Below are 57,671 nucleotides of genomic sequence, written 5' to 3' on the forward strand. Positions count from 1 at the left end.
CCACGCTCGATTGGCGCATCCAGCGCCTCGCCGAAGCCGCCATCCGCCGCGCACCGCTGGGCGGCGCGCAGGTCGCGCTTGTGGCGATGAAGCCCGACGGCAGCGTCGTCGCCATGGTCGGCGGAAAAAATTATACCAAGAGCAGCTTCAACCGCGCGGTGCAGGCCAAGCGCCAGCCGGGGTCAACCTTCAAGCTGTTCGTCTATCTCGCCGCTTTCCGCGCGGGCATGACGCCGGAGGATATGATCGACGACACGCCGATCACCACCGGCAGCTATCGCCCCGCCAATCATGGCGGCAAATATCGCGGCCGCATCAGCCTGCGTCAGGCCTTCGCCGCCTCCAGCAATGTCGCCGCCGTCCGCCTGACCCAGAAGGTCGGCGTCGACAATGTTATCAAGGTCGCCCGCGATCTGGGCGTCACCGCGCCGCTCACCGAAGATTTGAGCCTCGCGCTCGGAACATCGGAAATTCCGCTGATCGAACTGGCCGAAGCCTATGCGGCGGTCGCGGCAGGTGCCTATCCCGTCCTCGCCCACGGCCTGCCGCCCGAAGAGCAGGGCTGGTTCGAGAAGTTGATGGCGCGCCAGCGCTCCTTTGGCGACGATGAACTGGCGATGATCCGCGATCTCCTGTCCTCCGCCGCCAATCGCGGCACCGGCAGTGCGGCGGCGCTGCGCACCAGCACCTTCGGCAAGACCGGCACCACCCAGGACAGCCGCGACGCCATCTTCGTGGGCTATGCCGGTGGCCTCGTCACCGCGGTCTGGATCGGCAATGACGACAACAGCCCGCTCCCCGGCGGCGCGGCGGGCGGCGGCATCCCCGCGCGCATCTGGCGCAATTTCATGAGCGGCGCGATCAACGAAACGGTCGAGGACGCACCGGAAGAAACCCAGGACGCGGACCTCGTCAACGCCATCGCCAATATCAGCGTCGAAACCGGCATCGGCAATGTCCAGCTCGGTGTCGACGAAGGCGGCATGACGGTGAATATCGGCCCGGCCCAAATCCGCTTGCCCACCGACCAGCCCGCCCCGCCGACCGACACCCCCCCACCCCGCATCGCCCCCACGCAACCGCCAGAGGGTGAGGATAGTGGGCCGTGATTTCATTCCCCTCCCGCAAGCGGGAGGGGCAGCGAGACTTAATGAGCGGAGCGAATTTAGTCGCAGCGGGGTGGGCAAATGCGACGTAGCGCTGGCCCACCCCCTAACCCCCTCCCGCAAGCGGGCGGGGGGACAAGGCAAGCCCTAAACCGCCTGCCCAGCGGCCCAGCCGCTGGCCCACGCCCATTGAAAATTATAGCCGCCCAGCCATCCGGTCACGTCCACCGCCTCGCCGATCGCGTACAGGCCCGGCACCTTGTTCGCCTCCATCGTCCGCGATGAAAGCCCCGCCGTCGCGATCCCACCAACGGTTACCTCCGCCTTGGCATAACCTTCAGTCCCCGTCGGCTCGAACGACCAGTCATGCAGCCGCGCGCCCAATTGTCGCAGCGCCTTGTCGGACAGATTGCCCATCTCGCCCTGCACCCCGGCCCGCTCCAGCAGCGCATCGGCCAGTCGCTCGGTCAGCGCCTGCCCGACAACCTTGCGCAAACTGGCGCGCGGCCGGTCGCGCTTAGCCTCGATCAGCCAGTCCGCCCCATGATCCGGCAGAAAATCGACATGGATTGGGGTGCGATGCTGCCAGTAGGAGGATATCTGCAACATCGCCGGTCCCGACAGGCCGCGATGAGTGAACAAAGCCGCCTCGCGAAACCGAACCTTGTTCCAGCGCACGGACACGTCCGCCGACACGCCCGACAGCGCCTGAAACAGCGCCTCTTCCGTCCCCAGCGTAAACGGCACCAGCGCAGGCCGGGGCTGGACAATCGACAGCCCGAATTGCCGCGCCACCTCATAGGCAAAGCCGGTCGCGCCCATCTTGGGGATAGACGGCCCGCCGGTCGCCAGCACCAGCGCGGGCGCGCGATGCTCCACGCCGCCGGTCGCCACCCGATACAGCCCATCACCATGCGCCACATCCGCCACCGGCTGCCCCAGCGCCGGCGTCACGCCGCCCTTGGCGCATTCCTCCTCCAGCATCGCGACGATCTGTTTCGCTGACCCGTCGCAGAACAGCTGCCCCAGCGTCTTTTCATGCCAGGCGATGCCATAGCTATCGACCAAAGCGATGAAATCCTGCGCGCTGTAGCGCCCCAGCGCCGATTTGGCGAAATGCGGATTGGCCGACAGATAGCGATCCGCCGCCGTATCGACATTGGTGAAATTGCACCGCCCGCCGCCCGAAATCAGGATCTTCTTGCCCACCTGATCGGCATGATCGACCAGCAGCACCCGCCTGCCCCGCTGACCCGCGACAGCCGCGCACATCATCCCCGCCGCGCCCGCGCCCAGGATGATCGCGTCCCAATCGGCCATCAGCGACCCCGCTTGCAGCGCACCAGCGCCTCGTCCAGCGCCGACAGGAAACGCGACCGGTCAGTCTTGCCGAATGGCGGCGGCCCGCCAATCTGCTCCCCCCCGGCGCGCAAATCCGCCATGATCGCCCGCGTGGCAATCGCCGCGCCGATGGAACTCAATGTAAAGGGCTTGCCATTGGGCGCGATCACCACCGCGCCCGCTTTCAGGCACCGGTCGGCCAGCAATATGTCGGCGGTAATGCACACCGCCCCTGCATCCGCCCGCTCCGCGATCCAGTCATCCGCCGCATCGAACCCGTCGCTCACCACCACCCGGTCGAGCAATTCATGCGCAGGGATTCGGATCGGGCTATTGCTGACGATCGTCACCGGCACGCCATGGCGAAAGGCGACCTTGTAAATCTCATCCTTCACAGGACAGGCATCGGCATCGACCAGAATCTTCATGGATGGCGCGATAAGCGCGGGGGCCGCACTTCACAATGGCCCGATTGCAGCGCCGCGTGTTCCCATTATTTCCCCCTATGATCATTCGCCGCCTTCACCCCACGGCGATCCTGCCCTACATGGGACGCAATGAGCGCCCCCCTGTACAACAAAGATATTTTGCGGCTCGCCGCCAGCATCCCGCACCACCACCGCCTGCCCGCCCCGCAGGCGAGCGTCGAGCGGCGCTCGCCTACTTGCGGGTCGCGGGTGACGGTGGATGTGGCGATGGCCGACGGTCGCCTCGCCGACATCGGGCTGGACGTAAAGGCGTGCGCGCTGGGGCAGGCATCCGCGTCGCTGATGGCGGCGCAGGCGATCGGCATGAGCGCCGATGAACTGGCCGACGCCCGCGACAGGCTCACCGCCTATCTCTCCGGCGCCAGCGACGATCTCGACTTCTGGCCTGGCCTTGCCGTGCTGGCCCCGGCGCGCGGCTATCCCGCCCGCCACGCCTCGATCCGCCTGGGCTTTGAAGCCATTGCCGAAGCCGCCCGGATGGCCGACGCCTGATGGCGACGCCAACCGCTCCCGCCAGCGGCCCCACCATCAGCGCAACCGAAATGCTGCTGTCCGAAGGCGTCATCCTGCTGGGTGCTGCGCTGCTGTTCGTCATCCTGTTCCGCCGCTTCGGGCTTGGTGCCGTGCTGGGCTATCTCGTCGCGGGGGCGCTGGTCGGGCCGCAGGGGCTGGGGCTGGTCGGCGGGGGCGAATCGAAACTTGCCATTGCCGAAATCGGCATCGTCCTGCTGCTCTTCCTCGTCGGGCTGGAACTGCATCCCGCCCGTCTCTGGCGCTTGAAGAAGGACATCTTCGCGCTCGGCATGGCGCAGGTCGTGTTGTGCGGCTGCGCCCTCACCGCGATCATCTTCTATTTCACCGGCTTCACCTGGGGCGCGGCGATTGCGCTCGGCCTGCCACTCGCCCTCTCCTCCACCGCGCAGGTGTTGCCGGGCCTCAAATCCAGCGGCCGGATCAATTCGCCCTTTGGGGAAAAAATATTCTCGATCCTGCTGTTTCAGGATCTCTCGATCGTCCCGCTGATCACCATCGTCGCGGCGCTCTCTCGCAATCCGGCAGACGCAGGCGGACCACCGGGATGGATGACGGCGGCCTACACCGTCGCGGCGATTGCAGGGCTTGTGCTTGCAGGCCGCTTCATCCTGCGCCCGCTCCTCTCATTGGTCGGACGCTTTGGCGAGCGCGAACTGTTCGTCACCGTCGGCCTGTTCACCGTGCTGGCCGCCGCCGCGCTGATGCACAGCCTGCACCTGTCGACCGCGCTGGGTGCCTTCGTCGCGGGCGTGATGCTCGCCGATTCGCCCTACCGGCATGAGATTGAGGCCGACGTCGAGCCCTTCCGCTCGATCCTGCTCGGCCTCTTCTTCCTCGCCGTCGGCATGGTGCTGGACCTCGCCACCGTCGCGGCCAATCCAATATTCGTCATCGGCATGGCGCTGATCCTGGTCGCGACCAAGGCGGCGATCATCGCGGGTCTTGCCCGCCTGTTCAGCATGGAATGGCGACCCGCACTGGGCGCTGGCCTGTTGCTGAGCCAGGGCGGCGAATTCGGCTTCGTCCTGTTCGCCCAGGCGCAGGGCGCGCTGCTGATCGCGCCCGAAGCCGCCAGCCTGTTCAGCGCCATCGTCACCTTCTCCATGGCGACCACGCCTTTCCTGATGCTGTTCGCTCGCCGTTTCGAGTTCGCCGCGCCAAAGGATGGCGCGGACCTGCCCGGCCCGGACCAGGCGCCACGCGGCACCGCCATCGTCGTGGGCTATGGCCGGTTCGGCCAGACCGTCGCGCAGATGCTGATCGGCCATGGCTTTGCCGTCGTGTCGATCGACAAGAAGCCCGCCCAGATCGAAGTATCGCAGCGGTTCGATACGAAGGTTTATTATGGCGACGGCACCCGCATCGACCTGCTCCACCGCGCAGGTGCCGACGAAGCCCGGCTGATCGCCTTCTGCATCGACGATCCTTCGCTCGACAGCCGCGCACTCCAGCCGATCGCCGAAGCCTTCCCGCAGGCGGCCCTCATGGTCCGCGCCTTCGACCGGAAACAGCTGCTCGCCTTGCAGGATATCGATCTCGCCGCCGTCGTCCGCGAAGTCTATGAATCGGCCATCTGTATGGGCGTGCAGGCGATGCAGGCGCTGGGCGTTCCGCCTGAGGAGGTCGAGGAAGTCGAACGCCAATATCGTGCCAATGACGAACAGCGCCTCGCACTCCAGATCGAACATGGCACGCTGCTGGCGGCAAAAGACCTGATGTACCGCCCCGGCCGGGGGATGCGCCTGCTGACCCGTGGCGATGGAGACAAGACATGATCGCGATTTTCGCCGCCTTGTCCGCAGCCCTGGCCATCGGCGCGGGCGCGTTCGGCGCGCATGGCGTTACCAATGCCAAGGCGGTCGAATGGCTGCGCACCGGCGGCGTTTACCAACTGATCCACGCCGTCGCTGCGCTGGCGATCATGGGCGTGGCGCGCGGCGCGGCAGCCCTGCTGCTGGGCGGCGCGGCGATCTTTGCCCTCACCCTCTACGCCATGGCGCTGGGCGCGCCCAAATGGCTGGGCGCGATCACCCCGATCGGCGGGCTGCTGATGATCGCCGGATGGCTGTGGGCGGCATGGACCTTCGGGCAACGCTGACGCGCGCCCTTGCCCCGGCCACTGACCCGGCCTAGATTGACGTCATGGCCGACCATCACCATCATCATCACGAGCCCACCGGCACCCGGCTGGCCGACGCCGCACGCGTCACGCTGGAAGCGCAAAGCGAACAATGGACGCCGATGCGCGCGGCCATTTTCGATGCGTTGGCGGCGGAGGAAAAGCCCGCTTCTGCCTATGACATCGCCGACACCGTGTCCAAGGCGCGCGGCAAGCGGGTCGCGCCCAACAGCGTCTATCGCATCCTCGACCTGTTCGTGACCAACAACATCGCAATGCGGGTCGAAAGCGCCAACGCCTATATCGCCAACGCCCATCCCGGCTGCCATCACGACTGCATCTTCCTGGTATGCCGCACCTGCAAGCAGGCCACGCACCTCGATGATGACAAGGTGACCAATCAAGTCCGCGCCGTCGCCGAGCAGGAAGGGTTCAGGCCCGAACGCCCGGTGATCGAGATTTTGGGGACATGCGCCAAATGCGCCGCATAAGTGGATCGTTGCGCTTCGCGACGGAACGGCCTAGCGCCCTGACGAGTCTATGCCTTTTATGAACGATCGTCCCGAAACCCCGTTGCTCGACCAGGTGATCTGGCCGTCCGACCTGCGCGCCCTCAAGCCGGAGCAGCTGCGGCAACTCGCCGACGAACTGCGGCAGGAGGTGATCGCCGCCGTCGGCGTCACCGGCGGCCATCTGGGGTCCGGGCTTGGCGTCGTGGAACTCACCACAGCGATCCATTATGTGTTCGACACGCCCCGCGACAAGCTGATCTGGGACGTGGGGCATCAATGCTACCCGCATAAAATCCTGACCGGGCGGCGCGATCGCATCCGCACCCTGCGTCAGGGTGGCGGCCTGTCGGGTTTCACCAAGCGCGCCGAATCCGAATATGACCCGTTCGGCGCGGCGCACAGCTCCACCTCGATCAGCGCGGCTCTGGGCTTTGCCATCGCCAACAAGATGCAGGATCGGCCGGGCAAGGGCATCGCCGTCATCGGCGACGGCGCCATGTCGGCAGGCATGGCCTATGAGGCGATGAACAATGCGCAGGCGGCGGGCAATCGCCTGATCGTCATCCTCAATGACAATGACATGTCGATCGCCCCGCCGGTCGGTGGCCTGTCGGGCTATCTCGCGCGCCTGGTCTCCAGCCGCGAATTTCTGGGCCTGCGGGATCTCGCCAAGAAACTGGCGCGCAAACTGCCCCGCCCGCTCCACAATGCCGCGCGCAAGACCGACGAATTCGCCCGTGGCATGGCGATGGGCGGCACCCTGTTCGAGGAACTGGGCTTTTACTATGTCGGCCCGATCGACGGCCATAATCTCGACCAGCTGATCCCGGTGCTGGAAAATGTCCGCGATGCCGCCGAAGGGCCGTGCCTGATCCATGTCGTCACGCAAAAGGGCAAGGGTTATGGCCCGGCCGAAGCGGCGGACGACAAATATCATGGCGTCCAGAAATTCGACGTCATCACCGGCACCCAGGCCAAGGCGCCACCCGGCCCGCCCAGCTACACCAATGTCTTTGCCCAGGCGCTGATCGCCGAGGCACAGCGCGATCCCGCAGTCTGCGCCATCACCGCGGCCATGCCGTCCGGCACCGGTCTCGACAAATTCGCGACCGCCTTCCCCGATCGCTGCTTTGACGTCGGCATCGCCGAACAACATGCCGTCACCTTCGCCGCAGGCCTCGCCGCGCAGGGGATGCGGCCTTTCTGCGCCATCTATTCGACCTTCCTGCAACGCGCTTACGATCAGGTCGTCCATGACGTCGCGATCCAGAACCTGCCGGTCCGATTCGCCATCGACCGCGCAGGTCTGGTCGGTGCGGACGGATCGACCCATGCGGGCAGTTTCGACGTCACCTATCTCGCCACCCTGCCCAATATGGTGGTGATGGCGGCAGCGGATGAGGCGGAACTGGTCCACATGACCCACACCGCCGCCTGCCACGACAGCGGTCCGATCGCGCTGCGCTATCCGCGCGGCAACGGCACCGGCGTGGATATGCCGGTGGTCCCCGAACGCCTCGAAATCGGCAAGGGCCGCATCGTGCGCGACGGGCGGCAGGTCGCCATCCTCTCGCTCGGCACCAGGCTGGAGGAAGCGCTGAAAGCCGCCGAAGCATTGGAAGCGCGCGGCCTGTCCACCACCGTTGCCGACCTGCGCTTCGCCAAGCCGCTCGACGAAGCGATGATCCGCCGCCTGCTCACCACCCACGAAGTCGCTGTGACGATAGAGGAAGGCGCGATCGGCGGCCTCGGTGCCCATGTGCTGACGCTGGCCAGCGACCTGGGCCTCATCGACAACGGCCTGAAACTACGCACCCTGCGCCTGCCTGACGTGTTTCAGGATCAGGACAAGCCCGAAAAACAATATGCCGACGCCCGCCTGGACGCCGACGCCATCATCGACACCGTGCTGACGGCATTGCGGCATAACAGCGTGGGAACGGAAGCGCGGGCGTAAAGTCCTCCCAGTTGGGGGGGGGCTATCGCTTATAGAACGATGTCCTCATTCATCGTCATCCTGAATTTATTTCAGGATCCATCGTGCCCCAAAAGCGGTCGCTGGAGACGCGAAATGGATGCTGAGCCGAAGGCCAGCGCAGCTAAACAAGTTCAGCATGACGTTGGATGCGGAGGATGTCGCGGTATTTACCACGCAACAAAAAGGGGCCATTCGGCCCCTTTTCCATTCTCTATCACTGCGGCGTGGCCGCCCGTGCGTCCTGCCCGTCGCCTTCCGGCGCTGCGATAATGTCGCGGGTGGTCGCCCCCTTGTCGACCACTTCGGTCCCCGGATCGCCAGCGGTCGAGCGGATTCCCGCTGCCGCATTGGCGCGACCGGCGGCGTTCAGCGTCGATGTTTCGGTCGCGCTGCGCTGGGCCGGGCCACCGAACATCGCTTCCATCGCCGCCTTGCTCGAATCCACCGCATTGGACGAAGGCGTGCCGGGCGCGGGCGGGACCAGCGCGAAGTCGGGCGGGATCACCAGCGGCGCCTGACGCGAAACCGCAAATTCATCGGGCCGTTCGCGGTTGAACAGGCCACCGCCGCCGCCACAGGCCGACAGGGTGGAGAGCAGACCGGCTGCAAGGATCAGTTTAAGCTTCACTTCAAAGTCTCCGTATTTGCGCCCTTGTCGCGCAGCAGCAACGCCCGCGCAAGCAGGATCAGCACGCCGATGGTGATCGCTGCGTCAGCCAGGTTGAAAATCAGGAAGGGCCGCCATGCGCCGAAGTGCAGGTCCGCATAATCAACGACATAGCCCAGCCTGATCCGGTCGACGATATTGCCGATCGCCCCGCCCAGCACCAGCCCCAGCGCCGCGACATCCTGCCGCGCCTTTTCGCGCCACATCCACACGCCGACAAAGCCCGCGATCAATATGGTCATCCCCACCAGCGCCCAGCGCATCAGGTCGGTATCGGCATGGAAAAAGCCCATCGACACGCCGCGATTTTCCAGCCAGCGCAGGCGAAAGATCGGCAAAATCTCGATCCCCGTCTCCGCCCGGCTTTTCAGCGCCAGCGGATAGGTAACGGCATATTTAATGAGCTGGTCGAGCGCCAACGTCACGATCGCAACGGTCAGGCCCAGCGGGCGGTGGTTGACACTCATGCCTTCACCACATCATCGCAGCGGTCACACAATGCGCCATCCTCGGCAACTTCCGGCAGCAACCGCCAGCAGCGCCCGCATTTGTGCCACTCGCTGGGCTGGACGCTGATGCCGTCGCCCTCGCCCATCGTAACCCGCGCGACGATCGCGACTTCGGCGAAATCCACGTCGCCCACGGCCAGCACCTGCCCCATGGTGACATCGGCCTCCAGGCTGGAACGCACGATCTTTTCGCGCCGCAACGGCTCGATCGCCTCGTTCACCTGTTCGCGCTGGCTGCGCAGCTCGGTCCATTTCTCGTCCAGATGCGCGCTGATCCAGTGGCGGTCGATCTCCGGCCATTCCAGAAAATGCACGCTTTCCTCGTCACTTGGGAAGCGGCTTTGCCATACTTCCTCGGCGGTGAAGGGGATGATCGGCGCGGCATAGCGGACCAGCGCGTGGAACAGCGTATCGAGCAAAGTGCGATAGGCGCGGCGCTTGGGGTCAGAGGGCGCATCGCAATAGAGGCAATCCTTGCGGATATCGAAGAAGAAGGCCGACAGGTCGCTATTGGCAAAATCGAACAGCGCGCGGGTGTAGCGGCTGAACTCCAGCCAATTGTCGCTGCCCGCCGCCTTGTCGACAACGCTGCGCAATTCCTTGTCCAGCGTCGCCAGCCGGTGGAGCATATAGCGCTCCAGTTCCGGCATTTCGGCGTAGGACACCGCTTCGGTCTCTTCATCATAATCGGAAAGAGCGCCAAGCATGTAGCGGAATGTATTGCGCAATTTGCGATAGGCGTCGGACGACCCGGCCAGCACTTCCTTGCCGATGCGCACGTCATCGAAATAGTCGGTGCTGGCGACCCAGACGCGCAAAATGTCCGCGCCGCTTTCGCCCATGATCTTGAGCGGATCGACCACATTGCCTAGCGACTTGGACATTTTGCGCCCGGTGCCGTCGAGCGCGAAGCCATGGGTCAGCACCGCGTCATAGGGCGCCCGCCCCCGCGTGCCGCTGGATTCGAGCAGCGATGACTGGAACCAGCCGCGATGCTGGTCCGACCCTTCCAGATACAGGTCGGCGCGCACGCCTTCGCCATAGCGCGCTTCCACCACGAAACTATGCGTAGAACCGGAATCGAACCACACGTCCAGAATGTCGGTCACGACCTCATAGTCGTTGAGGTCGTAGTCCGGCCCCAGCAACGCCTGATGATCCGCCCCGAACCAGGCATCCGCCCCCGCGCCCTTGAACGCGTCGATGATGCGGGCATTGACTGCCGGATCAACCAGATATTGCCCACTCTTGCGATGCACATAGAGCGCGATCGGCACGCCCCAGGCCCGCTGGCGGCTGATCACCCAGTCGGGACGATCGCTGACCATCGCATTGATCCGGTTCCGCGACCGCTCCGGCACCCAGCGTGTATTGGCGATCGCATCGAGCGCGACGCCGCGCAGGGTCGGGCCGTTGGTCGGCAGCACCGTTGCCAGCGCCCCGGTGACCGGCTCCAGCGGCGGCAGCGGATAGTCCGCCACCTGCCCACTGGGCTTGTCCATGGGGATGAACCATTGCGGGGTGCAGCGATAGATGATCCGCGCCTTGGACCGCCAGCTATGGGGATAGCTATGCCTGAACTCGCTGGCCGACAGCAGCGCGCCAGCGGCGCGCAGGTCGTTACAGATCGGGCCGTCCGCGCCGTTGAACTTGGTATTGATGACGCTGCCCTGCCCCGGCAACCATTCCCAATCGTCGCGATAGAAACCCGCATCATTGACCGCGAACACCGGGTCGATCCCCAGCGCCTTGCACGCAATGAAATCCTCCTCGCCATGGTCGGGCGCCATATGGACGAGGCCCGTGCCCGCATCGGTCGTGACAAAATGATCGCCAGCGAGAACGCGCCGTCCCTTGTTGAAGAATTCACCAGACACACGACCATGCATCGGATGAGCGGCAACATTGCCAACCAGCGCATCGCCTTTGCCAGCCCAAAGAATTAAATTCTCGGAGATATCCCAACGCTCGATCTGTAAACTTTTAGCGATGCGATCACCCAGTGCGCCTATTAGATCGTTTGCAACTACGAACCGACGGTTTCTAAAGGGTGGGTACGAAACAATTGAATAGTCCACCGACCGATTAACCGCGATGGCTTGGTTGACTGGGATGGTCCACGGTGTTGTCGTCCAGATCACCGCTTCAGCCCCTACCAATTCAGGAAAAGAAGCGGCATGAAACTTGAACGCCACGTCGATCTGCGTCGACACGACATCCTCATATTCCACCTCAGCCTCGGCCAGCGCGGTCTTTTCGACCGGGGACCACATCACCGGCTTGGCCCCGCGATAGAGCTGACCGCTTTCCGCGAACTTGAGCAACTCGCCAACGATCGTCGCCTCGGCATCGAACTTCATCGTCAGATAGGGATCGGCCCAATCGCCCATCACGCCCAGACGCTTGAACTGCTCCTTCTGCACGCCCACCCATTTGTCGGCATAGGCGCGGCACTGGGCGCGGAATTCGGCGGCGGGCACCTCGTCCTTGTTCAGCTTCTTCTTGCGATATTCCTCTTCGATCTTCCATTCGATCGGCAGGCCATGGCAGTCCCAGCCCGGCACATAGGGCGCATCTTTGCCCAGCAGCGATTGCGAACGGACGATGATGTCCTTCAGCACCTTGTTCATCGCATGGCCCATATGGATGTCGCCATTGGCGTAGGGCGGGCCGTCATGCAGGATGAAGCGCTCGCGCCCCTTGCGCCGCTCGCGCAGCCGGTCATACAGACCCATCGCCTCCCACTTCGCCGCGATCGCGGGTTCCTTCTGCGCCAGGCCGGCCTTCATCGGAAAGTCGGTGACGGGCAGGAAAACGGTGGACTTATAGTCAGGTGCGTCGGTCATGGCTGCGCTTATGCTGGATCCGTTCGGTTCGAGCTTGTCGAGAACTGTTCTCGACGGACGCTTCTCGACTTCGCTCGAAGCTGCTCGAACCGAACGGAGGTTGGGTAGATTAGCGCCGTGCCTTAAGCGACGTAAGGCGTTCCCGCAAGGATTTGCCGTGCTTGCGTGCAGTCGCGCGCGATCTGTGCGATCAGCGCGTCCAGCCCGTCATATTTCGCCTCCGCCCGCAGGAAGGCGATCAGTTGCACGGCAATGCACTGGTCATACAGGCTCTCGGCAAAGTCGAAAAAATGCGGCTCCAGCAATTCCTTGGGCGGGTCGAAGGTCGGGCGGATGCCCAGATTCGCCGCGCCGTCCAGCACCCGCCCGTCGGGCAAGATCCCGCGCACCGCATAAATGCCATAGGCCGGGCGCAAATAGCTGCCCATGTCGACGTTGGCGGTCGGGAAACCGATAGTGCGACCCAGCTTGTCGCCATGCTGCACCACGCCCTCGATGGTGAAGGGCCGCGTCAGCAGCCGGGTTGCAGTGGCGCAATCGCCCGCCTGCAACGCCGCGCGAATGCGGCTGGACGAAATCACCGCCCCATCGGCATCCGTCACGGGCGCAACCGCCTGCGCCCACATATCCCATGGCGCGCCCAGTTCGGACAAAAGCGCCACCGATCCGGCCCGCCCCTTGCCAAAGGTAAAGTCCTGCCCCGTCACCACCCCGGCCACGCCCATATCGACGGCCAGCAGGCGCACGAACGCAGCCGGATCGAGCGCCGCCAGTTCCGGGGTAAAGGCGAACACCATCATCGCGTCCGCCCCGGCGGCGGCGAACAAGGCCTGCCGCTGGTCCAGCGTGGTCAGGCGAAAATGGGGCGTATCGGGCCGGAATAGCCGCATCGGATGGGGATCGAATGTCGCGACGATGACGGGACGCCGCTCGGCACGGGCGCGGTCTATCGCATGGCCGACCACGGCCTGATGCCCGGCGTGAAACCCGTCAAAATTGCCCAGCGCCATGATGGCCCCGCGCAAATGCGCCGGGACCGGGGCGCCGCTTGTCAGCCGCTCCATGGCGCGGCCTATAGGGGGCATCCCGGCCAAGAGCAATGACCGAGACCCCTGTCGCGAACGCCCGCAATCCTCAGTTGTCAGCCCCCACGCAGGAAGGCGATCAGATCGGCATTCAGCCGGTCAGGCACCGTCGCGAAAAGACCATGGGGTTCGCCCTCATATTCCAGCCATTGCGCGCCAGCGATCCCTGCGGCCGCCGCGCGACCGCTGAGGTCGATCGGCACCGTCTTGTCGGCGCTGCCGTGGATCACCAGCGTGGGGATAGTGAAGCTCGCCAGATCGGGACGGAAATCGGTGCGACCAAAGGCGTCGACACAGGCGATGGTAGCCAGTGGGCTGGCCATGATGCCCAGCGCGAAACTCCAGTCCAACACACCCTTGCTGACCGGGCTCGTGACCCAGCCAACACCATAGAAATCCTTGGCGAAACTCTGGAGAAAGTCGAAGCGATCCTTACGGATATCCTCCTGCATCCCGGCAAACACATGCTCCTCCACGCCGTCGGGATTGTCGGCGGTCTTGAGCAGAAAGGGTACGACCGACGACACCAGCACCGCCCGGTCCACCCGCGCCCCGCCATGGCGGGTCAGATAACGCGCAATCTCGCCCCCACCCATGGAAAAGCCGACCAGGCTGACGCGCGGCAGGCCCAGATGTGCGATCAGGTCGGCCAGATCGTCGGCGAATACGTCATAGGTGTAACCGGTTGCGGGATGGCTGCTATGGCCAAAGCCGCGCCGATCATAGGCGATGACCTGATGCCCTGCCTCGACCAGCGCGACGGTTTGATATTCCCACATATCGCCGGTCAGCGGCCAGCCGTGGATCAGGATGACGGGCGGACCTTCTCCGGCCACCTTGTAATGGATATGCGCGCCGTCGCGTGTGTCTAAAATGGGCATGGATGCAGTCCTTTATCGGGGACTGGCTTAACCTGCGGGAATAGCGCCCTGTTCCGAACCGATACGACGAAGGGAGACGAAACTATAGGCAGGCCGATCATCGACAGCCTCATGCGCTTCCCGCGCGACTTCCGCCCAGTCAGCCGGATCGGGATAGGCAATGCTGGCGTCCCCCACCGCGTCCAGATGCACTTCCGTCAGCTCGATCCGATGCGCCTGGGCCAGGAACAGCCGATAGATTTCCGCCCCGCCAATCACCATCACGCTCGGCGCATCGGCCAGCGCCAGCGCGCCCGCCACGTCATGCGCTACCTCGGCCCCCGCCCCGCTCCACTTGCCGTCACGGGTCAGCACGATATGGCGACGCCCCGGCAGCAAGCCCGGCAGGCTGTCGAACGTCTTGCGCCCCATGATCATCGGATGCCCCAGCGTCAGCGCCTTGAACCGCTTGAGGTCCGCCGGCAGCCGCCAGGGCAGATCGCCATCCCGCCCGATCACGCCATTATCGGCGCGGGCCAGGATCAGCACGATCTCGCTCACAGTTTTGGTTTCGTTCGCTGCGCTCACAACACCAACCGCGTCACATGCCCCATCTTGCGCCCCGGCCGCGCTTCATGCTTGCCGTACAGGTGCAGATGGTTGGCCGGATCGGACAGGATCGCCAGCCAGTCATGCGCGTCGTCGCCGATCAGGTTGCGCATTTCCACCCGGCGCGCCGCCAGCGCGGTGTCGCCCAGCGGCAGGCCGCAAATCGCGCGGACATGATTTTCGAACTGGCTCGTCAACGCGCCCTCGATCGTGCCGTGGCCGCTATTATGGACACGCGGCGCCATTTCGTTGAACACCGGCCCATCAGCGCTGGCGAAAAATTCGCAGGTCAGCACGCCGACATAGTCCAGCGCATCGGCAATCTTGCGCGCCAGCGCACGCGCAGCAGGCACCTGCCCCTCGATCAGCGGCCCGGCGGGCGCGATCGACGTGTCGAGGATGCCGTCGACATGGACATTGGCAGAACTGTCCCAGAAGCGCACCTCGCCATCCGCGCCGCGCACCAATATAACCGAAAATTCCTCGGCAAAGGTCACGAAGCCTTCCAGGATCGCGCTCTGCCGCCCGATCGCATTCCATGCGCCCACCGCATCGCCCGGCTCGTTGAGCCGCGCCTGCCCCTTGCCGTCATAGCCCATGCGGTTGGTTTTCAGGATCGCCCGGCTGCCGACCTGCGCGATGGCGGCCTCCAGATCGTCCAGATCTTCGACCGGTGCGAACGGCGCGGTCAGCCCGCCCAGATCGCAGACGAAGCGCTTTTCCGCCAACCGGTCCTGCGCCACGCGCAGCGCCTGCGCGCCGGGGCGGACCAGCCCGTGCGTCGCCAGCACCTCGACCGCCGCCGGATCGATATTCTCAAATTCATAGGTGACGACATCGACGCCATCGGCAAAGGCCGCCAGCGCCACCGCGTCGTCATAGCTGCCCCGAGTCCAGCGCGGCGACACGTCCGCAGCAGGCCCGCTTTCCTCCGGCGCATAGATGGCGGTGCAATAGCCCAGCTGCGCGGCGGCAATGGCGATCATCCGGCCCAGCTGGCCCCCGCCAAGGATGCCGATAGTCGAACCGGGCGCGATGGTCGTCATGGGGCCGCTCAGTCCTCGACCGTTTCGGCGACCGCGTCGGTCTGCTTGGCGCGCCAGGCGTCCAGCCGCGCGGCGAGCGCGGGATCATGGGTCGCCAGGATCGCGGCAGCCAGCAGCCCGGCATTGATCGCGCCGGGCTTGCCGATCGCCAGTGTCGCCACCGGAATACCGCCGGGCATCTGGACGATCGACAGCAGCGAATCCATGCCCTTCAGCGCCTTCGATTCGACCGGCACGCCCAGCACCGGCAACCGCGTCATCGACGCGCACATGCCCGGCAGATGGGCCGCGCCGCCCGCGCCCGCGATGACGACTTTCAGGCCGCGCTCTACCGCGCTGGTGGCATAATCATACAGCCGCTGCGGGGTGCGGTGCGCCGACACCACCTTGCATTCATGGGCCACGCCCAGCGCGTCCAGCGTTTCGGCGGCATGGCGCATCGTGTCCCAGTCGGACCGCGACCCCATGATGATGCCGACCTCGATTGCCCCGCTCATGCCCGTGCTTCCCCTCATGGCGCGGCCGCTACGGTGCCGCCCGGAAAGCAAAGCCCCTTAGCGGCCAGCCCGTCGGGGGGCAATGTCGTATTTCCTCCCCGCTTGCGGGGAGGTGGCGCGCGCAGCGCGACGGCGAATGGAAGAGCGTGGGGCCTGCCCCCTCCACCACGCGCTTCGCGCGCGGTCCCCCTCCCCGTGCCGGGGAGGATTACCGCTCCGACAGATAATAACGCTCGATCGCGCTCAGATCATCGGCCAGTTCATAGACGATCGGCTGGCCGGTCGGGATTTCCAGTTCGGTGATCTCGTCGTCGGGAATGTTCGACAGATGCTTGACCAGCGCGCGCAGCGAATTGCCATGGGCGGAGATCAACACCCGCTTGCCTGCCTTCAGGTCCGGCGCGATGCGGCTTTCCCAATAGGGCAGCACGCGCGCGATCGTGTCCTTCAGGCTCTCGGTCGAAGGGATAGCGATCCCCGCATAGCGGCGGTCCTTGCTCAGGTCGAACTCGCTGCCCGCTTCCAGCACCGGGGGCGGAATGTCGAAGCTGCGGCGCCATATCTTGACCTGCGCGTCGCCATGCTTGGCCGCCGTCTCCGCCTTGTCCAGGCCCGTCAGCCCGCCATAATGGCGCTCATTCAAGCGCCAGTCCTTTTCCACCGGCAGCCACAGCCGCCCCATTTCCTCCAGCGCCAGATTGAGCGTCTTGATCGCGCGGGTCTGGAGCGAGGTATAGCATTGGTCGAAATCCAGCCCCTTGGCCTTCATCAACTGACCCGCCGCCCGCGCTTCGCCCGCACCCTTCTCGGTCACGTCCACATCCCACCAGCCGGTGAAGCGGTTTTCCAGATTCCATGACGACTGGCCATGGCGGATTAGGACGAGGGTGGGCATCGGGCATGTCTCCTGCACGTCTGGGAAAAGTCTGCCGCCCCCCATAACGCGCGAAACGCCGGGCGCAAGGTTGCAGCAGCGCACACGCGCACCACATTGCAGTCGAACCGCCGATACGTTAGCCCGCTAAGGGTAGCAGATAAGGAACACCCACTTGGCATTTGTGAAGGGCGCGTGGCGCATATTGGTCGCGATCAAGGACGGGCTGGTCCTGCTGTTCCTGCTACTCTTCTTCGGCGCGCTTTACGCCGCCCTCTCCTTCTCGCCCAAGCCAGCCGCCAGCATCAGCGCGGGCGCGCTGCTGCTCGACCTGGACGGCACCATCGTCGAACAGCCAGCCGAGGCCGATCCCTTCGCCCTCCTGTCCGGCTCCGGCCCGGCCATGAAGGAATATCGCCTGTCCGACATCGTCACCGCGCTGGACGCGGCCAAGACGGACGACAAGGTCAAGGCGGTCGTGCTGAACCTGGATGGCTTCATGGGCGGCGGGCAGGTCGCCATCGCCCGCGTCGGCCAAGCACTCGATGGCCTGCGCGCCGCGAAAAAGCCCGTGCTGGCCTACGCCACCCTCTACACCGACGACAGCTACCAGTTGGCCGCCCATGCCAGCGAAGCGTGGAGCGATCCGCTGGGCGGCGTCGCGATCATGGGCCGGGGCGGGTCGGGCCTCTATTATAAAGGGCTGATCGACAAGCTTGGCGTCAACACCCATGTCTATCGCGTCGGCACATACAAGAGTTTCGTCGAACCCTATATCCGCGCTGACCAGTCGCCCGAAGCCAAACAGGCCAATCAGGCTTTGGCCGATGTCCTGTGGCAAAACTGGCAGGATGACGTCGCCAAGGCGCGACCCAAAGCGAAGATCGCAGCCTATGCCGCCGACCCGGTCGCCGCCGCCACCGCCGCCAATGGCAATATGGCGAAGGCTGCTCTGTCCGCTGGCCTGATCGACAAGCTTGGAGACGCCACCGCCTTCGGTTCGCGCGTCGCGGAAATTGCGGGCGAAGCTTCCGATGCCAAGGCAGGCGGCTTCGCCAAGATCGACCTCGCCGCCTATGTGAAGGCGCGCAAACCTGCTAATGACGGCCAGATCGGCGTGCTGACGATCGCGGGCAATATCGTCGATGGCGAAGCTGGTCCCGGCACGGCAGCGGGCGACACGATTTCGGACCTGCTGCTGACCGCGCTCAACGAAAAGGATTTGAAAGCCCTGGTCGTCCGCGTCGATTCGCCGGGCGGCTCGGTCATGGCGTCGGAAAAGATCCGCAACGCGATTCTGAAGGCCAAGGCGGACGGCCTGCCCGTGGTCGTCTCCATGGGCAATGTCGCGGCCAGCGGCGGCTATTGGGTCTCCACCCCCGCCGACATGATCTTTGCAGAGCCGGACACCATCACCGGCTCGATCGGCGTGTTCGGCATCCTCCCCAGCTTTGAAGGCACGCTTGCCAAGATGGGCGTCACCACCGACGGCGTCGCCACCACGCCCCTGTCCGGGCAGCCGGACCTTGCCGGTGGCACCTCCCCGCAATTCGATGCGATCATGCAAATGGGGGTCGAGGATATCTATCGCCGCTTCGTCGGCGTCGTCGCCCAATCGCGCCGCAAGACCCCGGCGCAGATCGACGCCATCGCGCAGGGCCGCGTCTGGGACGGCGGCACCGCGCGGCAGAACGGCCTTGTCGACCGCTTCGGCGGGCTGGAGGACGCCATCGCCGAAGCCGCCCGCCGCGCGAAAATCGACCCCAAAACCGCCCGCGCCTACAATATCGAAAAGACGCCCGACAAATGGGCCGCCTGGATCGAGGCCATGGCCGAGCGCGAGACGGACGACGCAGGCGCGCCCCGCGACATGCTGGCGCGGCAAGCCATGCTCCAGCGCGGCTGGGCGATGCAGGCAGTCGCCGACGTCAAGGCGCTCGTCACCGGCGCAGGCATCCGCGCAGACTGCCTGGAATGCCGCAGCTACGGCGCGCCCAAGATGCAAAGCGCAGCGGAAGAACGCGGCATGATGGCGCTAATCACAGGCCTCTGGCGCTAACATTCTTCCCCGCCCGCTCGCGGGAGGGGCAGCGAGACTTTCGCGCGCAGCGCGTTAGTCGCAGCGGGGTGGGCAATGTCGCTTGAAGCGATTCAACCAACAAGCGAGAGCATCCATGCGGTTTCATCCTGCCCCTTTTCTGGCTCTTTGGATGGCCGCTTGCGGCGCGGCTGACCCGATTGCGTTCGATCAGCTAGAAATTCGGGCGGCCGGACTGGAAATCATCATTAATGAGGACGGCACAGGGCAGTTCAACCAATCATTCCAGAACAAGCGTGGGCGTTTCAAGCTTTCGCATCAACAATTTGCGAATTTGGTGAAACGAATGGAGCCATTTCGCCTTTCGGGCGAAACCATGACGGGCAGCGAAGCCTCCGATTTTCTCGAGGCGGGCAATCGCTGCGACGGGGATTATGTCACGGACAATGGCGGTATTTCATTTCACTGGGTAGGTCCGTCCGTAGATCAGTTCTACACCGTGGATTACGGATGCGATCGCGAAAAACATGCGTCAAGAAACAAGGAACTTCGCGCAATCCTGGCGTCTCTGCCTGTGCCTGGTCCAGACGGCTTACCGTAGATACTTGCGACGCCAAATTGCCGTGCAGGATCGTTCGGTATCCTACCCCTCCTCATCCCGATACACCGGCAAGCCCAGCCCGCGCCAAATCGCCACCGCGCGCAGTACGAACCCCACCAGCGCCGCAATCACCCCCGCCACCGGCACGTCCAGCCCCGCCAGCCGCAACCCCACGAACAGCCCCGCCGCCACCGCCGCCGCCGTCACATAGAGTTCGGGCCGCAACAGGATCGAAGGCTCACCCGCCAGCAGATCGCGCATGATGCCGCCGACGCAGCCGGTCACCACGCCCATCATCCCTGCGACAAAGGGCGGCACGCCGAAACTCATCGCCTTGGCCGCGCCGAACACCGCGAACGCCGCCAGCCCGATCGCGTCCAGCCAGTCGAGCGCCCGCTCGCTCCAGAAGCGGCGCGGCGTACACCACACGATGACCGCCGCGCACATGCAGGTGATGGCAGGCGCGGCATCCACCACCCAGAAAACCGGCGCGCCGATCAGCAGGTCGCGCAAAGTGCCACCGCCCACCCCCGTCACCAGCGCGAAAAAGGCAAAGGTCACCAATGTCTGCCGCAGCCGCGCCGCCGCCAGCGCCCCCGATGCGGCGAAGACGAAGGTGCCGACGATGCTCAGCGTCTCCAGCACCGGGCCGATGGAGGTTGCGAGAAGGGGTGTGGGTGGGAGCATCGCGATACACTTACATCCGTTCGTTTCGAGCGAAGTCGAGAAACGTTGCGCACCCCAAACCCGTTCGGGCTGAGCGAAGTCGAAGCCTTGAAACGAGTCACGTGCCTCGTTTCAACCTGAGCGGAGGCGAAGGCAGCTCGCTTCGCTCGGTAGAACCCTTCGACTTCGCTCAGGGCGAACGGCGGTAGAGTACCCCTACTTCCGCCCCTTCTCTCCCGCCAACCGGCTCATCAATATCGCCGCGCGCTTGGCCTGGCGCTTCATGCTCGACAGGTCGGCCTGTTCCGCCGGGCTGTGATCGCCGCTTGAGGTCACGCCCAGCCCCACCAGCCCATCGGTATCCTGCGCGACGAAGCTGATATCGCCCGCGCCACGCTTCAATGGGTCAAGTTCCGGCATTACCGCCAGCCCCAGATCGGCATTGACCCCGTTCAGCTTTGCCAGCAGCGCGCGATTGCCCGCCGTGGGCGCCATCGACGGATAGCCCATGTCGAACGCGATCGTCGCCGACGTGCCGGGCAGATGCCCCGCCCCAACGATCGCCTGCATCTTCGCGCGCACCCGCGCCGTCTGCTCCTCGCTCAGCGTGCGGAAATCACCCTTGGCCACGGCAATGGGCGGGATGATGTTGGTCTTGCCCGTCACCGCGATGCGCACGCCGTCCTTGTCCACGTCCGCGCTCTGCCCGCCGCCGATCAACCCGACATTGAAGGTCAGGTTCGGTTCGGGCAGCTCCTTGCGAAACGCCACGATGATCCGCGCCAGCTCATAGACCGCGCCATCGCCCGCACTGGCGGAGAAAATCCCCGAACTATGCCCCGACTTGCCCGTCGCGGTCAGCGTCCAGCTGTTGGAGGATCGCCGCGCGATCGACCCCATATCCTTGCCATCCTGCTGGGACAGCCCTTCAAAATCCAGCGCCACATCGGCGCGCTTGCCCGCTTGGATCAGGTCGGCCCGCGCGATGCTGATCGGATCGCCCGAATCCTCCTCGTCCCCGGTCAGCACCACCTCGATATTCGCGGCCTTCAGCGTGCCTGCCGCCTGCATCGCCTTCAATGCCAGCAGCATCGTCACCACGCCGCCCTTGTCGTCCGCCACGCCCGGCCCGGCGGCCAGATCGCCCTTGCGCTCGAACGTCTGGAACGGCGAATCCGGCTCGAACACCGTATCCAGATGCCCGATCAACAGCATCTTGGTGGTCCCGGCCTTCCCCTTATGGACAGCGATCAGATGCCCGGCCCGCTTGGCCGCATCCATCGGCTGCCATGTCACGACAAAGCCCAGCCTCTCAAATTCAGGCCGCAGCATGTCGGCCACCGCCTTCACCCCCGCCAGGTTCATCGAGCCGCTATTCTGGTTCACCAGCCTTTCGAGCAGGCCGATCGCGGGTTCATAACCCGCCTCGACGCTGGTGGTGATCGTGCGCTCGGCGGGCGACAGCGCCGCCCCGGCGGGCATCCCCGCCAGCAGCATCACGCCCGCAATCAGGCATGCCCGCGCCCTCACTTGGCCAGTTCCGCCTCGATGGCCGCGACCAGCGCTGCGTCGTCAGGCGCGGTCGTCGGCGCAAAGCGCGCCGCCACGCTGCCATCCTTGGCGATGAGGAATTTCTCGAAATTCCACAGTATTTCGGGCACCGGATTGGGGGTCATGCCATAGCCTTTCAGCTTCTCGCGAAACACGTCACCCTCGCCCTGCGCTTCCGGCACGGCGCTGGTCAGCGCGGCATAGAGCGGATGCTTGTCCGGCCCGGTCACCACGATCTTCTCGAACATCGGGAAATCGACGCCGAAATTGGTGGTGCAGAAATTCGCGATCTCGTCGTTCGTCCCCGGCTCCTGCGCGCCGAAATCATTGGCGGGGAAGCCCGCGACCACCAGCCCCTTGTCCTTATAATCGGCGTAGAGCTTTTCCAGCCCTTCATATTGCGGGGTCAGGCCGCATTTGGACGCGACATTGACCGCCAGCACCACCTTGCCCGCATAATCGGCGAGGGACGTGTCCGCGCCCTTGATCGTCTTGAGCGGAATCTGCTGAATGTCGGTCATATGATCGTCTCCTGTGAAAATTTGCGTGTAGCCTGCCACTATATCGCCGCGCCGAACAGATGCCCCGCACCCGCGGTCACCGCCATCGCCAAAGCGCCCCAGAACAGGGTCCGGCTGATCGATCGCACCACCCGCGCCCCGCCCAGCCGCGCGCCGACATAGCCGAGCAGCGCCAGGCATAGCAGGCACAGGCCGACAATCGCGACGATCGCGCTGCCCGCCGGCACGATCGCCGCGACCAGCACCGGCGGTGCCGCGCCCACAGCGAAACTCGCCGCCGACGCCAGCGCCGCCTGCACTGGCCGGGCCGTGGCAATATCCGAAATCCCCAGTTCGTCGCGGGCGTGCGCGCCCAGCGCATCGGCGGCCATCAACTGCTGCGCCACCTGCCCCGCCAGATCGGGCGTCAGGCCACGCTCGACATAGATGTCGCGCAACTCCGCCCATTCCTCGTCCGGCTGCGCGGCCAGCGCATGACGCTCCTTGGCCAGGTCGGCGCGCTCCGTATCCGACTGCGCACTGACAGAGACATATTCCCCCGCCGCCATCGACATCGCGCCTGCCACCAGCGCCGCGATGCCGGTCAGCAAGATCGTCTGCCCGTCCGCCCCGGACGCGGCGATGCCGGTCATCAGACTGGCGGTCGACACAATCCCGTCATTGGCCCCCAGCACCGTCGCGCGCAGCCAGCCGACCCGGTTCACATAATGAACGGCATGGTGCGGCTGGTCAGTCGTCACGTCCATCTTCCGTCCCCCTTGCGATCCAATCCCATAACTGCCGTTCGCTTCGAGCGAAGTCGAGAAGCCTTTGCGCCAAGGGTTCTCGACTTCGCTCGAACCGAACGGATGTGGGTGTGCTACCCCGCCAACCCTTCCGCCTTCTCCGCCAGTTCCAGCCAGCGCATTTCCGCCGCCTCTTTCTCCGCCCGCGCCTTCTCGATCGCGCCGGTCAGCGCATCGAACCGCTTGCGATCGCGCGTGTAAAGCGCCGGGTCGGCCAGCAAATCCTCGTCCCGCGCAATCGCCGCCTCCAGTTCCTCGACCCGCTTGGGCAGCAGTTCCAGGTCGCGCTGGTCCTTATAGGTCAGTTTCGCCGACACGGGCTTGGGCGGCGCGGGCGCGGCGACCGCCTTCTTTTCCACCTTGGCCGCCTTGCGCGGATCGCGCTTGGCGATCCAGTCGGCATAGCCGCCCACGATCACATCGACCACGCCGGTCCCGTCCAGCCCCAGCGTGACCGTCACCGTCCGGTCCAGAAAGTCGCGGTCATGGCTGACGATCAGCACCGTGCCGTCATAATCGGCAATGACTTCCTGCAACAGGTCGAGCGTTTCGAGGTCCAGATCATTGGTCGGCTCGTCCAGCACCAAAAGGTTCGATTCGCGCGCAAATTCCCGCGCGAACAGCAAGCGCGACCGCTCCCCACCCGACAGCGTCGCCACCTTCGCCTCCGCCAGCGACGGATCGAACAGAAAATCCTTCAGGTAACCATGGACATGCTTGCGCACCCCCCGCACGTCGATCCAGTCGCCGCCCTCGGCCAGCACTTCGCGCACCGTCTTGTCGCCCTGCATCAGGCTGCGCTGCTGGTCGATGAAGATCATGTCCAGCGTCTTGGCCTGGCTCACCGTCCCGCTGTCAGGCTGCAACTCGCCGGTCAGCAGTTTGAGCAGCGTCGTCTTGCCCGCACCATTGCCCCCGACGATGCCGATCCGGTCGCCGCGCTGGACCCGCAGCGACAGATTGTCGATGATCGTCCGGTCCCCGAACATCTTGGTGGCATGTTCGATCTTGATGACGCTCTTGGTCTTGCTGTCGTCGCTCGCCACCGCGATCTTGGCCACGCCCTGCGGCCCGTTCATCGCCGCGCGCGTCTCGCGCATTTCCCACAGCTTGGCGAGCCGCCCCTGGTTGCGCTTGCGCCGCGCGGTAACGCCCCGCTCCAGCCAGTGCGCCTCGATCTTCAGCTTCGCGTCCAGCTTCTCCGCCGCCCGCGCCTCTTCGGCATAGACCGCTTCCATCCACTGCTCGAACCCGCCAAAGCCGATCTCGTTACGCCGCATCTGCCCCCGGTCCAGCCACAGCGTCTGGCGGGTCAGCCGGGTCAGGAAGGCGCGGTCATGGCTGATGACGATGAAGCCGCCATTATAGCGCGCCAGCCAGTTTTCCAGCCAGTCGATCGCGGCAATATCCAGATGGTTGGTCGGCTCGTCCAGCAGCAGCAGGTCCGGCTCGCTCGCCAATGCCCGCGCAATCGCCGCCCGCCGCCGCTCGCCGCCACTCGCCGTCCTGGCCTCGCGCGACAGGTCGATGCCCAGTTGGTCGGCAATAGCCTCCACCTCATGCGCAGGTGGCGCAAATTCGCCTGCCAGCGCAAAATCATGCAGCGTCGCAAACGCACTGACGTCCGGGTCCTGCTCCAGCGTGATGATCCGCGCGCCCGGCTGCACCGACCGCACGCCCTCATCCGCCTCGATCTGCCCGCCCAGCAGCTTGAGCAAGGTCGTCTTGCCAACGCCATTGCGCCCGATCAGCGCCAGCCGATCACGCGCGCCGACATGAATATCCATCCCGCGAAACAGCCAGTGACTGCCCTGCGAAAGGCCGAGATTTTCAAACGAAAGAAGAGGTGCTGCCATGCGCGTGCAGCTAGTCGCAAGATCACGATGGAGCAAGCATATCCTCCCCGGCACGGGGAGGGGGACCGCCGCGAAGCGGTGGTGGAGGGGGCGTGCGCCCGAACACCCCCTCCGTCAGGCTTCGCCTGCCACCTCCCCGTGCCGGGGAGGAATGGAACCTCAACCTGTCTGACGGCTTTCAACGCATGTCAGCGTCCATTCATCGCAGCCGTCACAAACAGGCTGCATCCCAACAGGAGAGTTCCCCCCATGAAATCCGCCCTCGCCATCATGGCGCTTGCCGCTTCGTCGCTGCCGATGGCCGCCATCGCCCAGACCAATGTGACCATCGCCGAAACCGCGCCGGTCGTGACGCTCAACGTCACCGAAAGCGTCGAGGGGTCGCCCGACATCGCCACCGTCGGCACCGGCGTCCAGACCCGCGCACCCACCGCGCAGGCCGCGATGCAGGACAATGCGGCCAAGACCGAGAAGCTGATCGCCGCCCTTGCCAAAGCCGGGATCGCCAAGAAGGACATCCAGACCAGCGGCATCAACCTGTCGGCGCAATATGACTATAACCAGCGCGAGGGCGAACCCACCGGCCCGCGCTTCATCGGCTATGAAGCGTCTAACCAGCTGACCGTCAAACTGCGCGACATCAAAAAGGTCGGCCCACTGCTCGACGCCATGGTGGCGGCAGGCGCCACCAACATCAACGGCCCGACCTTCGCGATCGACAATCCTGCGCCGATGCTGGTGCAGGCCCGCGGCGCAGCACTCAAGAGCGCCAAGGCCCAGGCCGATTTCTACGCCCAGGCCGCAGGCTACCGCTCCGCACGCCTTCTTTCCATCGCCGAAAGCAACAGCGGCGGCCAGCCCCCCATGCCGATGCTGCAAAGCGCCCGCTTCAAGGCCGACGCCGCCCCCGCCACCCCGGTAGAACCCGGCCAGGTCAGCGCATCGGTCACGCTTACGGTGCAATACGCTCTTGAGAAGTAAGGCACGTCGCTAAGAAACAATAATCGTCATCCCCGCGCAGGCGGGGACCCATCTCCCGGCCAGGCACCTTGGTCATAGATCGGGAGATGGATTCCCGCCTGCGCGGGAATGACGAAGGAGAGAAGGGCGGCGATGCTTGTGCCTCACCACCCTTTCCCTCACCCTCCCCCATTCACCACCTGTTCAATGCCTTCCGCCTATGCCATGCCCATGACAATGATGCGCAAAAGCCTGATCGCCGGAATCATCGCCATGGGGGCCGCACTCGCGCTGGTCCCCGTTGCCGACGCAGGCGGACGACGCGATGAGCAGGACGCCGCGCGCCGCGCCATGCTCGAAGGCCAGGTCATGCCCTTCGCCATGATCAAGCGCCGCGTCGATTCGCAGATGAACGGCGCCAGCTATGTCGGCAGCGAATTCAACCCATCCTCCAACCGCTACCGGCTGAAATATGTGAAGGACGGCAAGGTCATGTGGGTTGATGCGGACGGCCGGACAGGCGATATCATCGGCTGGGCGCGCTGACCGCGCCTGACACAGAATAGAAACGGAACAGCTCATGCGTCTGCTGATCGTCGAGGATGAACCAAGTCTGGGCCAGCAGCTCAGGAACACGCTGGAGGGCGCAGGCTATGCCGTCGACCTCGCCACCGATGGCGAGGACGGGCATTTCCTTGGCTCGACCGAAAATTACGACGCGGTCGTGCTGGACCTTGGCCTCCCTACCATCGACGGCCTCACTGTACTGGACCGCTGGCGCAAGGAAGGCCGCGCCTTCCCCGTGCTGGTGCTGACCGCGCGTGACAGCTGGTCGGACAAGGTGGCGGGGCTGGACGCGGGCGCCGACGACTATCTCGCCAAACCCTTCCAGTCCGAAGAACTCATCGCCCGCCTGCGCGCGCTCATCCGCCGCGCGTCCGGCAATGCATCGAGCGAACTGACCGCAGGCGACGTCCGCCTGGACACGCGGTCCGGCAAGGTGACGCTCAGCGGCGATCCGGTAAAACTCACCGCGCAGGAATATAAGCTGCTATCCTACCTGCTCCACCACAAGGGCAAAGTGGTCAGCCGCACCGAGCTGATCGAGCACATCTACGATCAGGATTTCGACCGCGATTCCAACACCATCGAAGTATTCGTCACCCGCATCCGCAAGAAACTGGGCGCCGACGTCATCACCACCATCCGCGGCCTGGGCTACAGCCTGGACGAGCCGGGGCGCTGATACCAAACCCAGCATCCGTTCGGGCTGAGCGAAGTCGAAGCCTTCACCTGAACGCAGTGAAGGCACTTCGCTCCGCTCAGTGGACCCCTTCGACTTCGCTCAGGGCGAACGGTAAAGGGGGATGCGAATGACTGACACCATATCCCCTCCCCCCGTTCGCTCCACCGGCTCCATCAGCCGCCGGATGATCGGCATCGCCGCGCTGTGGATCAGCGTTCTGCTGGTCGGCGGCGGCGTGGCGCTGGACCGGGTGCTGGCCGACGCCATCACCCGCAATTTCGACGACGGCATGAATTATGTGCTGACCGCGATGATCGCCGCGTCGGAAATCGGCCCCGACGGCGAAGTCCTCTTCAACCGCGAACTCGCCGACCAGCGCTTCCTCGAACCCAATAGCGGCCTCTATTATCAGGTCAGCGCGAAGGGGCATGAGGACTGGCGCTCGCGTTCCCTGTGGGACCGGGCGATCAAGGTCCCCGCCGACCATCATGACCGCCACCTCCACGTCTATGACAGCAAGCAATTTCCCGGCGAGGATTTGCGCATCATGGAGCGCACCGTCGTCCTGCCCGGATCGAACACCCGCTGGATGTTCATCGTTGGCCAGGCGCGCGAAGGGCTGAACGCCCAGATCCGCACCCTGCGCTCCACGCTGTTCCAGAGCTTCGCCCTGCTCGCGCTCGGCCTGTTCGTGCTGGCCACGCTCCAGACCCTCTATGGCCTGCGCCCCCTGCGCAAGGTGCGGCTGGAAATCATCCGTATGCGCGACGGCCTCAAAAGCCGCGTCACCGAACCCATGCCCGCCGAAGTGCTGCCCATGGTCGAGGAGTTGAACGCCCTGCTCGCCCACAACGAACGGCAGGCGGAGGAAGCACGCACCCATGCGGGCAATCTCGCCCATGCGCTCAAGACCCCGCTGACCGTCATCATGAACGCCGCCACCGCGAAGGCACCCGACCTTGGCGAAACAGTGATCCGCGAAGCCACGACGATGCGGCGGCAGGTCGATCATCACCTCGCCCGCGCCCGCGCCGTCGGCCGGCGCGGCGCTGCGCAAAGCCGCGCCGACGTCTGGGCCAGCCTCACCGCCGTCGAGCGTGCCGTCGCCCGCCTCTATGCCCACGCCCGCGTCGACATGGATGGCGACAAGGACGCCGCCGTCCGTGTCGAGCGGCAGGACCTCGACGAAATGCTCGGCAACCTCGTCGAAAACGCCGCCAAATATGGCGGCGGCAGCGTATTCGCCACGGTCCAGCGCGCGGGCGACATGGTGGAAATATTGGTCGAGGATGACGGCAACGGCATCCCCCCCGCCGACCGCACCCGCATCTTCGACCGCGGCGTCCGCCTCGATTCCGGCAAACCCGGCACCGGCCTTGGCCTCGCCATCGTCCGCGACGTCGCCGAAATCTACGGCGGCACCGTCACCCTGGAAGAAAGCGAGGATTTGGGCGGCCTCCTCGTCCGCCTAAAACTCCCAGCCGCCTGACCCACCTTCTCCCCACGGGGGAGAAGGATACGAAGCCTTGGCCGCGAAGCGGCTTAGGCGAAGTTGGATGAGGGGGACCGACGCCAACGTCGCTCTCCACCCTTGCCATCCACCCCCGCACCTGCGAAGCAATAGCATCGCACCCCACGCACCGCCCCACCCGGCCAGAACAGGAACCCCATGCGGCGGCACCTCTACCTCATCGCCGGTTTCGCCTCGCTGGGTCTCGGCGCGATCGGCGCCTTCCTGCCACTGCTGCCCACCGTCCCCTTCATGATCCTCGCCGCCTTCTGCTTCGCCCGCTCAAGTCCCGCGCTGGAGGCCCGACTGCTCGACCACAAACATTTCGGGCCCCACATCCGCCGCTGGCGGGAACGCGGCGCGATCAGCCGCCGCGGCAAGAAAGCCGCGCTCGCCGCCTTCACCTTCAGCGCCACCCTCGCCCTCTTCCTCTCCCCCTGGCCCTGGTATCTCCTCCCCCTCACCGCCGCCCTGATCGGCGGCACCTGGATCTGGACCCGCCCGGAAGCGTGAGGGGCATTGGCAAAAGAAAGCCCAATATCCACCACCCCGTCATCCCGGACTTGATCCGGGATCCATTCACGCAAGACTAGCGGTTCTAAACAAGGGTAGAGCCAATGGATCCTGACTTCCGTCAGGATGACGACGCTATTTAACCATAAGCCCCCCTCCCTTCTCCCCACTGGGGAGAAGGATACGCAGCCTTACCGATCGCTATGAGGTTAGGCGAAGTTGGAAGAGGGGGACCGACGCAGGCGGCGCAGACATATCGAGAGGAACACGCTATCAAACAGCGGGATTAAAAAACCTAGGCAAATTTGTAGGTGCTGATATCGTTTCGGGCATGCTCACGCCCGAACAGATCGAAGCCATTCTGAACAACACTTTTTTTTCTTGGGGCAAGGAGCGGGAAGCTGAGATCGCTGGCGGCATTAAGTTTGCTCACTACACAAGCGCTCAGGTTGCCATGGATATTATCAAGGCCCGCGATGAGGATCGCTGCCTGTGGCTCCGCAATGCCATGTTGATGAACGATTTCAGTGAGATCGAATATGGCCAGCAATTGCTCCGACTTTCCCTAACGAATGAGCATCTTTGCAATAGACTTATTGAAGCTTGCAATGGAATTCATGAAAGTATTCTGAGTGCATTCACTATGATGGATCAGGAGGTCTACGCCATTAAGCGTAGCACCTACCTATTGAGCCTTGCGCTTCATAAGGGAGCTGAACTTCATCAAGGCAAGCTCAGCATGTGGCGTGCCTATGGGGGGGATGCGAACGTCTGCATCCTTCTCAATCCCGAAGCGTTCATGACACCCCAAACGGCGTACGATGTAGTGATAGCTCCGGTTGATTATGGCGGTCCTAACAAGTTCGTAGCGGGCATCGCGCATATTGCTGAAGCGATGATAGCGAACCGAGATGCGCTGCGGCAGCTCGATCCTGAAACGGTCAAGATAAACCTGAAATACGCAGTCGACGTGATGATCCTCTCGACGAAGCATCCGGGTTTCGAGGAGGAGAATGAGTGGAGAATTATTCACCGAACACAACTAGATACTATTGAAAATAGCCCTCCTAGCAAGATTGTTAGTGTCAATGGAATTGTACAGAAAGTATTTTACTTACCGATGCGAAACATACCCGAACATCAGGTAAAAAATGCGGATATCAATAGTTTACTGTTCAAGATCCTTATCGGCCCCACTCCCAATCCGAATTTGGTGTGGGAAGGGTTTGTGACATTGCTGGATGAAAACGGTATAAATGATGCAGCAGACAAGGTGATTGCCTGCAACATACCATTGCGACGATGAGCCAACTATCGTGGGTAAAGGTATGGAGATAATCGATCGGATCTGATCGTACCTGTTGTAGCCAAGCCATGACTGCCGATTTAGCGTCTTTTTCGAAAGATCCGGAACCGGCGCAACGGCGGTTGCTACTATTCGCCTTCTTATAAGCCGACAGGCCGCTAACCACCCCAGCCCGACATACGGCCCCAGCCGGCACTAGACCCCCACCTGTCCTACACCCGCCCCACCTGCTACACTCGCGCCCGGCTCTTTCCCATCGTCCACCCCAGCACAGCCGCGCAAATCCCCCACGCGCGCCACGGGCGAAGTTTGCAAAGTTCCGCACCACCCGCAACCACCGGCCCGCGCAACATCCTGTCCGCACCACGCACGAAAATATCACGATCACCGGGAAATATGCGAAGTTAAGCCCCGCAAATCCTATTACTCGGTCGCGCCCCAGACATCCTGCGCCTTCACATAACCGCGCTGGCCCTTCACGTCGAAGCTGCACCAGCCGCCCGAACAGTCGGACAGGCGCCCCACCACGCCCTTTTGCGCGCGAAACAGCGTCCGCGCGCCATCGCTGGCCGATTCGCGCAACGGCGCCTCCGCAGCCCGCACCACCCCGGTCGGCGTATCGCTCAGCAGTCGGACATGCATCCACCCCTGCGCGCCGTCCGGGTCCTCGACCTTGCGCCACAGGCCCAGCACCTGCACCACCTTCACCGGCAGGTCGCGGCGGCGGTAGATCCAGTTGGACGGGTAATCCAGACTCGGCCCGACCCGCATCCGCGCCTCATTCTGCGCGATCGACGCCCAGTACGGCACCGGCTTGCCCGCCGCGATCACCGCGCCACCCGCTGCGCCCAGCGCGATAAAGACACCCGCGCCCAGCCAGATGCGCTTCATGCCAGACCTGTTTTTCCTGTCACCCATGGCCTTCCCATAGCCGCTGCGTCGCCCCCGCGACAACCGCAGACTTGCCCGATCCGCCATAAGCGCTTGACCGAAGGCGCGGCCAGGCATAGCGGCGGGACATGGCCAAAAAACCGCGCCCCGCCAAGCCGCGCGTCATCGTCACGCGACGCCTGCCCCCCAATGTGGAGGCGCGCATGGCCGAACTGTTCGACGCCAGCTTCAATGTCGGTGATCAGCCGATGAGCCGCACCGAACTCGCCCGCGCCATGGCGCAATGCGACGTGCTGGTTCCCACCATCAACGACCATATCGACGCACCGCTGATCGCCGCCACGCCCGACCGGCTGCAACTCCTCGCCAGCTTCGGCAGCGGCGTCGATCATATCGACCTGACCGCCGCCCGCGCGAAGGGCATCATCGTCACCAATACGCCCGGCGTCCTGACCGAGGATACCGCCGACATGACGATGGCGCTGATCCTGTCGGTCCCCCGCCGCCTGGCCGAGGGGGAGAAATTGGTGCGCAGTGGCCAATGGCGCGGCTGGAGCCCGTCGGGGATGCTCGGCCACCGCATCGGCGGCAAGAAACTCGGCATCATCGGCATGGGCCGCATCGGCCGCGCCGTTGCCCGCCGCGCCCGCGCCTTTGGCCTGACCATCGCCTATCACAACCGCCACCGCCTGCCGTTCGAGGTGGAGCAGGAACTGGAGGCCGAATGGATCGGCGACGTCGACGGCCTGCTCGCCGCCTGCGACATTGTGTCGATCCACTGCCCGCTCAACGCCGACACGCGGGGGCTGATCGACGCCCGGCGGATAGCGTTGATGCGCCCCGACGCCTATCTCATCAACACATCCCGCGCCGAAATCACCGACGAAGCCGCGCTGATCGTCGCGCTGGACGAAGGCCGCATCGCGGGCGCAGGGCTGGACGTCTATACCCACGAACCGGCGGTCGATCCGCGCCTCTTCGCCCTCTCCAACGTCGTGCTGCTGCCCCATATGGGGTCCGCCACCTTCGAGGGCCGCGACGCCACCGGCGCGCGCGTCATCGCCAACATCCGCAGCTGGGTCGACGGCCACCGCCCGCCCAATCAGGTGCTGGAAGGCTGGGTCTGATCCCGTGACCGATATTGGCGCAGCGGTGGACGAAACCGGGCGACTGGTCCGCGACACCGCCGGTTTTCTGCTCCGTCGCGATAATGGCGGAACCTACCGTCTCGTCCTCCTGCGCGTCCCCGTCGATCTGGTCGAAAAGCGGGTCCGGGTCCGCGGTTTTCACGCTGGCGACGGCATCGTCGAAGCGGACGGCGTCGCACCGGCCTGATCTCCCCGGCCTGATCCTCTTGCCAAACGGGCCGGGACGCGCGATCCCTTGGCCCATGCGCAATATCATCGCCCTCCTCCTCACCCCCCTCGTCGCCACCGCCACGCCCGCTCTGGCGCAGGCCCAAACGCCCCATGACGCCCTGACCAAAGTCCTGGACGATCATTGGGCCTGGTGGCTTTCGGTCCACCCCGTCGATGCCACCGCGCGCGGCGTCCGCAGCTATGACGACCGCATCTACGACATTTCGCTGGCGGGCCGCGCCGCGCAGATCAAGGCGGAGCAAGCCTTCGTCGCCCGGCTCGACGCGATCGCCGACAGCGGCCTCGACGCCACCGACCGCGTCAACCGCGCCGTCCTTCTGTGGATGCTGCGTGACGATATTGCAGGCGAAGCGCATCCCGCCGAACGGCTGATGCTGTTCACCACTTATTATGGCTGGCATCAGGGCTTTGCCAGCATGGGCGACGGCCTGCCCTTCTACAACCGCGCCGACTATGACAGCTATTTGCAGCGCCTCTCGCTCTACCCGCGACAAAATGGCGATGCCCTCGCCATCACGCGGCAGGCGATCAGCGGCGGCTATGTCCAGCCCTGCTCGGTCCTTGGCAAATATGCCGCCACGATCAGCGGCATCGTCGCGGGCAAGCCGCAGGACACCCGCTTCTACGAACCCTTCAACCGCGCCAAACCCCGCGACATCAGCGATACGGACTGGGCCGCGATGCAGGCCCGCGCCGCCACCCTGATCCGCGATGTGATCGCACCCGAATATGGCAAATGGCACGACCTGTTCGTGAAGGATTATCTGCCCGCCTGCCGCAAGAGCGACAGCGCCTCCACCCTGCCGGGCGGCGCAGCCTGGTATGCCAGCCGGGTCCGCGCCCACACCACCACCGACCTGACGCCCGACCAGATCCACACCATCGGCCTGTCCGAAGTCGCCCGTATCCGCGCCCGCATGGATGAGGTCGCGGCCAAGGCAGGCTATCCCAGCCGCACCGACTTCATCACCCATCTGCGCACCGATCCGCGCTATTATGCCAAAACGCCGGAGGAACTGCTGCAAGTCGCCGCGCGTCAGGCCAAGGCGATTGACGGACTGCTGCCCCGCTATTTCGGCACCCTGCCGCGCCTGCCCTATGGCCTCAAACCCATTCCCGCCGCTGAAGCGGAAGGGACGACCACCGCTTATTATATGCCCGGCTCCCCAGAAAGCAGCATTGCAGGGACGTACTATGTCAACACCTCGAAACTCGACCAGCGCCCCTTTTGGGAACTGCCCGCGCTAACCGCCCATGAAGCGGTGCCCGGCCATCACAATCAGATCGCGCTGCAACAGGAATTGCCGCTGCCCCCGTTCCGCAAATATCTCGCAGGCTTCACCGCCTATGTCGAAGGCTGGGCGCTCTACACCGAATATCTGGGGGAGGAGATGGGCCTGTACGACACGCCCGAAAAGATGATGGGCCGCCTCTCCTATGAAATGTGGCGCGCCTGTCGTCTGGTCGTCGACACCGGCATCCATGCCAAGGGCTGGGACAAGGCCCGCGCCGTCGCTTTCATGAAGGAGAACAGCGCGCTGTCCGACGCCAATATCGATGCGGAGGTCAATCGCTATATCAGCTGGCCGGGACAGGCGCTGGGCTACAAGCTGGGCGAGATCAAAATCCGCGAATTGCGGGCAAAGGCGGAGGCCGCACTCGGCCCGAAATTCGACCTGCGCGCCTTCCACGACGCCGTGCTGGCGCAGGGCGCGGTGCCGCTAACGGTACTGGACAGCCAGATCGACGCCTGGATCGCGGCGCAGAAAGCGCGCTGACCCGTTCCCACCCAATGGCCCCAAGCCATTTTTGCTGCGCTGCGGCGGCTTGCCAATCGGTGTCGGTTCGCCTACCGGGGGCCGACAGCTCCCCAGACCGGGCATAAAGATCGGCAAGTGGCGCTGCGCGTCGAATCCGTGCACTTTATGACGTTGGGGAAAAGATGAGCATTTACCTGGATTATCTGGCCGAAATCGACAGCCGAAAGGCTCAGGGACTTGCGCCCAAGCCGATCGACGACGGTGTCCTGCTCAGCGAAATCATCGCCATCATCCAGGATGCGGCCAGCGACCATCGCGCCGACGCTCTCAAATTCTTCATTTACAACACGCTGCCCGGCACCACCAGCGCAGCCGCAGCCAAGGCCGCGTTCCTCAAGCAGATCATCCTGGGCGAAGTGACCGTCCCGGAAATCAGCCCGGCCTTCGCGCTCGAACTGCTCAGCCATATGAAGGGCGGCCCGTCGATCGGCGTGCTGCTCGATATCGCGCTGGGCGATGACGCGGCAATCGCAGTTCAGGCGGGCGACGTCCTCAAGACCCAATTCTTCCTCTACGACGCCGACATGTTCCGCCTGCGCGACGCCTATCTGGCGGGCAATCCGGTCGCGAAGGACGTGCTGGAAAGCTACGCCCAGGCCGAATTCTTCACCAAGCTCCCCGATGTCGAGGATGAGATCAAGGTCGTCACCTACATCGCTGGCGAAGGCGATATCTCGACCGACCTGCTCTCGCCGGGCAATCAGGCCCACTCCCGCTCCGACCGCGAACTGCACGGCCTGTGCATGATGACGCCGCAGGCGCAGCAGGAGATTGTGGCGCTCAAGGCCCAGCATCCCGACAAGCGCGTCATGCTGATAGCGGAAAAGGGCACGATGGGCGTCGGCTCCTCGCGCATGTCGGGCGTCAACAATGTGGCGCTATGGACCGGCAAGCAGTCCAGCCCCTATGTGCCGTTCGTCAACTATGCCCCGGTCGTCGGCGGCACCAACGGCATCTCGCCCATCTTCGCGACCACCGTGGACGTGACCGGCGGCATCGGCATCAACCTCAAAAACTGGGTCAAGATGACCGGCCCGGATGGCAAGACCATCCTCAACAATGATGGCAATCCGGTGCTGGAGGAAAAATTCTCCGTCGCGACCGGCACGGTCCTCAAGATCGACGTCAAGAACAAGAAATTGACCGACGAAGCAGGCAATGAGCTGGTCGATGTCGCCTCCGCCTTCACCCCGCAGAAGATGGAATTCATGAAGGCGGGCAGCAGCTACGCCATCGTGTTCGGAAAGAAGCTTCAGACCTTCGCCGCCGAAACGCTGGGCGTCGAAGCCCCGCTCGTTTTCGCGCCGAACAAGGAAATCTCGGTCGAGGGCCAGGGCCTCACCGCGGTCGAAAAAATCTTCAACCGCAATGCCGTCGGCGTCGCGCCGGGCAAGGTGCTGCACGCCGGGTCGGACGTTCGCGTCACGGTGAACATCGTCGGGTCGCAGGACACGACCGGCCTGATGACCGCGCAGGAACTCGAAGCGATGGCGGCCACCGTCATTTCGCCGCTGGTCGACGGCGCCTATCAGTCGGGCTGCCACACCGCGTCGGTCTGGGACAAAAAGGCGCAGGCCAATATCCCCAAGCTCATGTCCTTCATGAACAATTTTGGCCTGATCACCGCGCGCGATCCCAAGGGCCGCTATCATGCGATGACCGACGTGATCCACAAGGTGCTGAACGACATCACCGTGGACGACTGGGCGATCATCATCGGCGGCGACAGCCACACCCGCATGTCAAAGGGCGTGGCCTTCGGCGCGGACTCCGGCACGGTTGCGCTGGCGCTGGCGACGGGCGAAGCGACCATGCCGATCCCGCAGTCGGTCAAGGTCACCTTCAAGGGCCAGATGCTGCCCTATATGGACTTCCGCGACGTGGTCCACGCGACCCAGGCGCAGATGCTCGCCCAGTTTGGCGAAAATGTGTTCCAGGGCCGCATCATCGAAGTCCATATCGGCACGCTGCTCGCCGATCAGGCCTTCACCTTCACCGACTGGACGGCCGAAATGAAGGCCAAGGCGTCGATCTGCATTTCGCAGGACGAAACGCTGATCGAGTCGCTGGAAATCGCCAAGTCGCGTATCCAGATCATGATCGACAAGGGCATGGAAAATGCCGCTGGCACGCTGCAAGGCCTGATCAACAAGGCCGACGCGCGCATCGCGGAAATCCGTTCGGGCGTGAAGCCCGCACTGGCCCCCGACCCCAACGCCAAATATTTCGCCGAGGTCGTGGTCGATCTCGACCTGATCAACGAACCGATGATCGCCGACCCGGACGTCAACAATGCGGACGTCTCCAAGCGCTACACCCACGACACCATCCGCCCCGTTTCCTATTATGGCGGCACCAAGAAGGTCGATCTGGGCTTCATTGGTTCGTGCATGGTGCATAAGGGCGACATGAAAATCCTGGCCCAGATGCTCAAGAATATCGAAGCCAGCGAAGGCAAGGTCGAGTTCAAGGCACCGCTGGTCGTCGCCCCGCCCACCTACAACATCGTCGACGAGTTGAAGGCCGAAGGCGACTGGGACGTGCTTAAAAAATATGCCGGCTTCGAATTTGACGATGTCGCACCCAAGAGCGCGGCCCGCACCAGCTATGAGAATATGCTGTATCTCGAACGTCCCGGCTGCAACCTGTGCATGGGCAATCAGGAAAAGGCCGCCAAGGGCGACACCGTCATGGCCACCTCCACCCGCCTGTTCCAGGGCCGCGTCGTGGAAGATACGGACGAGAAGAAGGGTGAATCGCTGCTGGCCTCGACTCCGGTCGTCGTTCTGTCGACCATCCTTGGCCGCACGCCCAGCATGGATGAATATAAGAGCGCCGTCGTCGGCATCGACCTGACCAAGTTCGCCCCGCCCGTCGCCCACTGATCCGGGGTCTGATAGCCCTTTCAAGCAGATGCCGCCGCTGCGCTTTCTCTCCCGTGGGGAAAGGGCAGCGGCGGCATTGCTATTTCTAGAGTGTGATGACTTTAGATTGAATCCTAACCTCCGTTCGTTTCGAGCGAAGTCGAGAAACCGGCGTGCTACCGTTTCTCGACTTCGCTCGAAACGAACGGGACAAAGTAGACTCACCCTCTCTATCCCGGCTTCACCTGCCTCCCAAACGCACGCCTTGGCCGACTTGGCAATTGACTTGGCACCACTAGTTCCTATCTCCCTGTCACAACGGGACATAGCTGCTTCGACCCATGGTTTGGGCGCCGCCCACCCTTAAGCCGTCCGGCTTTCTGGCGGATCATGCGTCATCATCCCGACCGGGGCGAAGCGACCGCGAGGAGACGCACTTTCATGACCGCCATCGGACAGGACACACTCGGCACGCGCGACATATTGCATGTCGAGGGCAAGGACATCGCCTTCTACTCGCTCAAGAAAGCCGCGGCGAAGCTGGGCGACGTCTCCCGCCTGCCCTTCTCGATGAAGGTGCTGCTCGAAAACCTGCTCCGCTTTGAAGATGGCGTCACCGTCACGGTCGAGGACATCAAGGCGATCATCGACTGGCAGAAGGACAGGGGCAAGGCCGAGCGCGAAATCCAGTATCGCCCCGCCCGCGTGCTATTGCAGGACTTCACCGGCGTCCCCTGCGTCGTCGATCTTGCCGCAATGCGTGACGCGATGAACGCGCTGGGTGCCGACGCCGGCAAGATCAACCCGCAAGTCCCCGTCCACCTCGTCATCGACCATAGCGTCATGGTCGATGAATTCGGCACGCCCAAAGCGTTCGAGCAGAATGTGGAAATCGAATATCAGCGCAATATGGAGCGCTACGACTTCCTCAAATGGGGCAGCAAGTCCCTCGCCAATTTCTACGCCGTTCCCCCCGGCACCGGCATCTGCCATCAGGTCAATCTGGAAAATATCGCGCAGGCCGTCTGGTCCTCGGTCGATGCCGACGGCAAGCTGGTCGCCTATCCCGACACCTGCGTCGGCACCGACAGCCACACTACGATGATCAACGGTCTGGGTGTATTGGGCTGGGGCGTGGGCGGCATCGAAGCGGAAGCCGCGATGCTGGGCCAGCCCGTTTCCATGCTCATCCCCGAAGTCGTCGGCTTCAAATTCACCGGCGAGTTGCAGGAAGGCGTGACCGCCACCGACCTCGTCCTCACCGCCACCCAGATGCTGCGCGCGCGCGGCGTAGTCGGCCGTTTCGTCGAATATTTCGGCCCCGGCCTCGCCAGCCTGTCGCTCGCAGACCGCGCAACACTCGCCAACATGGCCCCGGAATATGGCGCGACCTGCGGCTTCTTCGGCATTGACGACAAGACGCTCGACTATATGCGCCTGACCGGGCGCAGCGATGATAACATCGCGCTCGTCGAAGCCTATGCCAAAGAACAGGGCTTTTGGATCGACCCGTCGGCTGACCTGGTATTCACCGACACGCTGGAACTGGACTTGGCCACCGTCGTCCCCAGCCTGGCCGGTCCCAAGCGCCCGCAGGACCGCGTTTCGCTGCCGGAAGTCGATGACGTATTCAACGCCGACCTCGTCAACACCTACAAGAAGGCGCAGCAGCGCGTGCCGGTCGAGGGCAAGGATTTCGACATTGGCGACGGCGACGTCACCATCGCCGCCATCACCAGCTGCACCAACACGTCCAACCCCGGCGTGATGGTCGCCGCTGGCCTCGTCGCCAAGAAAGCCAACGAACTGGGCCTCAAGCCCAAGCCCTGGGTCAAGACTTCCCTCGCCCCCGGCAGCCAGGTTGTCACCGACTATCTGGAACGCGCGGGCCTCCAGTCGCACCTTGATGCGATCGGCTTCAATCTGGTCGGCTATGGCTGCACCACCTGCATCGGCAATAGCGGCCCGCTGGCCCCGCCGATCAGCGCGGCGATCAACGACAATGGCCTGGTCGCCGCCGCCGTCATTTCCGGCAACCGCAATTTCGAAGGCCGTGTGTCGCCCGACGTGCGCGCCAATTTCCTCGCCAGCCCCCCGCTGGTCGTCGCCTATGCGCTCAAAGGCACGGTGATCGAGGATTTCATCACCACCCCCATCGGCGTCAGCAGCGCAGGCAACGACGTTTATCTGAAAGACATCTGGCCCACCAATGACGAGGTCGCATCGACCATGGCGGGCTGCATGGACCGCGCCATGTTCCAGGCGCGCTACGCCAATGTCTATAAGGGCGACGCCCATTGGCAGGCGATCGACGTCACCGGCAGCGACACTTATAGCTGGCGCGCAGGCTCCACCTATGTCGCCAACCCGCCCTATTTCGAGGGATTGAGCATGACCCCGGCACCGGTCACCGACATCATCGAAGCTAAACCCCTGGCGATCTTCGGCGATTCGATCACCACCGACCACATCTCGCCCGCAGGCTCGATCAAGGCGTCCAGCCCCGCCGGCAAGTGGCTGTCCGAACATCAGGTCGCCCAGGCCGATTATAACAGCTATGGCGCGCGGCGCGGCCATCATGAAGTCATGATGCGCGGCACCTTCGCCAATATCCGCATCAAGAATCTGATGCTGGACGGCGTCGAAGGCGGCATGACCAGCTACAAGGGCGAAACCCTGCCCATCTATGACGCGGCGATGAAGCATAAGGCCGATGGCACCCCGCTGGTCGTCATCGGCGGCAAGGAATATGGCACCGGATCGTCACGCGACTGGGCGGCGAAAGGCACCAACCTGCTCGGCGTCCGTTCGGTCATCGTCGAAAGTTTCGAGCGTATCCACCGCTCCAACCTGGTCGGCATGGGCGTGCTGCCGCTCCAGTTCAAAAATGGCGACACGCGCGACACGCTGGGCCTGAACGGCGACGAAAGCTTCACCATCACCGGTGTCGCGGACCTGAAGCCTCGTCAGGATGTGGACGTGCTGGTCACCCGCGCCGACGGATCGACCTTCACCTTCACCGCGCTCTGCCGGATCGATACGATCAACGAGCTGGAATATTTCCTGAACGGCGGCATCCTCCAATATGTGCTGCGCAAGCTGGCCGCTTGATCGCATCACAGGCTGAGCTAAGGCAGAAGGGCGCTTCCCACCGGGCGGCGCCCTTTTTCCTGTCAGGGGCAGCGATGAACATCTTGGTTGAAATCGTCGGCTGGACCGGCGCGCTGCTCGTTCTGGGCGCCTATCTTGGCGTATCGAGCGGGCGTCTGACTGGAGAGTCGGCGGCGTTCCAATGGCTCAACGCACTGGGCGCGGCCTTTTTTGTCCTCAACACATGGTGGCACGGCGCGATTCCATCGATGGTCCTCAACATCATCTGGAGCGGCATCGGCTTCGTCGCGCTGTGGCGGATCGCCCGGCGGGATCGGGGCGTGCGCGAATAGGTCCGTTTTCCCGCCCCCAAGAAAGGCTGGGCTGGCGGGCGTTCTTCACCTTGGCTAGCATCGCCGCACAATGAAAAGAGCGCTCATCGTCCGCCATGTTCCCCGCGAAGGGGCCGCGGGATATCTCCAGCCGATCGAAGCGGCGGGCTATCATATCGACCGGGTCGATGTGGCCAGCCCGGATTTTGCAGGCGTCGATCTGTGCGAACCGGACTTGCTGATCATGATGGGCGGGCCGATGGGCGTTTATGAGGCGGACATCCATCCCTGGATTCCGATGCAGATCGACAAGCTCGCCGCCCGGCTGGACCGCGACCGGCCGACGCTGGGCGTGTGCCTGGGCAGCCAGATGATCGCGGCGGCGCTCGGCGCACCGGTCTATCCGGGCGGGCGGATGGAACTGGGCTTTGCGCCAGTCTCGGTCAATCCCACCGGCGCGCAATCACCGCTCCGCCATGTCGATGGCGTGCCGGTGCTGCACTGGCACAGCGACACGTTCGACCTGCCCGATGGCGTCGATCTGCTCGCCTCCACCGACCTCTACGCGCATCAGGCCTTCCGCCGCGGACCCAACCTTCTGGCGCTGCAATTCCACGCTGAAATGGGCGAGGATGCCCGCTTCGACGAATGGCTGACTCATTTCTGGGCCGACCTCGATGTCGCGGGCCAGTGCGGCATCGCCCTGCGGCAGGACCATGACGATCACGGTCCCGGCGCTGTGGCGGCAGGCCGCGCGATGATCGGCGAATGGCTGGCAACGGTGCGGGCTTAGGGCCGCGCCGCCGCGCTTGCGTCCCGCACCGCCTTGAACTCCGACCCCGGCTTCCATTGCGGCCAGCGGGTCGATGTCGCGAGATCGCGGCCGATGTCGAGCATCAGCTCCACATCCTGCGCTGCCCCGTCCAGCTTCCATGTCGCGTCGATCGCATCGCAGGCCTGATGATAGCATTGGCCGGTATAGGCATCGACCCAGGCCTGACCCGCGACGCGCCCGCCCTCGACCAGATCGGACGCGCCCGCAATCCCCATCAGCAACAGCACCGGCACGCCGCGCTTGGCCATGGAGAAATGATCGGCACGATAGAATAGCCCGCGCTCAGGCAGGCTTTCGGGCGTCACGACCCGGCCCTGCGAGGCGGCAGTCTTGGCCAGATCATCCTCCAGCGTCCCCTGCCCCTTGCCGACCAGGATGACATCCTTCGCCTTGCCAGCGGTCTGGAGAATGTCGAGGGTCAGGTTGGCGACGGTCTTGTCGAGCGGCCAGACCGGGTTCAGCGCATAATGTTCGGACCCCAGCAATCCCCGCTCCTCGGCGGTCCAGGCCGCGAACAGGACGCTCCGGTCGGGCGCCGGACCAGCCTTGAACGCGCGGGCAATCTCGAACAAGCCAGCAATCCCCAGCGCGTCGTCATTGGCCCCGGCGCGATAGACACGCCCCTGCGCATCGGGCGCACCCTTGCCATAGGCGTCCCAATGCGCGCCATACATCACAGTTTCATCGGGCCGTTTGGTGCCGGGAATGCGGGCAAGGACGTTGGCGCTCTTGACGATGTCCTGCGTCACGGGGAAAGCGGCCGAGAAGCTGGCCCCCTTCAACGCCACCGGCCGGAACCGTTTGGACCGCGCTTGCTTGCGTAAGCTCGGAAGGTCGAGTCCCGCGCCCGAAAACAGCTTTGCCGCCGCACTCCCTTCGATCCAGCCCTGCAACTGGAGGCTGGTCAGCTTGCCCGGCGCACGGACCAGATCATAATTCTCGCCGCCCGGACTGATCACCACATTCCAGCCATAGCCAGCGCCTGCCGTATCATGGACGATCAGCGCCCCGATAGCACCGCGCCGGGCAGCTTCTTCGAACTTGTAGGTCCAGCGGCCATAATAGGTCATCGTCCGCCCGCCGAATTTGCCGACCGCATCGTCGCCCTTCACCGCCTCGAAATCCGGGTCGTTGATCAAAAAGACCGCGATCTTGCCCTTGAGGTCCACGCCCTTGAAATCATCCCAGCCGCGTTCGGGGGCGGAGACGCCATAGCCGACGAACACCAGTGGCGCGGCGCTGATTGCGACCTTGTCCTTGGGCTGGAGGGTGGAGAGATAGACGTCCTTCCCCGCGGTCCACGACGTCGCGGCATCGCCCTGCTTCACGCCCAGCGTCTCGGCCTTGCCCAGCCTGGTGTGGAGCAGCGGCACGCTCTGCACCCATTGCCCATCCGGCCCGCCCGGCTCCAGCCCCAATGCCTGGAACCGGCCAATCAGATAGCCGATCGTCCGCTCCTCCCCGACCGTGCCGGGGGCGCGGCCTTCGAACAGGTCGGACGCCAGAACGCGGACCGATTGTTCGAGCTGCTGCGGCACCACGGTCTGGGCGTGAGCAGGAAGGGCGAGGAGGCTCAGGGCCAGGAAAGCACGGGTCATGACAGGGGCTTAGCCCCTGCCCGGCAACAGGGAAAGGGTCGTCAGAATTCGATGTCGAGTTCTTCCACCTCGTCCGGTTCGACCCGCGCCTCGTCGATCCATTCGCGCATGATGTCCCAGCTGTTGATCGTCCGGCAATAGGCCGCCGCCGTCGCCGACACCGGCACGGCATAGGTCAGGAAGCGTTCGGCCACCGGCGCGAACATGGCGTCGGCGACGGTCGGCTTTTCGCCGAACAGCCATGGCCCGCCATAGCTGTCCAGACATTCGGCCCAGATCGTTTCGATCCGTTCGATGTCGGGCTTGGCACCGGAAAAGATCGGGAATTTGGCGTGCCGGACCTTCAGGTTCATCGGCAAGGCGGAACGCAGATTGGCGAAGCCTGAATGAATTTCGCCCGACACCGACCGGCAATGGGCGCGGGCGATACGGTCAGCCGGGTACATGCCCGCGTCGGGGTACAGCTCATGCAGATATTCCGCGATCGCCAGCGTGTCCCAGACGCTCGCCCCTTCATGCGTCAGGCGCGGCACCAGCACGGACGGCGAGAGCAGCAACAGCTCCGCGCGATTTTCCGCATCGTCCAGCGCGATCAGCTTTTCTTCAACCTTCAGTCCCGCGATGCGACACAGCAACCAACCACGCAGCGACCAGGACGAATAATTTTTACTGGATAGAGTGAGTTGTGCAACAGCCATGACATTCCCTCCGGTCAGCCTTAACCTACATTTATGATGATGCGGTGCAACATATAATCCGTGTATAGCGTTGCATACGTAAACCGATTCGGATGGACGGATTGAACAAGGCGCGCTTATAGTCATGCGAATGCTGTACAGTGGTTATCAGGCGTGGAACGATATGCTGGCGCCGGCACGCTTCGGGGCGCAGATTGCGTTGGGGATGCGCGACAAGATGGGGCCGATGGCCGACTGGGCCATGCCGCGGCGCATGTTCGCGCTGATGGATGTGTTCCAGGGCGCGCGCGTCACCCACAAGCGCCCCGCCTATGCGATCGACACTGTGCGCAGCGGCAATGCGGATGTCACGGTGCGCGAGGAAATCGTCGCGGACCTGCCCTTTGGCGACCTGCTGCATTTCGTGAAGGATGAGGTAGAGACCGCCCAGCCGCGCGTGCTGGTGGTGGCGCCGATGTCGGGTCATTTCTCCACCTTGCTGCGCAGCACGGTGGTAACCCTGCTCCAGGACCATGACGTCTATATTACCGACTGGAAAAATGCCCGCGACGTACCGCTGGAGGCGGGGCGCTTCGGCTTTGAGGATTATGTCGATTATATCATCCAGTTTTTCCAGACGATGGGGCCGGGCGCGCATCTGCTGTCCGTGTGCCAGCCCTGCGTCCCTGCGCTCGCAGCCGTGGCGGTCATGGCCGAGGATAAGGACCCGGCAACGCCCAAGTCGATGACGCTGATGGGCGGGCCGATCGACACGCGGGTCGCGCCGACCGTGGTCAACGACCTGGCCAATGACAAGCCGATCGACTGGTTCGAGAAGAATCTGATCTCCACCGTGCCGTTCCGCTATGCCGGGCGCGGGCGCGAAGTCTATCCGGGCTTCCTGCAACTCTCTGCCTTCATGGCGATGAACATGGAGCGGCACGGGTCGCAGCATCGCGAACTTTACCAGTTGCTGGCTGACGGCAAGACGGTCGAGGCGGACAAGATCAAGACCTTCTACGAGGAATATTTCGCGGTCCTGGACATGACCAAGGAATTTTATCTCGAAACAGTCGACCTGGTGTTCCAGCGCACCCTGCTGGCCAAGGGCGAACTGATGCACCGCGGTCGTCCCGTCAATCCGGGCGCGATCCGCAAGACCGCGCTGCTGACGGTCGAGGGCGAGAAGGACGATGTTTGCGCCGTGGGCCAGACGGCGGCAGCGCACACGCTCTGCACCGGCCTTCGCCCGCACCTCAAGCGCCACCATTTGCAGCCGGGCGTCGGCCATTATGGCGTCTTTTCCGGCAGCAAATGGGAAAAGCAGGTCTATCCTCAGGTGCGGAACATGATCCTGTCGATGAACTGACGGCCCGGTTTCGGGCAAGCGTCGGATAGGAGATGCGGGGCTTAGCTTCGCATATTTCCCGCCAATCATGATATTTTCGTGCGCAGCGCGGACAGGATATTACGCATCCTGCCATGGCTGGTGCGCGCGGAACTTCGCAAACTTTGCCCATATCGCTTGTGGCGAATTTGGGTGAGGTTTGCCGGTCGGCCATGCGGAATGCACGGTCGGGTGTGGGGTGTGAACGATGGGAAGGAGCCGGGTGCGCTTATAGCAGGCGGGGCCAGTGTAGGACAGCGAGGGTCCTCCCCCTCTTCCAACTTCTCCCCCATGGGGAGAAGGGGGTGATGACGCGGCCCTACCATTCATACGCTTTGGGTAGCGCGCCCTCGCCCGGCGTCGCATAGCGATCGCGCAGCTTGGTCTGGCGATTGTCGATCGGTTGCGGCACGCCGTCGATCCACACCGCGATCGGCGCGGACGTCATTTCCAGCGGATCGTCGTCCCACAGCACGACATCCCCTGCCCGCCCGACCTTGAGCGATCCGATCCGGTCGCCCAGCCCCATGGCTTCGGCGGGCGCGCTGCTGATCGTGCGGAGCGCCTGACCCCAGCTGAGGCCCGTGGCCCCCGGCACCTTGTTCAGCGCCACCATATTGCCCGCCTGCTGGGTGGCGAGGCGCAGTTGCAGCCCCTCGTCCCGGTCCATCAGACCCATGGAGACGGCCACGCCCGCCTTCACCATGCGCCCGACATTGCTCTGGGTCGCGGCGAGCTTTTCGAAGCTGGAGGGAAGATCGTCGAGGCCCCCCGCGATCACTGGCACCTTGGCGGCGGCGATTTGCGGCGCGACCATCCAGCCTTCGGCGGCCCCGGCGATGATGATCTTGAGCGCGGGGAAATCCTGCCGCAGCGACAGGATCGTCACTATATCGCGCGCGCTTTCGACATGCACCATCAGCGGCATCGCGCCGGTGACGACCGGCACCAGCGCCTGCGCATCGACGCGGTTGAGCAGCGCATCCTTCGACCGCCCGTCATAGCTGGCGGGGGCTTTGGCAAACTCCTGCGCCTCGCGCAGCATGGTCTTGAAGGTCAGGATCGCGGCAGGGCGGCTGCCGCCTGCATCCTTGGCCCCCTCCTCGCCCAGTTCGACATATTGGAAGGCGCGCGCCCTGGTGATGGGGTTCATGTCCGCGCCCAGGTCCACGACCGCACCTTGCCCGGCGAAAATGCCGGTGCCGGTCGAGGGGACGACGACGGCGCGGGTGATCCCCGCCGTACGGCTGATCGCGATCGGATTGGCGAGCGGGTTGATCGCGGGTGCCACGTCGATCGCGGCGGAGAAGGGCGATCGGGCGCTGGCGTCGTTGGTTTCATTGACGGCGGGAACTTCGACCAGACCGACACGCGAATAGCCCGACACCAGACCGGGCGTCACCCATTTGCCGCCCGCATTGATGGTTTTGGTGCCGGGCGGGACGGCGATACCGGCGCCAGCGGCGATCACCTTGCCAGCGCTGATGAGGACGGTGCCGTTGCGGATGGGTTCGGAGCCGTCACCAATCGCCAGCGTCGCGCCGGTGATGGCGAGGGACTGGGCAAGGGCGGGGGTCGAGAGGACAAAAAACAATGCCCCTAACACCGTTCGGGCTGAGCCTGTCGAAGCCTTGCCCTTCTTGCGAAAGAAAGAACGACCCTTCGACAGGCTCAGGGCGAACGGAGGGAGAGGATGGTTCTTGTAGCTCATTTCACATCTCCCGCGCCGATCTGGCCGAGTTCAAAGTCGCTGACCGGGCGCAGTTTGGGATTGGCGCTGTCGTAGAGCAAAGCCCCGTCGATCCACACTTTCTCCGGCCGGGTGTAGGTGCTGAACGGATTGCCGTTCCACAGCACCACGTCCGCCATCTTGCCGACCTTCAGGCTGCCGGTCTGATCGGCGATGCCCATGGCGCGGGCAGGATTGATGGCGAGCCAGGTCCAGGCCACCTCGTCGGCTATATCAATCCCCATGCGGCGGCCCGCGCCCAGCGCCTTGGCGGCTTCCTGATTCAACCGCTGGATGCCATTTTCATCATCGCTATGGACGATGGTGCAGGCGCCTGCTCGGTGGACCAGCGGGATATTCTCCCTGATGCCGTCATAGGCTTCCATCTTGAAGCCATACCAGTCGCCCCACAGCGCCGAACAGACGCCATTGTCGCGCAGCAGGTCGGCGATCTTGTAAGCCTCGACCGCGTGGTGGAAGGCGGTGACCTTGTAGCCGAACTCCTTGCCCATATCGATGACATTGGCCATTTCATCGGCGCGATAGCAGTGATTGTGGACAAGGATCTTGCCCTCCAGCACATCGGCCAGCGTCTCCAGCCCCAGGTCGCGGGTCTGGTCTTTCCCGGCAGCGCGTTTCTTCTGATATTCGCGCGCCTTGATCCAGGTCTGGCGATTGACCGCCATATTGCCCATGCGGGTGGACGGCTCGCGGCCCTTGGAGCCATAGACGCGCTTGGGATTTTCGCCGCACGCCATTTTCAGGCCATAGGGCGCGCCGGGGAATTTCATCCCCTGCATGGTGCGGGCAGGGACGTTTTTCAGCGTCACGCTGCGCCCGCCAAACAGATTGGCCGATCCGGGCAGGATTTGCAGGCTGGTGACCCCGCCATTGGCCAGCGCCCGCCCAAAACCGGCATCCTGCGGCCAGATACTATGTTCGGCCCACACATGGGCGGTGACCGGCGCGGTCGCTTCATTGCCGTCGGACAGCGCGTCCACGCTGGGGCTGGGATAGTCGCCCAGATGGCTGTGAATGTCGATCACGCCCGGCGTCACATATTTGCCGGTGCCGTCAAACACCGCAATGTCGGCGGGGATCGGCGTGTCCGGGCCGCCAATCGCAGTCACCTTGCCATCGGACAGGAAAATGACGCCATTGTCGATCCGTCCCCCCTCCCCGTCGAAAATGGTCGCGCCGCGAATGGCCGTAGCGACGCCGGGATAGGCTTTGTAGGTGGAGGGATAGGGATTGTCCGGTTCGGCCGAACTGCCCTGCGTCGGGGCGGGCGCGTCCTTCTCCTTCTTCGCACCGGCAGGCGTTGCGGCGCTGGCCAGCAGCGCCGCGATCAATAGCATCCTCATGGGCGTTCCTCCGCGCCGATCGTGTCGAGATGCATCAGCCGCTTGATCACGGGCGAAACGAGCAGCACCAGCACGCCCACACCCATCGAAAACCAGCCGATGCGGGTATAGACGCCCAGCACCTGGGTGACGCCATCCGCGTCACCGCTGCCGGTGGCGCGGGCGATCAGGCCAGCGATGAAATTGCCCGCCGCCATGGCCAGGAACCATGTCCCCATCACCAGCCCGACCATGTTAGGCACCGATAGCCGCGTCATCGCCGACAGGCCGACGGGGGAGAAGCACAGCTCCGCCATGGTATGGAAAAGGTATATGAGGATGACGAACAGCAGCGGGGTCAGATTCTCCCCCGCCATCGCCGCGCCCGCGACCAGCACCAGAAAACCCGCTCCGCACAGGATCAGGCCAATGCCGAATTTGGCGGGAGAGGATGGTTCGAGGCGGCGCTTGTCGAGGAAGGTCCACAGCACGGCGAACAAAGGCGCCAGCAGGATGATGAAGATGGAATTGACCGACTGGAACATGGACGCGGGAATATCCCAGCCCAGCACCGTGCGATCGACATTGCGGTCGGTGAAGATGTTGAGCGACGATCCGGTCTGTTCAAACAGCCCCCAGAAGAGCGGGTTGAGCGCGATCAGGAACAGGGCCGCGAACATCCGGTCGCGGTCGACCTTGCCCAGCGTGCCGAGCGTGCGCCAGACGATATAGATGACCGTCAGCGCCGCGAAGGCCAGCAAGGCATAGCCCAGCAATTCGGCATAGCGAATGACGAACCAGATCGCGACCACGCCCAGTATCGCGCCCAGATAGATGGTCCATTCCTGACTGACGCCCGCCACCGCAGGCGCGCGCAATTGTTGCGGCGCGGGCGGCTCGCCCTTGCCCAGCAGCCAGGGGGTGAGCCAGACGAACATCACAAGGCCCAGCAACATGCCGACCCCCGCCGCGCCAAAGCCCCAGCCCCAGCCCATCGTCTCGCCCAGCAAGCCGCAGACCAGCGGGCCGATCGCGCCGCCCGCATTGATACCCATGTAAAAGATGGAGAAAGCCGGATCACGCCGCGCGTCGTCGCGCGGATAGAGTTCGCCCACCAGCACCGAGATATTGGCCTTGAGGAACCCGGTGCCAACGATGATGCTGGCCAGCGCCAGATAGAAGCCGTTGAGATAGAGTGGGTCTTGCCCCCCCGGCCCCTCCGTCACCGCGATCAGGAAATGGCCGAAAGCGATGAACAGCCCGCCCGCCAGCACCGCCTTGCGCGGCCCCAGGAAACGGTCTGCCAGATAGCCGCCGATGACCGGGGTGATATAGACCAGCGAGGTGTAAGCGCCGTAGAGCAGATAGGCCTTGTCCTCGCCAAACAGGAAATGTTTGGTGAGGTAGAAGATCAGGATCGCGCGCATCCCATAATAGGAAAAACGCTCCCACATCTCTGCGAAAAACAGCAGGAACAGTCCGCGCGGATGGCCAAGCCAGGTCTTGCCCGCTGCCGCCGCGCCAGAAATTGAGGTCGCCATCAGCTACCCTTGTCTTTTATGTGTGCCGGTCCGCCGAACGGGGACCAGAGGATGGCGCGAGACTAGAGCCTATTTCGCATCTGTCAAAAGCGCAGGCGGCCCTTGCGTCAAAGCGGGTGCCGCGCCATCTGGGACGCGATGTTCAATGATCGCTCCTCCCCGCTCGCCCTGCTCCAGACCCGCCGTTCGGGCAAACCGCGCGATCTGATCGCGCCCGGCCCGGACGATGCGCAATTGCGCCAGATATTGGAGGTGGCGATCCGCACGCCCGACCATGGCAAGCTGGCCCCGTGGCGCTTCGTGGTCGTGCCGTCGGAGAAGCGCGCGGCCTTCGCCGACCTGCTCGAAACCGCCTATCGCGCGGAAAAGCCCGATGCCGGACGGCTGGAGATTGAGGCGATGCACCAGTTTGCGCATCAGGCACCGACATTGGTGGTCGCCCTCTCCGCGCCGGTCACAGGCAGCAAGATACCGGTCTGGGAACAGCAGCTGTCTGTCGGCGCGGCGATCATGAATTTGCTCAACGCCACCCATGCGCTGGGCTTTGCCGGGGGCTGGCTGACGGGATGGCCGACCTATAATCAGGATGTGCGCGCGGCCTTTGGCGCTGAAGGCGAAAGCATCGCCGGCTTTGTCTTTATCGGCACGCCGGGCAAGCCGCAGGAGGAGCGCCCTCGGCCAGATTATGACGCCGTGATATCAGTTTGGGACAGATAGTTACGCAAGCGACCCGATCCAGCGCAAGCAACTGACTTGCGCGCATCGCTGTATTATGGCACTGATGCAGTCATGGCCGACGATTCCAAACCCGTCTATCTCCGCCTGCGTGAGATTATTGCTGCGTCCATATTGGACGGTGAATTTAGCGATGGTGACATGCTGCCATCGGTGCGCGCCTTTGCCGCGCAACAGGGTGCCAATCCGCTGACCGTGGCGAAGGCCTATCAGAGTTTTCAGGATGACGGGCTGGTCGTGGTGAAACGCGGCGTCGGCATGTTCGTCGCCGACGGCGCAACCCGCCGCCTGCGCGTGGCGGAGCGGGAGCATTTTCTGGAAACCGTCTGGCCGCCGGTCGCGGCGCAGATCCGGCGGCTGGGGCTGCGGGTCGAGGAACTGGACGCGCAGAAGGCCTGAGTGACGCACCCGGCACGGCCTTCATGACCAAAGCCCGCTGATGGACTGGATGGGCTTTGCCCTGACCGTGCTGGTCATCGAACTGACGCCCGGACCGAACATGGCGTGGCTCGCCATGCTCGCCGCGACGCGGGGACGGCGGATGGGGCTGGCGGCTGCACTGGGCACAACGCTGGGTCTGGCGATCAACGGACTGCTTGCGGCAGCGGGGCTGGCCGTCATCCTGTCCACGACACCCTGGTTATGGACGATGCTACGCTGGGCCGGAGCGGCGTTGATGCTCTGGCTGGCGGCCGATGCGTGGCGAGACGGTGCGCCCGCCAGCCCGACCGCGCGGCAACAGGCCGGCCTCGCCCGGCAGTTCGCAACCGGCGCAATGATCAACCTGCTGAATCCAAAAGCGTTTCTCTTTTATGTGCTGATCGCCCCGCCCTTCCTGCCCGATGGCAAGCTGACTTTCCCGATGGCCATCATGCTGACCATGATCAGTGTCAGCATTGCCACGACCATCCACATCGTCATCATCCTGCTGGGCGCGGGCGCGCATCGCTGGTTGGGCGATCCGGCGCGGACCCGGCTGGTCCGCAGGATCATGGCTGTGGGATTGGTCGGCGTGGCGGGCTGGTTCCTGCTGTCAACGGGACTATAGCGCCGCCAGCGCGTCGACCGCTTCCTGTTTCCCGGCAAAATTGCCGGTCGCAGCACGTTGCAGCGCCAGTTTCGCCTCATCCTTGCGCCCCGCCGCGACATAGGCCTGCCCCAGATGGAGTTGCAGCACGGGAAGTCCCGGTGCCAGCGCCACCGCTTTCTCCAGTAGATCGACCACCGCCGGTCCCTTTTCGCCAGTGCGCAGCAGAGTCCAGCCATAAATATCGGCAGTCATCGGGTTGGCGGGCATCAGGCGATAGGCATGGGCGGCGTAAGCGCGCGCAGCAGTCCGATCGCCGCTTTCCAGCGCGGCTCTGGCGATATCGGCCATCAGCACCGCGTCACCATCCCCGGTCTGCGCCCGCACCGCCTGCAACAGCCGCAGCGCAGCGCGCCAGTCCTGGCGCTGCATGGCGATGGCTGCGGCAAGGCGCTGGGCTTCGACGTCATTGGGATGTTGGGTCAGGAACAATTGCACGACCTGCGCCGCACGCACGGCATTGCCCGCCTGCCCCCAGGCGGCCGCAAGGCGCATGGCAGCAGCGCGATCGAAACGGATGTTGGCCGCCGCTTCATAAGCGCGCGCGGCGTCGGCGGGACGGCCCGCAGCGCCGAGTGTATCGCCCAGAATCAGCCAGGCATCGGGCGCACCGGGATTGGCGCGGTTGAGCGCCTCAGCGCGGGCCAGTGCGTCACCGGTGCGACCGGTGCTCAGCAAGGCGCGGATATAGGGGATATTGTCGCGCGCGGTCGTGGCATTGGCGGGCGGCGGTCCATCGGCCAGCATCGCATCGCGCGGACTGGCGAAGGGATCGGCAGCGGCACGCACCGGCCAGGCGGCACGGGCGAGCATGTCGGCGGCCATCGCCCGATTGCCCAACCCCTCCTGGGCGCGGGCGGCCAGCGTCAGCACATAGGGATCGGCGTCGCGCTGGGCGACGACCGGGGCCAGCAGCGTCGCCGCACCGGCATAATCGCCGGTCAGATATTGGGCGCGGGCCAGCAGCGTGCGGGCGGTGCGATTGTCGGGCTGGGCCGCGACCAGCGGGGCCAGCGCTTGCGCGGCCAAGACGGCATTGCCCTCCTGCAAATTCAGCACGCCGCGCAACAGCCGGGTCGCCGGTTCATCGTCCAGCCGCCCCTGCGTGCGATCCAGCAAAGTGCGGGCCAGATCAGCCTTGCCCGCGCGCGCCGCCATCACCGCCTGCATAATCCACGCCCGCGCATTGGCGGGATCGAGCGCCAGGATGCGGCGCGTGAGGCTGAGCATCGCGCCCGCCGATCCGGCATCGGCCAGCGTCGCGGCATATTGCTCCATCGTCGGGATCGAATCGGGACGAACCGCCAGCGCCCGATCGAACCAGGGCAGCGATGCGGTCAGGCCATATTGGGCGCGGGTCAGTTCACCGCGCAGCGTCAGCGCCTTGGCATCGGCAGGGTTCAATGCAACGGCCCGGTCAGCCGCCGCAATCGCCCCCGCCTGATCGCCGGTCGCCAGCCGGAAGCGGCCAAGCTCGACCCAATTTTCCGCGTCATTGGGCGCAATCGACAGAGCGCTGGCCAGCGCATTGTGCGCCGCGCGCATATCCCCCTGGGCCATGGCGGCGCGCGCTGTAACCCGCGCGACCATGTCCAGGTCGGTGTCGGGGACGTCAGGCCCACGAGCCTCCTTGAGCGCAGCGGCGGCATCGCCCTGCAACAACAGCGCCTGCGCCATGACCGCGCGCGTCTGCGACGGCGGCGCACCCAAAGCCCGCGCGCGCTCCGCTTCAGCCTGCGCCCCCGCGCCATCGCCCAGTTCCACCAGCGCCCGCGCCTGCGCCTCCCGCGCGACCACGGAACGCGGCGCGCCCTTGATCGCGTTCATCAGCTCGATCCGCGCCGTGCGCGCGTCCCCCCGGTCAAGCGCTGCCAGCCCGCGCGTCAGCGCCGCGCTGCCATCGCGCTCATGCGCACGCCATTGCCACAGGCCAGCCACGCCGAGCAGCAGGACGACGATTCCAGCGATCAGAAGGATGCGTGTCCGGCTCATGCCTGCATCTGATAGTGTTTGAGCAGATCGTATAGGGTCGGGCGGCTGATCCCCAATATCTTGGCCGCGCCCGATATATTGCCGTCGGTGCGGGCGATGGCGCGGCGGATGGCGCGCCGGTCGGCCATTTCGCGCGCGGCCTTCAGGTTCACGACTTCGCCCCCGGCGGCGCGTTCCTCGTCCAGGTCGAGATCGGCGGCAGTCACCAGCTTGCCATCGGCCATGATGACCGCCCGCTTCATGCGATTTTCCAGCTCGCGCACATTGCCCGGCCAGGTCCAGGCGTCGAGCGCGGCCAGCGCGTCGGGGGCCAGCCCCTTGACCCCAGGGTTCATCTCCCGCGCGAAGCGGGTCAGGAAATGCCGCGCCAGCAGCGCCGGGTCGCCCGGCCTGTCTTTCAGCGCCGGGATGCGGATCACGATTTCGGCGAGGCGATAGTAAAGATCCTCGCGGAAGCTGCCGGCTGCGATCATCTCCTCAAGATTCTGGTGAGTGGCGCAGACGATGCGGGTATCGACGGCAATCGCGGTGCGCCCGCCGACCCGCTCGATCGAGCGTTCCTGCAAGAAGCGCAGCAATTTGACCTGGAGCGCCAGCGGAATGTCGCCCACTTCATCCAGGAACAATGTGCCGCCCTGCGCCTGTTCGATCTTGCCCGGCGTCATCTTGACTGCGCCGGTGAACGCGCCCTTTTCATGGCCGAACAGTTCGGATTCGAGCAGCGTCTCAGGGATCGCCGCGCAATTGATCGCGACGAAAGCGCCGTTCCGGCGCGGACTGGCATCGTGCAGCCCCTGCGCCAGTAATTCCTTGCCGGTGCCGCTGGCGCCGAGCAGCAGGACGGAGACCTGCGCGCTCGCGACCCGTTCGATGGTGCGGGCGACCTTCATCATTTCAGGCGCAGCGCTGATCAGGCGGCCCAAGACCCGGCCATCCTCCGGCGCGGTGTCGGCAAGCCGCGCATTTTCCTGTTCCAGCGCATGAACATGGAAAGCGCGGCGGACGATCATGCCCAGTTCGTCGATGTCGACCGGCTTCTGGTAAAAATCATAGGCCCCGCCCGCAATCGCATCCAGCGCGCTTTCACGCGCGCCATGGCCGGACGCGACGATGACCTTGGTGTCGGGCTTGATCCGCAAAATCTCGGCCAGCGTGGCAAAGCCCTCGCTGGTGCCATCCGGGTCCGGCGGCAGGCCAAGGTCCAGCGTCACGACATCGGGCGTTTCCGCGCGCAGCATCTCGATCGCTTCGTCCCGGTCGCCCGCGATGAACAGCTGATAATCCTCATAGGCCCAGCGCAACTGGCGCTGGAGACCCGGATCATCCTCGACGATCAGCAATTTGGGGCGCGTGTCGCTCATCAGGCGGCTTTCTCTTTTTGGTCGATCCGGGGGGCCAGCGGCAGGCGCAGGGTGAAACGGCTGCCGACGCCGATCTTGCTTTCGACGTCGATGCGCCCGCCCATGGCCTGCGCCAGCGCGCGCGCCTCGAACGCGCCAATGCCGAAACCGCCCGCCTTGCTGGAGGAAAAGGGCTTGAACAGGTCGCGGCGGATATATTCCGCGCTCATGCCCCGGCCATGGTCGATAATCTCGACCAGCACATCGCTGGCGTCGGCGGACAGCCGCAGTTCGACCGGGCTGTCGGGCGCGCTGGCGTCGATCGCGTTCTGAAGCAGATGGGTGAGGATTTGTTCGACCCGCGCGGGATCGGCCAGCGCCAGCGGCGCAGTGCCGAACACCTCGACGGGATGCTGGCGCGCGCGGGTGCGGGCGACCTGATCGGCCATGTCGCGCAGCGAGAGCGGGCGCGGCTCCTCCGCCCGCCCCTTATTATGCTGCGACAGGCGGGCGAGCATGTCGTTCATCTTGCCGACCGATTCCTGGAGCGTCAGGACCATATCGGCGCGGAAATCCGGGTTGTCGGCATGGCGCTGTGCATTGCGGGCGAGCAGCGAAAGCTGGCTGACCAGATTTTTCACGTCATGAATGATGAAGGCGAAGCGGCGGTTGAATTCCTCGAACCGCTGCGCATCGTCCAGCGCCTGCTGGCCCTGCGCCTCGCTGATGTAGGTCGCGGCCTGCCGTCCGGCAGCGCGCAGCATGTCGAAATCCTCCCAGTCGAGCCGCCGGTCGATCGGCGGGCGGGCAAGCAGGATCGCGGCGATCAGGCGGCCATAATGAACGAGCGGCACCAGCGCCCAGCCGCGCCTGTCCTCCGTCATCCAGTCGGGCAGATTCAGCGCGCCCTCCCCGGTCCTGGGCTTGCCAAGGTCGATGATCCAGCCAGTCTGTTCCCATGCGACCACCGTCTCTGGGGCCAGCGTCGCGCTATCGGGCAGGTCGCCGTCCCAGTTCCAGTGCGTCTCGAAGGTCAGCCCGCCCTGTTCGTCACGCAGCAACAGCATGGCGGCGGGCGAATCGGTGATGTCGGCGACCGCCTTGGCCACCCGCTCGCCCAGCGGCGCAGCATCATCACCGGGGCGACCGATCGTCTCGCCAAAGCGCATCCATTCGGTGCGATAATCATAGCGGTGCTGGAAGAAATGCTTGGCGACCTGCACCTTCCACAGCGCGCGCATCTGCGGCGATGGCAGCAGCACCAGCGCGGTGACGGTGGTAAAAAATACCGCGCCAATCTCCACCACCCGCGCATAAGGCCCGGCGATCAGTTCGACCAGCACAGCGGCGGCGGTCAGGACGATGACGTACAGCGCAATGGCAAAGAGCGAGAGCGACTGGAAGGTCAGGGTGCGCGACAATTGCAGCCGCCCGGCCATATCCTTGCGCATGCCCACCGCGATCACCGGGGCCAGCAGCGCCATCAGCAGGCCGCGCAGGGCGTAGAGTTCGCTCACACGGGTCGGGGCGAAATAGCAGAGCGCGTAGAGATTAAGGTCGTAGGTCCACATCGCCGCCAGCGCGCCGAGCAGTAACGCCACCCCGCCCCGCTCACGCGAGGGCCAAGCGGTGTAGAGATGGTGGACCAGCAGCAGGCTGCCGATCGCGGCCATCATCCGCAGGATCAGCGACACGGTGACCAGCGCGCGGTGCAGGTCGCTGTCGGGCGACAATTGCCGCCAGACCAGATCGGTCGAAGTCTGGAGCAGGATCAGCCCGGCAACCGCAGCATAGAGCGCACTGATCGCCAGGATCGGCCCGGCCCGGCCCACCGGCCCGCGCCGCAGCATGACGAACATCGTCAGCAGCCAGGCGGCATTGCGGATGCTTTCGCCGATACCGGTCAGCGGTTTGGAGACGCCGCCGAAGGACACATAAAGCGCCCAGCAACTCGTCAGCAGCAGCGCGACAGCCAGCATCCGGGGTTCGGCCGTGTCGTCCCGCCGGCGCAGGATGAAGATGCCCAGCGCCGCAAACAGCACCGCGGCCAGCGCATGGCCCCAGTCGCCGACAAATTGAAGCAGCGTGCCCATAGGATACGCCTCAGCGCGCGCCGTCGGGCCAGAGGACCACCCGCAGGGTCTGGATCAGGATCAAAAGGTCCAGGAAAGGCGTGTAATTCTTGGCGTAATACAGATCATATTCCAGCTTGTGCCGGGCATCCTCGATCGACGCGCCATAGGGGTAGTTGATCTGCGCCCAGCCGGTGATACCCGGCTTTACCATATGGCGTTCGGCATAATAGCGCAGATGCTGTTCCAGATCCTCGACGAACTGGCGGCGTTCGGGGCGCGGGCCGACAAAGCTCATTTCACCTTTCAGCACCGTCCAGGTCTGCGGCAATTCG

51 protein-coding genes (2 of these 51 running past the window's edge) are annotated in these 57,671 nt (G+C 64.4%); 25 read left to right on the forward strand and 26 right to left on the reverse strand.

Annotated elements, in window-relative coordinates:
- Positions 1-1,109: the 3' portion of a PBP1A family penicillin-binding protein gene (locus tag Q0D44_RS02980; protein WP_294132192.1), read on the forward strand. The gene continues 946 nt to the left of window position 1, outside the view; the window shows 1,109 of its 2,055 coding nt (coding positions 947-2,055); its start codon lies beyond the left edge, outside the window; it ends in the stop codon at positions 1,107-1,109.
- Positions 1,110-1,253: 144 nt separating this feature from the next.
- Here Q0D44_RS02980 and Q0D44_RS02985 read toward each other — a convergent pair whose 3' ends face one another.
- Together Q0D44_RS02985 and Q0D44_RS02990 are read right to left on the reverse strand one after the other, a co-directional pair.
- Positions 1,254-2,426 carry an NAD(P)/FAD-dependent oxidoreductase gene (locus Q0D44_RS02985; RefSeq protein ID WP_294132195.1) on the reverse strand — a complete coding sequence of 391 codons (1,173 nt, stop codon included), beginning with the start codon at positions 2,424-2,426 and terminating at the stop codon, positions 1,254-1,256.
- Positions 2,426-2,875, reverse strand: coding sequence for a YaiI/YqxD family protein (locus Q0D44_RS02990; RefSeq protein WP_294132198.1), 450 nt, complete (start codon positions 2,873-2,875; stop codon positions 2,426-2,428). The genes Q0D44_RS02985 and Q0D44_RS02990 overlap by 1 nt, the downstream gene beginning before the upstream one ends.
- 129 nt (positions 2,876-3,004) lie before the next feature.
- On the opposite strand from Q0D44_RS02990, the gene Q0D44_RS02995 reads away from it, so the two are divergent.
- From Q0D44_RS02995 to dxs, 5 genes are read left to right on the forward strand one after another with little or no spacing between them, the layout of a single operon-like run.
- Entirely contained in the window at positions 3,005-3,427 is a 423-nt protein-coding gene (locus tag Q0D44_RS02995; protein WP_119745339.1) for an iron-sulfur cluster assembly scaffold protein, read from the forward strand.
- Positions 3,427-5,244 carry a cation:proton antiporter gene (locus tag Q0D44_RS03000; protein ID WP_294132205.1) on the forward strand — a complete coding sequence of 606 codons (1,818 nt, stop codon included), beginning with the start codon at positions 3,427-3,429 and terminating at the stop codon, positions 5,242-5,244. The genes Q0D44_RS02995 and Q0D44_RS03000 overlap by 1 nt, the downstream gene beginning before the upstream one ends.
- On the forward strand, positions 5,241-5,567 hold the full coding sequence (locus Q0D44_RS03005) for a DUF423 domain-containing protein (RefSeq protein ID WP_294132208.1): 327 nt from the start codon (positions 5,241-5,243) through the stop codon (positions 5,565-5,567). The genes Q0D44_RS03000 and Q0D44_RS03005 overlap by 4 nt, the downstream gene beginning before the upstream one ends.
- A gap of 44 nt (positions 5,568-5,611) precedes the next feature.
- Positions 5,612-6,079 (forward strand): transcriptional repressor, encoded by a 468-nt coding sequence (locus Q0D44_RS03010; RefSeq protein ID WP_217671895.1) that lies wholly within the window; start codon positions 5,612-5,614, stop codon positions 6,077-6,079.
- Positions 6,080-6,128: 49 nt separating this feature from the next.
- Positions 6,129-8,057 carry a 1-deoxy-D-xylulose-5-phosphate synthase gene (gene dxs / locus Q0D44_RS03015; RefSeq protein WP_294132213.1) on the forward strand — a complete coding sequence of 643 codons (1,929 nt, stop codon included), beginning with the start codon at positions 6,129-6,131 and terminating at the stop codon, positions 8,055-8,057.
- 235 nt (positions 8,058-8,292) lie between these two features.
- Here dxs and Q0D44_RS03020 read toward each other — a convergent pair whose 3' ends face one another.
- From Q0D44_RS03020 to gpmA, 9 genes are all read right to left on the reverse strand, one after another.
- A complete protein-coding gene (locus Q0D44_RS03020) occupies positions 8,293-8,706 on the reverse strand; it encodes a DUF3035 domain-containing protein (protein ID WP_294132216.1) in 414 nt (137 codons plus the stop codon).
- A complete protein-coding gene (gene lspA, locus Q0D44_RS03025; protein WP_294132224.1) occupies positions 8,703-9,212 on the reverse strand; it encodes a signal peptidase II in 510 nt (169 codons plus the stop codon). The genes Q0D44_RS03020 and lspA overlap by 4 nt, the downstream gene beginning before the upstream one ends.
- A complete protein-coding gene (ileS, locus tag Q0D44_RS03030; RefSeq protein ID WP_294132226.1) occupies positions 9,209-12,100 on the reverse strand; it encodes an isoleucine--tRNA ligase in 2,892 nt (963 codons plus the stop codon). The genes lspA and ileS overlap by 4 nt, the downstream gene beginning before the upstream one ends.
- A 122-nt stretch (positions 12,101-12,222) precedes the next feature.
- Positions 12,223-13,164 (reverse strand): bifunctional riboflavin kinase/FAD synthetase, encoded by a 942-nt coding sequence (locus Q0D44_RS03035; RefSeq protein WP_294132228.1) that lies wholly within the window; start codon positions 13,162-13,164, stop codon positions 12,223-12,225.
- Between the two features lie 77 nt (positions 13,165-13,241).
- On the reverse strand, positions 13,242-14,066 hold the full coding sequence (locus Q0D44_RS03040; RefSeq protein ID WP_294132230.1) for an alpha/beta hydrolase: 825 nt from the start codon (positions 14,064-14,066) through the stop codon (positions 13,242-13,244).
- A gap of 27 nt (positions 14,067-14,093) precedes the next feature.
- Positions 14,094-14,606: a dihydrofolate reductase gene (locus tag Q0D44_RS03045; protein ID WP_294132233.1), complete on the reverse strand. Its 513-nt coding sequence runs from the start codon at positions 14,604-14,606 to the stop codon at positions 14,094-14,096.
- Between the two features lie 23 nt (positions 14,607-14,629).
- Positions 14,630-15,700 carry a 5-(carboxyamino)imidazole ribonucleotide synthase gene (locus Q0D44_RS03050; RefSeq protein ID WP_294132236.1) on the reverse strand — a complete coding sequence of 357 codons (1,071 nt, stop codon included), beginning with the start codon at positions 15,698-15,700 and terminating at the stop codon, positions 14,630-14,632.
- A gap of 8 nt (positions 15,701-15,708) precedes the next feature.
- Complete coding sequence (purE, locus tag Q0D44_RS03055; RefSeq protein WP_294132242.1) at positions 15,709-16,197, reverse strand: 5-(carboxyamino)imidazole ribonucleotide mutase; 489 nt, start codon at positions 16,195-16,197, stop codon at positions 15,709-15,711.
- A gap of 208 nt (positions 16,198-16,405) precedes the next feature.
- Positions 16,406-17,092 carry a 2,3-diphosphoglycerate-dependent phosphoglycerate mutase gene (gene gpmA, locus Q0D44_RS03060; protein WP_017182717.1) on the reverse strand — a complete coding sequence of 229 codons (687 nt, stop codon included), beginning with the start codon at positions 17,090-17,092 and terminating at the stop codon, positions 16,406-16,408.
- 154 nt (positions 17,093-17,246) lie between these two features.
- Between gpmA and sppA the strand changes: the two genes are divergently transcribed.
- On the forward strand, positions 17,247-19,130 hold the full coding sequence (sppA, locus tag Q0D44_RS03065; protein WP_294132250.1) for a signal peptide peptidase SppA: 1,884 nt from the start codon (positions 17,247-17,249) through the stop codon (positions 19,128-19,130).
- A 115-nt stretch (positions 19,131-19,245) separates the two neighbouring features.
- Complete coding sequence (locus tag Q0D44_RS03070; RefSeq protein WP_294132252.1) at positions 19,246-19,710, forward strand: hypothetical protein; 465 nt, start codon at positions 19,246-19,248, stop codon at positions 19,708-19,710.
- A gap of 42 nt (positions 19,711-19,752) precedes the next feature.
- On the opposite strand, the gene Q0D44_RS03075 is transcribed toward Q0D44_RS03070, so the two are convergent.
- The 5 genes from Q0D44_RS03075 to Q0D44_RS03095 all read right to left on the reverse strand — a co-directional run bounded on the left by Q0D44_RS03075 (position 19,753) and on the right by Q0D44_RS03095 (position 25,089).
- Positions 19,753-20,397 (reverse strand): trimeric intracellular cation channel family protein, encoded by a 645-nt coding sequence (locus Q0D44_RS03075; RefSeq protein WP_294132255.1) that lies wholly within the window; start codon positions 20,395-20,397, stop codon positions 19,753-19,755.
- A 195-nt stretch (positions 20,398-20,592) separates the two neighbouring features.
- Complete coding sequence (locus tag Q0D44_RS03080) at positions 20,593-21,873, reverse strand: M20/M25/M40 family metallo-hydrolase (protein ID WP_294133162.1); 1,281 nt, start codon at positions 21,871-21,873, stop codon at positions 20,593-20,595.
- A 29-nt stretch (positions 21,874-21,902) separates the two neighbouring features.
- On the reverse strand, positions 21,903-22,448 hold the full coding sequence (locus Q0D44_RS03085) for a glutathione peroxidase (RefSeq protein ID WP_294132257.1): 546 nt from the start codon (positions 22,446-22,448) through the stop codon (positions 21,903-21,905).
- A gap of 38 nt (positions 22,449-22,486) precedes the next feature.
- Entirely contained in the window at positions 22,487-23,194 is a 708-nt protein-coding gene (locus Q0D44_RS03090) for a VIT family protein (protein WP_294132262.1), read from the reverse strand.
- Positions 23,195-23,307: 113 nt separating this feature from the next.
- Positions 23,308-25,089, reverse strand: a complete 1,782-nt coding sequence (locus tag Q0D44_RS03095) for an ATP-binding cassette domain-containing protein (protein ID WP_294132265.1) — start codon at positions 25,087-25,089, stop codon at positions 23,308-23,310.
- A gap of 249 nt (positions 25,090-25,338) precedes the next feature.
- Between Q0D44_RS03095 and Q0D44_RS03100 the strand changes: the two genes are divergently transcribed.
- The 6 genes from Q0D44_RS03100 to Q0D44_RS03125 all read left to right on the forward strand — a co-directional run bounded on the left by Q0D44_RS03100 (position 25,339) and on the right by Q0D44_RS03125 (position 30,624).
- On the forward strand, positions 25,339-26,070 hold the full coding sequence (locus Q0D44_RS03100) for an SIMPL domain-containing protein (RefSeq protein ID WP_294132267.1): 732 nt from the start codon (positions 25,339-25,341) through the stop codon (positions 26,068-26,070).
- Between the two features lie 186 nt (positions 26,071-26,256).
- Positions 26,257-26,595 carry a hypothetical protein gene (locus Q0D44_RS03105; RefSeq protein ID WP_294132269.1) on the forward strand — a complete coding sequence of 113 codons (339 nt, stop codon included), beginning with the start codon at positions 26,257-26,259 and terminating at the stop codon, positions 26,593-26,595.
- Positions 26,596-26,629: 34 nt separating this feature from the next.
- On the forward strand, positions 26,630-27,295 hold the full coding sequence (locus Q0D44_RS03110; RefSeq protein WP_006953141.1) for a response regulator transcription factor: 666 nt from the start codon (positions 26,630-26,632) through the stop codon (positions 27,293-27,295).
- A gap of 184 nt (positions 27,296-27,479) precedes the next feature.
- Positions 27,480-28,784, forward strand: coding sequence for a HAMP domain-containing sensor histidine kinase (locus Q0D44_RS03115; protein WP_294133164.1), 1,305 nt, complete (start codon positions 27,480-27,482; stop codon positions 28,782-28,784).
- A 180-nt stretch (positions 28,785-28,964) separates the two neighbouring features.
- Positions 28,965-29,318, forward strand: a complete 354-nt coding sequence (locus Q0D44_RS03120) for a YbaN family protein (protein WP_294132279.1) — start codon at positions 28,965-28,967, stop codon at positions 29,316-29,318.
- Positions 29,319-29,649: 331 nt separating this feature from the next.
- Positions 29,650-30,624 carry a DUF2971 domain-containing protein gene (locus tag Q0D44_RS03125; protein WP_294132281.1) on the forward strand — a complete coding sequence of 325 codons (975 nt, stop codon included), beginning with the start codon at positions 29,650-29,652 and terminating at the stop codon, positions 30,622-30,624.
- Between the two features lie 423 nt (positions 30,625-31,047).
- On the opposite strand, the gene Q0D44_RS03130 is transcribed toward Q0D44_RS03125, so the two are convergent.
- Positions 31,048-31,515 carry an SH3 domain-containing protein gene (locus Q0D44_RS03130; RefSeq protein WP_294132283.1) on the reverse strand — a complete coding sequence of 156 codons (468 nt, stop codon included), beginning with the start codon at positions 31,513-31,515 and terminating at the stop codon, positions 31,048-31,050.
- A gap of 128 nt (positions 31,516-31,643) precedes the next feature.
- Between Q0D44_RS03130 and Q0D44_RS03135 the strand changes: the two genes are divergently transcribed.
- The 7 genes from Q0D44_RS03135 to Q0D44_RS03165 all read left to right on the forward strand — a co-directional run bounded on the left by Q0D44_RS03135 (position 31,644) and on the right by Q0D44_RS03165 (position 41,793).
- Entirely contained in the window at positions 31,644-32,642 is a 999-nt protein-coding gene (locus Q0D44_RS03135) for a D-glycerate dehydrogenase (RefSeq protein ID WP_294132285.1), read from the forward strand.
- A gap of 4 nt (positions 32,643-32,646) precedes the next feature.
- On the forward strand, positions 32,647-32,850 hold the full coding sequence (locus tag Q0D44_RS03140; RefSeq protein WP_294132287.1) for a DUF5818 domain-containing protein: 204 nt from the start codon (positions 32,647-32,649) through the stop codon (positions 32,848-32,850).
- Between the two features lie 55 nt (positions 32,851-32,905).
- Positions 32,906-34,672, forward strand: a complete 1,767-nt coding sequence (locus Q0D44_RS03145) for a DUF885 domain-containing protein (protein WP_294132289.1) — start codon at positions 32,906-32,908, stop codon at positions 34,670-34,672.
- A 164-nt stretch (positions 34,673-34,836) separates the two neighbouring features.
- Positions 34,837-37,599: a bifunctional aconitate hydratase 2/2-methylisocitrate dehydratase gene (locus Q0D44_RS03150; protein WP_294132293.1), complete on the forward strand. Its 2,763-nt coding sequence runs from the start codon at positions 34,837-34,839 to the stop codon at positions 37,597-37,599.
- A 420-nt stretch (positions 37,600-38,019) separates the two neighbouring features.
- Complete coding sequence (gene acnA, locus Q0D44_RS03155; protein ID WP_294132296.1) at positions 38,020-40,689, forward strand: aconitate hydratase AcnA; 2,670 nt, start codon at positions 38,020-38,022, stop codon at positions 40,687-40,689.
- Between the two features lie 74 nt (positions 40,690-40,763).
- The gene (locus Q0D44_RS03160) at positions 40,764-41,021 is read left to right on the forward strand and encodes a hypothetical protein (protein WP_119745396.1); all 258 of its coding nucleotides are present in this window, start codon (positions 40,764-40,766) and stop codon (positions 41,019-41,021) included.
- Positions 41,022-41,091: 70 nt separating this feature from the next.
- Complete coding sequence (locus tag Q0D44_RS03165) at positions 41,092-41,793, forward strand: glutamine amidotransferase (protein WP_294132301.1); 702 nt, start codon at positions 41,092-41,094, stop codon at positions 41,791-41,793.
- Here Q0D44_RS03165 and Q0D44_RS03170 read toward each other — a convergent pair.
- Positions 41,790-43,433 (reverse strand): M28 family metallopeptidase, encoded by a 1,644-nt coding sequence (locus Q0D44_RS03170; protein ID WP_294132304.1) that lies wholly within the window; start codon positions 43,431-43,433, stop codon positions 41,790-41,792. The genes Q0D44_RS03165 and Q0D44_RS03170 overlap by 4 nt on opposite strands.
- Positions 43,434-43,474: 41 nt before the next feature.
- Positions 43,475-44,131 (reverse strand): glutathione S-transferase, encoded by a 657-nt coding sequence (locus Q0D44_RS03175; RefSeq protein ID WP_294132306.1) that lies wholly within the window; start codon positions 44,129-44,131, stop codon positions 43,475-43,477.
- A 124-nt stretch (positions 44,132-44,255) separates the two neighbouring features.
- Between Q0D44_RS03175 and phaZ the strand changes: the two genes are divergently transcribed.
- Positions 44,256-45,479, forward strand: a complete 1,224-nt coding sequence (gene phaZ, locus Q0D44_RS03180) for a polyhydroxyalkanoate depolymerase (protein WP_294132309.1) — start codon at positions 44,256-44,258, stop codon at positions 45,477-45,479.
- A 337-nt stretch (positions 45,480-45,816) separates the two neighbouring features.
- Here the strand turns inward: phaZ and Q0D44_RS03185 are convergent, their stop codons facing one another.
- The 3 genes from Q0D44_RS03185 to Q0D44_RS03195 all read right to left on the reverse strand — a co-directional run bounded on the left by Q0D44_RS03185 (position 45,817) and on the right by Q0D44_RS03195 (position 50,110).
- Positions 45,817-47,091 carry an amidohydrolase family protein gene (locus tag Q0D44_RS03185; protein WP_294132311.1) on the reverse strand — a complete coding sequence of 425 codons (1,275 nt, stop codon included), beginning with the start codon at positions 47,089-47,091 and terminating at the stop codon, positions 45,817-45,819.
- Between the two features lie 113 nt (positions 47,092-47,204).
- On the reverse strand, positions 47,205-48,590 hold the full coding sequence (locus tag Q0D44_RS03190; RefSeq protein WP_294132314.1) for an amidohydrolase: 1,386 nt from the start codon (positions 48,588-48,590) through the stop codon (positions 47,205-47,207).
- Positions 48,587-50,110: a peptide MFS transporter gene (locus Q0D44_RS03195; protein WP_294132317.1), complete on the reverse strand. Its 1,524-nt coding sequence runs from the start codon at positions 50,108-50,110 to the stop codon at positions 48,587-48,589. The genes Q0D44_RS03190 and Q0D44_RS03195 overlap by 4 nt, the downstream gene beginning before the upstream one ends.
- 138 nt (positions 50,111-50,248) lie before the next feature.
- Between Q0D44_RS03195 and Q0D44_RS03200 the strand changes: the two genes are divergently transcribed.
- The 3 genes from Q0D44_RS03200 to Q0D44_RS03210 all read left to right on the forward strand — a co-directional run bounded on the left by Q0D44_RS03200 (position 50,249) and on the right by Q0D44_RS03210 (position 51,893).
- Positions 50,249-50,827 carry a nitroreductase gene (locus Q0D44_RS03200; RefSeq protein ID WP_294133166.1) on the forward strand — a complete coding sequence of 193 codons (579 nt, stop codon included), beginning with the start codon at positions 50,249-50,251 and terminating at the stop codon, positions 50,825-50,827.
- Between the two features lie 72 nt (positions 50,828-50,899).
- On the forward strand, positions 50,900-51,244 hold the full coding sequence (locus Q0D44_RS03205) for a GntR family transcriptional regulator (RefSeq protein WP_217671842.1): 345 nt from the start codon (positions 50,900-50,902) through the stop codon (positions 51,242-51,244).
- A gap of 40 nt (positions 51,245-51,284) precedes the next feature.
- Entirely contained in the window at positions 51,285-51,893 is a 609-nt protein-coding gene (locus tag Q0D44_RS03210) for a LysE family translocator (protein ID WP_294132319.1), read from the forward strand.
- Here the strand turns inward: Q0D44_RS03210 and Q0D44_RS03215 are convergent.
- The 4 genes in view from Q0D44_RS03215 to Q0D44_RS03230 are tightly spaced (at most 10 nt apart) and all read right to left on the reverse strand, a layout consistent with a single transcriptional unit that may run on beyond the window.
- Positions 51,888-53,924 (reverse strand): tetratricopeptide repeat protein, encoded by a 2,037-nt coding sequence (locus tag Q0D44_RS03215; protein ID WP_294132321.1) that lies wholly within the window; start codon positions 53,922-53,924, stop codon positions 51,888-51,890. The genes Q0D44_RS03210 and Q0D44_RS03215 overlap by 6 nt on opposite strands.
- On the reverse strand, positions 53,921-55,285 hold the full coding sequence (prsR, locus tag Q0D44_RS03220; RefSeq protein WP_294132323.1) for a PEP-CTERM-box response regulator transcription factor: 1,365 nt from the start codon (positions 55,283-55,285) through the stop codon (positions 53,921-53,923). The genes Q0D44_RS03215 and prsR overlap by 4 nt, the downstream gene beginning before the upstream one ends.
- Positions 55,285-57,357: an XrtA/PEP-CTERM system histidine kinase PrsK gene (gene prsK, locus Q0D44_RS03225; RefSeq protein ID WP_294132326.1), complete on the reverse strand. Its 2,073-nt coding sequence runs from the start codon at positions 57,355-57,357 to the stop codon at positions 55,285-55,287. Before prsK ends, prsR begins: the two co-directional genes overlap by 1 nt.
- A gap of 10 nt (positions 57,358-57,367) precedes the next feature.
- Positions 57,368-57,671: the final stretch of a TIGR03013 family XrtA/PEP-CTERM system glycosyltransferase gene (locus Q0D44_RS03230; RefSeq protein ID WP_294132328.1), read on the reverse strand. Its footprint extends 1,085 nt past the window's final position; only the last 304 of its 1,389 coding nucleotides appear in the window; the start codon falls outside the window, past its right edge; its stop codon occupies positions 57,368-57,370.

The sequence above is a fragment of the Sphingobium sp. genome (assembly GCA_023266575.1).
Taxonomy (GTDB): domain Bacteria; phylum Pseudomonadota; class Alphaproteobacteria; order Sphingomonadales; family Sphingomonadaceae; genus Sphingobium.

Coding starts and splice junctions, on each gene's coding strand:
- Q0D44_RS03135 (WP_294132285.1), top strand. CDS start 31,644: ATGGCCAAAAAACCGCGCCCCGCCAAGCCGCGCGTCATCGTCACGCGA.
- Q0D44_RS03110 (WP_006953141.1), top strand. CDS start 26,630: ATGCGTCTGCTGATCGTCGAGGATGAACCAAGTCTGGGCCAGCAGCTC.
- ileS (WP_294132226.1), bottom strand. CDS start 12,100: ATGACCGACGCACCTGACTATAAGTCCACCGTTTTCCTGCCCGTCACC.
- Q0D44_RS02985 (WP_294132195.1), bottom strand. CDS start 2,426: ATGGCCGATTGGGACGCGATCATCCTGGGCGCGGGCGCGGCGGGGATG.
- Q0D44_RS03115 (WP_294133164.1), top strand. CDS start 27,480: ATGATCGGCATCGCCGCGCTGTGGATCAGCGTTCTGCTGGTCGGCGGC.
- Q0D44_RS03175 (WP_294132306.1), bottom strand. CDS start 44,131: ATGGCTGTTGCACAACTCACTCTATCCAGTAAAAATTATTCGTCCTGG.
- Q0D44_RS03150 (WP_294132293.1), top strand. CDS start 34,837: ATGAGCATTTACCTGGATTATCTGGCCGAAATCGACAGCCGAAAGGCT.
- Q0D44_RS02995 (WP_119745339.1), top strand. CDS start 3,005: ATGAGCGCCCCCCTGTACAACAAAGATATTTTGCGGCTCGCCGCCAGC.
- Q0D44_RS03145 (WP_294132289.1), top strand. CDS start 32,906: ATGCGCAATATCATCGCCCTCCTCCTCACCCCCCTCGTCGCCACCGCC.
- dxs (WP_294132213.1), top strand. CDS start 6,129: ATGCCTTTTATGAACGATCGTCCCGAAACCCCGTTGCTCGACCAGGTG.
- Q0D44_RS03085 (WP_294132257.1), bottom strand. CDS start 22,448: ATGACCGACATTCAGCAGATTCCGCTCAAGACGATCAAGGGCGCGGAC.
- Q0D44_RS03105 (WP_294132269.1), top strand. CDS start 26,257: ATGCCTTCCGCCTATGCCATGCCCATGACAATGATGCGCAAAAGCCTG.
- Q0D44_RS03005 (WP_294132208.1), top strand. CDS start 5,241: ATGATCGCGATTTTCGCCGCCTTGTCCGCAGCCCTGGCCATCGGCGCG.
- Q0D44_RS03100 (WP_294132267.1), top strand. CDS start 25,339: ATGAAATCCGCCCTCGCCATCATGGCGCTTGCCGCTTCGTCGCTGCCG.
- Q0D44_RS03090 (WP_294132262.1), bottom strand. CDS start 23,194: ATGGACGTGACGACTGACCAGCCGCACCATGCCGTTCATTATGTGAAC.
- Q0D44_RS03125 (WP_294132281.1), top strand. CDS start 29,650: ATGCTCACGCCCGAACAGATCGAAGCCATTCTGAACAACACTTTTTTT.
- Q0D44_RS03195 (WP_294132317.1), bottom strand. CDS start 50,110: ATGGCGACCTCAATTTCTGGCGCGGCGGCAGCGGGCAAGACCTGGCTT.
- Q0D44_RS03190 (WP_294132314.1), bottom strand. CDS start 48,590: ATGAGGATGCTATTGATCGCGGCGCTGCTGGCCAGCGCCGCAACGCCT.
- prsK (WP_294132326.1), bottom strand. CDS start 57,357: ATGGGCACGCTGCTTCAATTTGTCGGCGACTGGGGCCATGCGCTGGCC.
- Q0D44_RS03035 (WP_294132228.1), bottom strand. CDS start 13,164: ATGGAGCGGCTGACAAGCGGCGCCCCGGTCCCGGCGCATTTGCGCGGG.
- Q0D44_RS03165 (WP_294132301.1), top strand. CDS start 41,092: ATGAAAAGAGCGCTCATCGTCCGCCATGTTCCCCGCGAAGGGGCCGCG.
- Q0D44_RS03200 (WP_294133166.1), top strand. CDS start 50,249: ATGTTCAATGATCGCTCCTCCCCGCTCGCCCTGCTCCAGACCCGCCGT.
- phaZ (WP_294132309.1), top strand. CDS start 44,256: ATGCGAATGCTGTACAGTGGTTATCAGGCGTGGAACGATATGCTGGCG.
- Q0D44_RS03130 (WP_294132283.1), bottom strand. CDS start 31,515: ATGAAGCGCATCTGGCTGGGCGCGGGTGTCTTTATCGCGCTGGGCGCA.
- prsR (WP_294132323.1), bottom strand. CDS start 55,285: ATGAGCGACACGCGCCCCAAATTGCTGATCGTCGAGGATGATCCGGGT.
- lspA (WP_294132224.1), bottom strand. CDS start 9,212: ATGAGTGTCAACCACCGCCCGCTGGGCCTGACCGTTGCGATCGTGACG.
- Q0D44_RS03120 (WP_294132279.1), top strand. CDS start 28,965: ATGCGGCGGCACCTCTACCTCATCGCCGGTTTCGCCTCGCTGGGTCTC.
- Q0D44_RS03215 (WP_294132321.1), bottom strand. CDS start 53,924: ATGAGCCGGACACGCATCCTTCTGATCGCTGGAATCGTCGTCCTGCTG.
- Q0D44_RS03080 (WP_294133162.1), bottom strand. CDS start 21,873: ATGCTGCTGGCGGGGATGCCCGCCGGGGCGGCGCTGTCGCCCGCCGAG.
- Q0D44_RS03070 (WP_294132252.1), top strand. CDS start 19,246: ATGCGGTTTCATCCTGCCCCTTTTCTGGCTCTTTGGATGGCCGCTTGC.
- Q0D44_RS03170 (WP_294132304.1), bottom strand. CDS start 43,433: ATGACCCGTGCTTTCCTGGCCCTGAGCCTCCTCGCCCTTCCTGCTCAC.
- acnA (WP_294132296.1), top strand. CDS start 38,020: ATGACCGCCATCGGACAGGACACACTCGGCACGCGCGACATATTGCAT.
- Q0D44_RS03210 (WP_294132319.1), top strand. CDS start 51,285: ATGGACTGGATGGGCTTTGCCCTGACCGTGCTGGTCATCGAACTGACG.
- Q0D44_RS03205 (WP_217671842.1), top strand. CDS start 50,900: ATGGCCGACGATTCCAAACCCGTCTATCTCCGCCTGCGTGAGATTATT.
- Q0D44_RS02990 (WP_294132198.1), bottom strand. CDS start 2,875: ATGAAGATTCTGGTCGATGCCGATGCCTGTCCTGTGAAGGATGAGATT.
- Q0D44_RS03075 (WP_294132255.1), bottom strand. CDS start 20,397: ATGCTCCCACCCACACCCCTTCTCGCAACCTCCATCGGCCCGGTGCTG.
- Q0D44_RS03000 (WP_294132205.1), top strand. CDS start 3,427: ATGGCGACGCCAACCGCTCCCGCCAGCGGCCCCACCATCAGCGCAACC.
- Q0D44_RS03010 (WP_217671895.1), top strand. CDS start 5,612: ATGGCCGACCATCACCATCATCATCACGAGCCCACCGGCACCCGGCTG.
- Q0D44_RS03040 (WP_294132230.1), bottom strand. CDS start 14,066: ATGCCCATTTTAGACACACGCGACGGCGCGCATATCCATTACAAGGTG.
- Q0D44_RS03050 (WP_294132236.1), bottom strand. CDS start 15,700: ATGACGACCATCGCGCCCGGTTCGACTATCGGCATCCTTGGCGGGGGC.
- purE (WP_294132242.1), bottom strand. CDS start 16,197: ATGAGCGGGGCAATCGAGGTCGGCATCATCATGGGGTCGCGGTCCGAC.
- Q0D44_RS03160 (WP_119745396.1), top strand. CDS start 40,764: ATGAACATCTTGGTTGAAATCGTCGGCTGGACCGGCGCGCTGCTCGTT.
- Q0D44_RS03095 (WP_294132265.1), bottom strand. CDS start 25,089: ATGGCAGCACCTCTTCTTTCGTTTGAAAATCTCGGCCTTTCGCAGGGC.
- gpmA (WP_017182717.1), bottom strand. CDS start 17,092: ATGCCCACCCTCGTCCTAATCCGCCATGGCCAGTCGTCATGGAATCTG.